52 protein-coding genes and 1 pseudogene (1 of these 53 running past the window's edge) are annotated in these 56,162 nt (G+C 64.4%); 24 read left to right on the top strand and 29 right to left on the bottom strand.

The genetic code is table 11. The features are described 5' to 3' along the window. The 3 genes from QBK88_RS20770 to QBK88_RS20760 form a co-directional block, all read left to right on the top strand. A protein-coding gene (locus tag QBK88_RS20770; RefSeq protein WP_277963524.1) for a LysR substrate-binding domain-containing protein crosses the window boundary here: on the top strand, positions 1–473 show its 3' portion. 421 nt of this gene lie to the left of the window's left edge; 473 of the gene's 894 nt are visible here — the last part of the coding sequence; its start codon lies beyond the left edge, outside the window; it ends in the stop codon at positions 471–473. Positions 474–566: 93 nt separating this feature from the next. Further along, positions 567–1,754, top strand: a complete 1,188-nt coding sequence (locus tag QBK88_RS20765; protein ID WP_277963523.1) for a M20 aminoacylase family protein — start codon at positions 567–569, stop codon at positions 1,752–1,754. Positions 1,755–1,764: 10 nt separating this feature from the next. Beyond that, positions 1,765–3,045 (top strand): MFS transporter, encoded by a 1,281-nt coding sequence (locus QBK88_RS20760; RefSeq protein WP_277963522.1) that lies wholly within the window; start codon positions 1,765–1,767, stop codon positions 3,043–3,045. Positions 3,046–3,103: 58 nt separating this feature from the next. Here QBK88_RS20760 and QBK88_RS20755 read toward each other — a convergent pair whose 3' ends face one another. After that, on the bottom strand, positions 3,104–3,721 hold the full coding sequence (locus QBK88_RS20755; protein ID WP_277963521.1) for a flavin reductase family protein: 618 nt from the start codon (positions 3,719–3,721) through the stop codon (positions 3,104–3,106). A gap of 132 nt (positions 3,722–3,853) precedes the next feature. Beyond that, positions 3,854–4,816 (bottom strand): threonine dehydratase, encoded by a 963-nt coding sequence (locus QBK88_RS20750; RefSeq protein WP_277963520.1) that lies wholly within the window; start codon positions 4,814–4,816, stop codon positions 3,854–3,856. Positions 4,817–4,912: 96 nt separating this feature from the next. Here QBK88_RS20750 and QBK88_RS20745 point away from each other — a divergent pair, with 96 nt between their 5' ends. After that, positions 4,913–5,713, top strand: a complete 801-nt coding sequence (locus tag QBK88_RS20745) for a helix-turn-helix domain-containing protein (RefSeq protein WP_445764972.1) — start codon at positions 4,913–4,915, stop codon at positions 5,711–5,713. Between the two features lie 6 nt (positions 5,714–5,719). On the opposite strand, the gene QBK88_RS20740 is transcribed toward QBK88_RS20745, so the two are convergent. Next, positions 5,720–6,466, bottom strand: coding sequence for an EcsC family protein (locus QBK88_RS20740; protein WP_277963518.1), 747 nt, complete (start codon positions 6,464–6,466; stop codon positions 5,720–5,722). Between the two features lie 183 nt (positions 6,467–6,649). On the opposite strand from QBK88_RS20740, the gene copM reads away from it, so the two are divergent. Next, a complete protein-coding gene (gene copM, locus QBK88_RS20735; RefSeq protein ID WP_268142836.1) occupies positions 6,650–6,976 on the top strand; it encodes a CopM family metallochaperone in 327 nt (108 codons plus the stop codon). Between the two features lie 90 nt (positions 6,977–7,066). Here copM and dhbA read toward each other — a convergent pair whose 3' ends face one another. Genes dhbA through QBK88_RS20715 form a run of 4 tightly spaced genes read right to left on the bottom strand, consistent with a single transcriptional unit; the run spans position 7,067 to position 11,560 of the window. Continuing rightward, entirely contained in the window at positions 7,067–7,822 is a 756-nt protein-coding gene (dhbA, locus tag QBK88_RS20730) for a 2,3-dihydro-2,3-dihydroxybenzoate dehydrogenase (protein WP_445764970.1), read from the bottom strand. Between the two features lie 49 nt (positions 7,823–7,871). Beyond that, on the bottom strand, positions 7,872–8,738 hold the full coding sequence (locus QBK88_RS20725; RefSeq protein ID WP_268142839.1) for an isochorismatase family protein: 867 nt from the start codon (positions 8,736–8,738) through the stop codon (positions 7,872–7,874). Between the two features lie 9 nt (positions 8,739–8,747). Further along, complete coding sequence (locus QBK88_RS20720) at positions 8,748–10,370, bottom strand: (2,3-dihydroxybenzoyl)adenylate synthase (protein ID WP_277963517.1); 1,623 nt, start codon at positions 10,368–10,370, stop codon at positions 8,748–8,750. After that, entirely contained in the window at positions 10,370–11,560 is a 1,191-nt protein-coding gene (locus tag QBK88_RS20715) for an isochorismate synthase (RefSeq protein ID WP_277963516.1), read from the bottom strand. Before QBK88_RS20715 ends, QBK88_RS20720 begins: the two co-directional genes overlap by 1 nt. Positions 11,561–11,929: 369 nt before the next feature. Here QBK88_RS20715 and fepB point away from each other — a divergent pair, with 369 nt between their 5' ends. Beyond that, complete coding sequence (gene fepB / locus QBK88_RS20710) at positions 11,930–12,934, top strand: Fe2+-enterobactin ABC transporter substrate-binding protein (RefSeq protein WP_277963515.1); 1,005 nt, start codon at positions 11,930–11,932, stop codon at positions 12,932–12,934. On the opposite strand, the gene entS is transcribed toward fepB, so the two are convergent. Next, complete coding sequence (entS, locus tag QBK88_RS20705) at positions 12,904–14,145, bottom strand: enterobactin transporter EntS (RefSeq protein WP_277963514.1); 1,242 nt, start codon at positions 14,143–14,145, stop codon at positions 12,904–12,906. The genes fepB and entS overlap by 31 nt on opposite strands. Positions 14,146–14,310: 165 nt before the next feature. On the opposite strand from entS, the gene fepD reads away from it, so the two are divergent. The 7 genes from fepD (at position 14,311) to QBK88_RS20670 (ending at position 22,594) form a co-directional block, all read left to right on the top strand. Further along, complete coding sequence (fepD, locus tag QBK88_RS20700) at positions 14,311–15,297, top strand: Fe(3+)-siderophore ABC transporter permease (RefSeq protein ID WP_268142852.1); 987 nt, start codon at positions 14,311–14,313, stop codon at positions 15,295–15,297. Then, entirely contained in the window at positions 15,297–16,292 is a 996-nt protein-coding gene (gene fepG, locus QBK88_RS20695) for an iron-enterobactin ABC transporter permease (RefSeq protein ID WP_277963513.1), read from the top strand. The genes fepD and fepG overlap by 1 nt, the downstream gene beginning before the upstream one ends. Beyond that, positions 16,289–17,086, top strand: a complete 798-nt coding sequence (locus tag QBK88_RS20690) for an ATP-binding cassette domain-containing protein (protein WP_277963512.1) — start codon at positions 16,289–16,291, stop codon at positions 17,084–17,086. Before fepG ends, QBK88_RS20690 begins: the two co-directional genes overlap by 4 nt. A gap of 1,502 nt (positions 17,087–18,588) precedes the next feature. Then, positions 18,589–19,491 (top strand): sterol desaturase family protein, encoded by a 903-nt coding sequence (locus QBK88_RS20685; protein ID WP_277963511.1) that lies wholly within the window; start codon positions 18,589–18,591, stop codon positions 19,489–19,491. A gap of 129 nt (positions 19,492–19,620) precedes the next feature. Beyond that, complete coding sequence (locus QBK88_RS20680) at positions 19,621–20,403, top strand: endonuclease/exonuclease/phosphatase family protein (RefSeq protein ID WP_277963510.1); 783 nt, start codon at positions 19,621–19,623, stop codon at positions 20,401–20,403. Beyond that, a complete protein-coding gene (clsB, locus tag QBK88_RS20675; RefSeq protein WP_277963509.1) occupies positions 20,400–21,623 on the top strand; it encodes a cardiolipin synthase ClsB in 1,224 nt (407 codons plus the stop codon). Before QBK88_RS20680 ends, clsB begins: the two co-directional genes overlap by 4 nt. Next, complete coding sequence (locus QBK88_RS20670) at positions 21,620–22,594, top strand: lysylphosphatidylglycerol synthase domain-containing protein (RefSeq protein ID WP_277963508.1); 975 nt, start codon at positions 21,620–21,622, stop codon at positions 22,592–22,594. The genes clsB and QBK88_RS20670 overlap by 4 nt, the downstream gene beginning before the upstream one ends. A 34-nt stretch (positions 22,595–22,628) precedes the next feature. Here the strand turns inward: QBK88_RS20670 and QBK88_RS20665 are convergent, their stop codons facing one another. The 4 genes from QBK88_RS20665 to QBK88_RS20650 all read right to left on the bottom strand — a co-directional run bounded on the left by QBK88_RS20665 (position 22,629) and on the right by QBK88_RS20650 (position 28,069). Continuing rightward, positions 22,629–24,674 (bottom strand): ATP-binding protein, encoded by a 2,046-nt coding sequence (locus QBK88_RS20665; protein WP_277963507.1) that lies wholly within the window; start codon positions 24,672–24,674, stop codon positions 22,629–22,631. Positions 24,675–24,750: 76 nt separating this feature from the next. Next, the gene (locus tag QBK88_RS20660) at positions 24,751–25,425 is read right to left on the bottom strand and encodes a response regulator (RefSeq protein WP_277963552.1); all 675 of its coding nucleotides are present in this window, start codon (positions 25,423–25,425) and stop codon (positions 24,751–24,753) included. Next, a complete protein-coding gene (locus tag QBK88_RS20655; protein ID WP_277963506.1) occupies positions 25,425–26,807 on the bottom strand; it encodes an ATP-binding protein in 1,383 nt (460 codons plus the stop codon). Before QBK88_RS20655 ends, QBK88_RS20660 begins: the two co-directional genes overlap by 1 nt. A gap of 209 nt (positions 26,808–27,016) precedes the next feature. Beyond that, the gene (locus QBK88_RS20650; RefSeq protein WP_268142865.1) at positions 27,017–28,069 is read right to left on the bottom strand and encodes an NAD(P)-dependent alcohol dehydrogenase; all 1,053 of its coding nucleotides are present in this window, start codon (positions 28,067–28,069) and stop codon (positions 27,017–27,019) included. Positions 28,070–28,250: 181 nt separating this feature from the next. Here QBK88_RS20650 and QBK88_RS20645 point away from each other — a divergent pair, with 181 nt between their 5' ends. Both QBK88_RS20645 and QBK88_RS20640 read left to right on the top strand, forming a co-directional pair. After that, entirely contained in the window at positions 28,251–29,153 is a 903-nt protein-coding gene (locus tag QBK88_RS20645; RefSeq protein WP_277963505.1) for an AraC family transcriptional regulator, read from the top strand. 143 nt (positions 29,154–29,296) lie between these two features. Next, positions 29,297–30,076, top strand: coding sequence for a CSS-motif domain-containing protein (locus QBK88_RS20640; protein WP_277963504.1), 780 nt, complete (start codon positions 29,297–29,299; stop codon positions 30,074–30,076). Positions 30,077–30,110: 34 nt separating this feature from the next. Here the strand turns inward: QBK88_RS20640 and hppD are convergent, their stop codons facing one another. Then, positions 30,111–31,199 carry a 4-hydroxyphenylpyruvate dioxygenase gene (hppD, locus tag QBK88_RS20635; protein ID WP_277963503.1) on the bottom strand — a complete coding sequence of 363 codons (1,089 nt, stop codon included), beginning with the start codon at positions 31,197–31,199 and terminating at the stop codon, positions 30,111–30,113. Between the two features lie 320 nt (positions 31,200–31,519). Between hppD and QBK88_RS20630 the strand changes: the two genes are divergently transcribed. The 3 genes from QBK88_RS20630 to QBK88_RS20620 all read left to right on the top strand — a co-directional run bounded on the left by QBK88_RS20630 (position 31,520) and on the right by QBK88_RS20620 (position 34,042). Beyond that, positions 31,520–32,344, top strand: coding sequence for an HDOD domain-containing protein (locus QBK88_RS20630; RefSeq protein WP_268142871.1), 825 nt, complete (start codon positions 31,520–31,522; stop codon positions 32,342–32,344). A 124-nt stretch (positions 32,345–32,468) separates the two neighbouring features. Continuing rightward, positions 32,469–32,780 carry an RcnB family protein gene (locus QBK88_RS20625; RefSeq protein ID WP_268142873.1) on the top strand — a complete coding sequence of 104 codons (312 nt, stop codon included), beginning with the start codon at positions 32,469–32,471 and terminating at the stop codon, positions 32,778–32,780. A gap of 332 nt (positions 32,781–33,112) precedes the next feature. After that, on the top strand, positions 33,113–34,042 hold the full coding sequence (locus QBK88_RS20620) for an AEC family transporter (RefSeq protein WP_277963502.1): 930 nt from the start codon (positions 33,113–33,115) through the stop codon (positions 34,040–34,042). Between the two features lie 7 nt (positions 34,043–34,049). On the opposite strand, the gene QBK88_RS20615 is transcribed toward QBK88_RS20620, so the two are convergent. Further along, on the bottom strand, positions 34,050–34,907 hold the full coding sequence (locus QBK88_RS20615) for an SDR family oxidoreductase (protein WP_277963501.1): 858 nt from the start codon (positions 34,905–34,907) through the stop codon (positions 34,050–34,052). Positions 34,908–34,993: 86 nt separating this feature from the next. Here QBK88_RS20615 and QBK88_RS20610 point away from each other — a divergent pair, with 86 nt between their 5' ends. Beyond that, on the top strand, positions 34,994–35,392 hold the full coding sequence (locus QBK88_RS20610) for a winged helix-turn-helix transcriptional regulator (RefSeq protein WP_277963500.1): 399 nt from the start codon (positions 34,994–34,996) through the stop codon (positions 35,390–35,392). Between the two features lie 141 nt (positions 35,393–35,533). On the opposite strand, the gene QBK88_RS20605 is transcribed toward QBK88_RS20610, so the two are convergent. From QBK88_RS20605 to QBK88_RS20570, 8 genes are all read right to left on the bottom strand, one after another. Next, a complete protein-coding gene (locus QBK88_RS20605; RefSeq protein WP_277963499.1) occupies positions 35,534–36,124 on the bottom strand; it encodes a PqiC family protein in 591 nt (196 codons plus the stop codon). A gap of 5 nt (positions 36,125–36,129) precedes the next feature. Then, positions 36,130–37,797 carry an MlaD family protein gene (locus QBK88_RS20600; RefSeq protein WP_277963498.1) on the bottom strand — a complete coding sequence of 556 codons (1,668 nt, stop codon included), beginning with the start codon at positions 37,795–37,797 and terminating at the stop codon, positions 36,130–36,132. Continuing rightward, positions 37,790–38,404 (bottom strand): paraquat-inducible protein A, encoded by a 615-nt coding sequence (locus QBK88_RS20595; RefSeq protein ID WP_268142883.1) that lies wholly within the window; start codon positions 38,402–38,404, stop codon positions 37,790–37,792. The genes QBK88_RS20600 and QBK88_RS20595 overlap by 8 nt, the downstream gene beginning before the upstream one ends. Next, positions 38,401–39,009, bottom strand: a complete 609-nt coding sequence (locus QBK88_RS20590) for a paraquat-inducible protein A (protein ID WP_268142884.1) — start codon at positions 39,007–39,009, stop codon at positions 38,401–38,403. The genes QBK88_RS20595 and QBK88_RS20590 overlap by 4 nt, the downstream gene beginning before the upstream one ends. Positions 39,010–39,339: 330 nt before the next feature. After that, positions 39,340–40,305, bottom strand: a complete 966-nt coding sequence (gene araH / locus QBK88_RS20585; RefSeq protein WP_277963497.1) for an L-arabinose ABC transporter permease AraH — start codon at positions 40,303–40,305, stop codon at positions 39,340–39,342. A 21-nt stretch (positions 40,306–40,326) separates the two neighbouring features. Then, positions 40,327–41,856, bottom strand: a complete 1,530-nt coding sequence (araG, locus tag QBK88_RS20580; protein WP_277963496.1) for an L-arabinose ABC transporter ATP-binding protein AraG — start codon at positions 41,854–41,856, stop codon at positions 40,327–40,329. Between the two features lie 152 nt (positions 41,857–42,008). Continuing rightward, entirely contained in the window at positions 42,009–43,013 is a 1,005-nt protein-coding gene (locus tag QBK88_RS20575) for a substrate-binding domain-containing protein (protein WP_277963495.1), read from the bottom strand. Positions 43,014–43,143: 130 nt separating this feature from the next. Beyond that, on the bottom strand, positions 43,144–44,022 hold the full coding sequence (locus QBK88_RS20570; protein WP_277963494.1) for an SMP-30/gluconolactonase/LRE family protein: 879 nt from the start codon (positions 44,020–44,022) through the stop codon (positions 43,144–43,146). Between the two features lie 204 nt (positions 44,023–44,226). Here QBK88_RS20570 and QBK88_RS20565 point away from each other — a divergent pair, with 204 nt between their 5' ends. Then, positions 44,227–45,375 (top strand): aldose epimerase family protein, encoded by a 1,149-nt coding sequence (locus QBK88_RS20565; RefSeq protein ID WP_277963493.1) that lies wholly within the window; start codon positions 44,227–44,229, stop codon positions 45,373–45,375. A gap of 101 nt (positions 45,376–45,476) precedes the next feature. On the opposite strand, the gene mrdA is transcribed toward QBK88_RS20565, so the two are convergent. From mrdA to QBK88_RS20530, 7 genes are all read right to left on the bottom strand, one after another. After that, complete coding sequence (gene mrdA, locus QBK88_RS20560) at positions 45,477–47,405, bottom strand: penicillin-binding protein 2 (protein ID WP_277963492.1); 1,929 nt, start codon at positions 47,403–47,405, stop codon at positions 45,477–45,479. Positions 47,406–47,763: 358 nt separating this feature from the next. Continuing rightward, complete coding sequence (locus tag QBK88_RS20555; protein WP_277963491.1) at positions 47,764–48,459, bottom strand: GntR family transcriptional regulator; 696 nt, start codon at positions 48,457–48,459, stop codon at positions 47,764–47,766. Between the two features lie 42 nt (positions 48,460–48,501). Next, a complete protein-coding gene (locus QBK88_RS20550) occupies positions 48,502–49,575 on the bottom strand; it encodes an AI-2E family transporter (RefSeq protein ID WP_277963490.1) in 1,074 nt (357 codons plus the stop codon). Between the two features lie 72 nt (positions 49,576–49,647). After that, positions 49,648–50,979: an ATP-binding protein gene (locus QBK88_RS20545; protein ID WP_277963489.1), complete on the bottom strand. Its 1,332-nt coding sequence runs from the start codon at positions 50,977–50,979 to the stop codon at positions 49,648–49,650. Further along, a complete protein-coding gene (locus tag QBK88_RS20540; RefSeq protein ID WP_277963488.1) occupies positions 50,976–51,644 on the bottom strand; it encodes a response regulator transcription factor in 669 nt (222 codons plus the stop codon). Before QBK88_RS20540 ends, QBK88_RS20545 begins: the two co-directional genes overlap by 4 nt. Next, the gene (locus tag QBK88_RS20535; protein WP_277963487.1) at positions 51,644–51,964 is read right to left on the bottom strand and encodes a PepSY domain-containing protein; all 321 of its coding nucleotides are present in this window, start codon (positions 51,962–51,964) and stop codon (positions 51,644–51,646) included. The genes QBK88_RS20540 and QBK88_RS20535 overlap by 1 nt, the downstream gene beginning before the upstream one ends. Continuing rightward, positions 51,964–52,272, bottom strand: coding sequence for a PepSY domain-containing protein (locus tag QBK88_RS20530; RefSeq protein WP_268142905.1), 309 nt, complete (start codon positions 52,270–52,272; stop codon positions 51,964–51,966). The genes QBK88_RS20535 and QBK88_RS20530 overlap by 1 nt, the downstream gene beginning before the upstream one ends. 335 nt (positions 52,273–52,607) lie before the next feature. Between QBK88_RS20530 and QBK88_RS20525 the strand changes: the two genes are divergently transcribed. From QBK88_RS20525 to QBK88_RS30940, 4 genes and pseudogenes are all read left to right on the top strand, one after another. Beyond that, entirely contained in the window at positions 52,608–53,687 is a 1,080-nt protein-coding gene (locus QBK88_RS20525) for a patatin-like phospholipase family protein (RefSeq protein ID WP_277963486.1), read from the top strand. A 50-nt stretch (positions 53,688–53,737) separates the two neighbouring features. Then, complete coding sequence (queD, locus tag QBK88_RS20520) at positions 53,738–54,094, top strand: 6-carboxytetrahydropterin synthase QueD (RefSeq protein ID WP_277963485.1); 357 nt, start codon at positions 53,738–53,740, stop codon at positions 54,092–54,094. A gap of 239 nt (positions 54,095–54,333) precedes the next feature. Further along, positions 54,334–55,095: pseudogene (locus tag QBK88_RS30945) on the top strand (Tar ligand binding domain-containing protein); the annotation flags it as partial. Further along, complete coding sequence (locus QBK88_RS30940; RefSeq protein WP_445764971.1) at positions 55,093–55,956, top strand: methyl-accepting chemotaxis protein; 864 nt, start codon at positions 55,093–55,095, stop codon at positions 55,954–55,956. The pseudogene QBK88_RS30945 and the gene QBK88_RS30940, both read left to right, overlap by 3 nt. Positions 55,957–56,162: the final 206 nt, after the last annotated feature.

The following is a 56,162-nucleotide window of genomic DNA, read 5'->3' as shown; positions in this document are numbered from 1 at the left end:
TTGATATCGCCCTGACCAGCCAGCCGCCGAACCGAGCGCTGGAAGGCTTCGATTGGCATCATCTTTACCATCAGGAAATGACCGTCGCCGTCCGGGATGGCCATCCGAAAGCCAGCGCCAGGCGGTTGAGCGAGCTGCTGGATGAGGAATGGATTCTCCCTGACCCTATCGATGCGTCGGTTGCGTCGGACATGTTCCGCAAGAGTGAACTCAACGTGCCCGCACGTATCATCGAGTGCTCGTCCCTGCTTTTGTATGCCGAGTTGGCGATGTCGCTGGACGCCGTGAGCTTGTGGTCGCACCGGGCCTTTAATCTTTCCGTGATACGAAAGAACATGGTGCCGTTGCAACTGGACGACCACATTCCAACCACGGATATTTCGGTAGTTTCGCGGCCATCGTCCTTGATGTCGCCTCCTGTACGTAGCCTGGTCGAAGACCTGATCTGGGCTTATCGCTCCAAGGGGGCCTGATAACCAGCCCCTATCAGAATCAACATTGACCATTACTCAGCCCGACGCCCAACCCGCATGCTGGCCTACCTTCAGAACCAGGGAGATAGACCAATGGGTAGCCCAGCAAAACTGATTCCGGAAATCGTGGCCTGGCAGGACGAATTCGCCAGAATTCGCCAGGACATCCACCAACACCCCGAGTTGGGTTTCGAGGAACAGCGCACCAGTTCAACAGTGGCGGAACTGCTGTCGCAATGGGGCTTTGAGGTACACCGCGGCGTTGGCGGTACTGGCGTCGTAGGGGTGCTGCGCAAGGGTAGCGCCACCCCAGCCATCGGCATCCGTGCGGACATGGATGCACTCCCTATCAATGAAGTCGGGACCTGTGGCTACCGCAGCATCGCCACAGGAAAAATGCACGCCTGTGGCCATGACGGGCATACCGCAACCCTGCTCTGCGCAGCCAAGTACCTGGCACAGCACGGTCAGTTCAACGGCACCCTCAACCTCATCTTTCAACCTGCCGAAGAACTGATGGGTGGTGCACGCGCCATGCTGGACGATGGGTTGCTGGATCGTTTCCCCTGTGAAACGTTGTTCGCCCTGCACACAGCACCGGGACTTCCATTGGGGCATGTGCTCATTTGCGAGGGGGCACTGACCGCGTCTTCGGACCGCGTGACCATCACGCTCACCGGGGAAGGCGGGCATGGCGCCATGCCGCACAAGACGCGTGACCCCATCGTTGCGGCGGCCGCGCTGGTGGGTGCGCTGCAAAGCATCGTCTCGCGAAATGTGCCTGCCAGTGAGGTTGCCGTGATCACCGTGGGCGCCATCCAGGCGGGCGAAGCCCCTAACGTGATTCCGGACGAAGCACTGCTGCGCCTGAGTGTGCGAGCTACGAAGCCTGAAATCCGTGACCTGCTTGAGCAACGCATCGGCGAAACCGTCCATGGCGTCGCTGCGGCGCACCGCGTAAAAGGCCATATCGACTACGAACGGCTGGTACCGGTGCTGATGAATGACGGGGCGGCCACACAGCGCCTGCTTGATGTCGCCCGGGACGTATTCGGCGCCGAGCAGATCATGACGCGCGTGCCCAGTGGTTTCCTGGGGAGCGAAGATTTCGCCTGGATGCTCCAGGAGCGCCCCGGGTGCTACATCGCACTGGGTAATGGCACACAAGGGGCCCATGGCTGCTCGGTGCACAACCCTGGGTTTGATTTCAACGATCAAGCCATCGCCTACGGTGCAACCCTGTGGGCACAGCTTGTAGAAACGTCATTGGCTGCACGATAAGGAACGACTCATGCGCCCTGTTCGCCGCTCCGTTGTGGTGGTGCTTCTCATGCTGGTCATGATGCTGAGCATTGTCGATAAAACCATCTTCGCGTTCGCTGGCCCCAAAATCATCGATGAGCTGCAGCTGAGCCCCGTTACCTTTGGGTTGATCGGCAGCTCCTTCTACTGTCTGTACTCCATCAGCGGGGTATTGGTAGGGTTTCTGGCGAATCGAATTGCCACCCGCTGGATCCTGGTGGCGATGGCTATTGTCTGGATGGCCTCCCAGGTGCTCACGGGGCTCAGCCAGACGCTGGTGGCGCTGGTCATCGGGCGCCTGCTCCTGGGTGCAGGGACCGGCCCTGCGACTGCCGTCACCCAGCACGCCTGTTTCAAATGGTTCGATGCGCAGAACCGGGTTGTGCCCTCCTCTCTGATCCAGGTGGCGATCATGCTCGGGGCGCTGGCAGGTGGCATTGGCTTACCACTGGCCATCAACTGGGTCGGCTGGCGCGGCGCGTACTTCATGCTGGCCGGCGCAAGCGTCATCTGGATGGCAGCATGGATGGTGTTCGGTGCAGAGGGCAACCGGGGCACAGCCATCGAGCAGGCCCCGCACAGGGAAGGCGACTATCGCCGTTTGCTGCTGAACCGTACCTATGTGTGGATCACGTTGCTGGGCTTCCTGGGGTACTTGCCCAATGCCCTCGCCTACAGCTGGATCCCGGTGTACATGCAGAAGGGCTATGGGCTCACCCCGTTGGAGAATGGCTACCTTGCGGTGGTGGCGACCAGCCTCATCCTGGTGGTGAACATCGTTGTCTCATTGCTGGCCCGGCGCGCCGCCCTGCGGGGTGCCTCCCTTCAAGCCACCATGGTCGCGATCCCGATGGTGGCGTCAGTGCTGGCAGGCGTGGCTTACATGGTGCTTGTCCTCCATCACGGCAGCCGGGCATCCAGCATTGCCATCTATTGCCTGGGCGGGGTGCTGATCAATATCCTGCCGACGTTCAGCAATGCCATTGTGGCTCACATCGCACCGCCGCAGAAACGTGGCTCGATGTTGGCTATTCACTTGGGCGTCTCGACGAGCGCGGGCATCCTTGCGCCCTGGATCGTCGGGCAGATGGTGGCGCATTTCAACGGCGACATCGTGCGGGGGTTCGAGATGTCCCTTGCCGGCTTCGGCATCGCCATTGTCGCCGCAGGGTTGATGGGGTTGCGCATGGTGCGGCCAGAACACACTCGCCAGGCATTGGCAGCAGAAGAGGAGCAGAGCGCTTACCTGCTGAAGGCCGCTTCAATGTGAACCCCACCTGGGGACGCGCCTATAACCCCGGCGCCTCCCCAGCCTGGCCGATGGCGCGCTACTTCACCTGCGCCGTCAGCGCCTCACCAATCGCATAAAACTGCCCACCTGCGATGTAATGCAGGCTTCTGAGGGCCGGCTGCGCGCGGTCAAAATGCCAATGCCCATCCTCGAACACCTGCGGGTTGGCCCACGCCCCCACGACTTCACCCACGAACAGGTCGTAGGCGTCTTCGATATGCGCCTCGGGAATACGACGGCACACCAGCCACGCCGAGCAGCCCTGGACCAGCGGCACGTCATGGCCCGGGGCATCAAACAGCTGGGCGCCGGCGTGGGCGAGTTTGTCGGCGTCGTCGGCAAGGCTGGTGGTGCCCAGGTCGTAGGTCAACTGCAACTGGGCAACGTTCGGCACCTGCAGGGCGAAATAGCCGCTGGCAGTGATCAGAGCGCGGGTGGCGGCTATCTTGTCGATGACCACGGTGACTTTGGGCGGGCTGAAATCCAGGCCACAGGCCCAGGCGGCTGCCATGACATTCTCGACCCCGTCATGGCGGGCAGACACCAGAACGGTGGGGCCGTGGTTGACCAGCCTGTAGGACTTCTCCAGGGGAACCGCGACGATCTGCCCGGCTGCAAGTGCCTCGTTGAAATCCAAGAATGGTGGGGATGGCATCGCCTGGCTCCTTCTTACCCGGTGCAGGGCGCGCACGGCGCGCCCATGGTGAACACGGCGCTTGCGTGGGCAAGCAGCGAGGGGTAAGCGTATCGGTTATGGCCGTGAGATGAAATACGGGGTTGCCGATGTTCAGCGTCCCCCAACCGCCTGGGTATACACCTGCCAATCGACATTCCCGCCACTGAGCACCACAGCCACCCGTTTCCCGGCCATGGCGTCACGCTCTTGCATCAACGCCGCCAGGGCGCCGGCGCCCGCACCTTCCGCCAGGTTGTGGGTGTCGGTGTAGTACACCGCCATGGCCTCGGCGATCTGCGCCTCGCTGACCGCGACGATGCGCGCCGCGCCTTGGGCATACACCTCGAACGCCTCGGACACGGGCCGGCGCACCGCCATGCCATCGGCCAGGGTATCGGCCGTGGCGCTCTCCTGTAACCGGCCGCTGTCGAAGGACCACTTCGCTGCTGGCGCCCGCTCGGCCACCACACCGATCACCTGGGTGCTCAAACCCAGCGCATCGCGGGCGGCGATGACCGCGCACACTCCCGAACCACAGCCCATGGGCACGTAGACGGCATCCAGGTCGGGCACTGCGCTGAACAGTTCCAACGCGTAGCTGGCCACGCCTTTGACCAGTTCCGGGTGGTACGGTGGCACCAGATACAGCCCTTGTTCCCGCGCCAGGCGCGCGGCTTCCTCACGGGCTTCGTCGAAGTCGCGGCCGTGCTCCACCAGCTCGGCGCCGAAGGCGCGCATGGCGGCGTTCTTTTCCCGCGAGTTGCCCAGCGGTACCACGATCAGCGCCCTCACAGCATGGGCCCGCGCCGCCAGCGCCAGGCTCTGGCCGTGGTTGCCACGGGTGGCGGACACGATACCGCGAAGCTGCGGGTGGGTCTGGACCAGCCAGTGCAGGAACGTGATGCCACCGCGCACCTTGAACGCACCGGTGGGGGTATGGTTCTCGTGCTTGACCCACACCGTGCAGCCCAGGCGTTCAGCCAGCAGTGGCCAGGCATACTGGGGCGTGGCCGGCATCACCTGGTACACCTGGCGGGCAGCGTTGTCGAGGTCGTCGCGGGTCAAGCCATGCATGGTGCGGTCTCCTGGGTTTTCGCTCAGTCTAGGGAGCAGCAGGCGGCCTGGGCTTTCAGAAAACCGACCTGACGTTGACCACCGTGATTGCGTACCATGGTGGGCATGGATCACTCAGCGCACCTGCCACCTGCCACCGAACCGGTTCGCCGCGCCGAGGCCGGGCCGTGGGCGATCGAATTGCTGCCTGGGGCGCCGTATGAAGCCCGCTACGTGGCCAGCGAAGCAGCGATCGGCTTCGCCTTCGATAGCCAGCGCGGGGTGCATGCCATTGGCAGTGACCGGGTAGTGCCCTTCCAGGCCACTGCCAATGGCCTGGCGTTCGTGCCAGCGGGGTGCGACGTGTATTCCGCTTCGGCCCATGGCGGCGAATACCTGCGCCTGACCCGCGTGGATGGCCTGCCGCTGCGGGGTGAGCAGGCTTACAACAACCGAGTCGACCGCGCGGCCATGAACTTGGCCCGACGCTTGCGCAGCGCGTTGCTGCAGGGCGCGGCAGACGCCGACTGGGAAGGCTGGGCGCTGCAGTTGGCACAACGGGCGAGCGCTGGGCAAGGAGCACCGGGTACCGAGGGTGGCTCCATGACCAGCCGACGCCTGGCGATGCTTGACGATTTCATCGACGCCGGGCTCGACGGTGCGCTCAGCGTGCAGGCCATGGCCGCGCTGCTGGGGCTGTCCGAGGGGCATTTCATGCGTGCGTTCAAGCAGGCCACCGGCAGTAGCCCGCACAGTTACCTGATCGACCGCCGCCTGGCCCGGGCCAGGGCGCTGGTATGCGGTTCGCGCGAGCGCCTGGCCGACATCGCCCCTGCCTGCGGCTTCGCTTCCCAGGCGCACATGGCTACGCTGTTCCGCCAACGCCTGGGCGTCAGCCCGCGGGCACTGCGTGAATAACCCGCCTCACCCGCGCTGGGGCAGCGCCTGGTAAAGCTGCTGCACCGCCGCCTGGCCATGGCGCCGTTCCAGTTGGCGGACGATGAAATGCCCACGGGCCATGTCCTGGAAATGGTCGATGAAGGCCAAATTGATCAGCGCTCCACCCACCGCGCCAATCGCCGGTATGGCCTGGGCCGCGGCTTTCTCGCTGACCTGCACACTGAAACGCTGGGCGATGGCGGCCACCAGCTTGACGATGGAGCCGTCGGACAGCGATTTGGCCAAGGCGGCGCGCACGGCATAGTAGCCGGTTTCGGAGTCGTCATCGCCGGCGGACCGCCCGCCCAGGGCGAACACCGCCAGGCAGGCCCTCTTGGCTTCGTCGGTGTCCACATGTTCACCATGGGCGCGGGCGATATCGGCAATGGAGCGCAGCATGATCGAGGTCGACAGGGGCAATTCCACCCCCAGCCCGGTGAAGCCGAAGAAGCCCCCTACCCCGCCACTGACTGCGATCCCTGCCTTGTGCCAGCGGTTCGAGGCTGCCACCCCCGGCGCGTCCTTGAGGGTGAAGACCGCCGCTTCCACTGCCTTGAGCAACGCTGACTGGGTAATGCCGGCGATGCGCGAGGTCAGGCTTCTGGGCAGGCGCGCCAACGCGCCCTCGATGGGCATGCCGATGACGTTGGTCACCTTGGCCACGAAGCCGGGGTTCTCCAGCAGGTTCTTTGCCAGTTGCAGTTGCTGGCGGTCTTCGTCGGGGATGCTCATGGTTCGCTACTCGTCGGGGCCGTGATCACAGGGGTACTCTTGCGACATCACGCGGGGCCGTTTGTGCCGCTTGTCGCGGTGCATCAGGCCGCGCGTTCCGGGAAGTCAAAAAACCTGTGGCACCTTGACCTTCCCCTTGTGGCAAGGTCTACCCTTTACCCTTTTACCAGCAGGAGCACTTCCATGACCCGACTCTTGAGCTTCATCCTGGCCGCTGGCCTGTGCAGCGCCGCCTACGCCGCCGACACCACCGAGGCCATGAAAGCCGAATACCAGCATGCCGCCCACGGCATGTCCGCTGACATGAACATGGGCAGCACCAGCGACAACCCCGACGTGCTGTTCGTGCAAGGCATGCTGCCGCACCACCAGGGCGCGGTAGACATGGCCAAGACTGAACTGAAGTACGGCAAGGACCCGGAAATCCGCAAGCTCGCCGAAGGCATCATCAAGGCCCAGGATGCCGAGATCGCGCAGATGAAAGCCTGGCTGGCCAAGCAGCCCAAGTAAGCCAGCGGTAGCGGACCTGGCCGCGCCGGAATGCACGCGGTGTGCCTGATGCAACGCAGCGCCTGGGACGCGACCTGGTCCGCGGGTGGGTCACGCCGCCAAGGTAGCGCCGCCGTCGACTACCAGGTCCTGCATGGTCACATGGCTGGCCAGGTCCGAGGCCAGGAACAGCACCACGTTGGCGATTTCATCCGCGGTGGCGATCTTGCGCAGGGGGATGCCGAGTTTGTGATGCTCCGGCAAGCCGGCGACCAGGCGGTCGAAACCCTGAGGGCCGCCGACCATGTCGCGCAGCATCGGGGTGTCGGTGGAGCCCGGCGATACCAGATTGCAGCGCACACCGTAGGCCGACAGCTCCAGGCCAATGCAGTTGTTCAACGACACCATGGCCGCCTTGGACGCGCAGTACGCGGCCATCTGCATGCGCGGTACGTGCGCGGCGTTGGACGCGATGCTGACCACCGCGCCCTTGCCCTGGGCCTTGAACACCGGCACCAGTTGGCGGAACAGGTAGAACGGGCCCGAGACGTTGACGTCGAAGCAGGCCTGCCAATCGGCGACCGACAGCTCGTCACTGTTGCCCAGGCGCAGTACGCCCGCGCCATTGACCAGCACGTCGATACGCGGATGCTGGCCGAGGATTTCCTGGCAGACCTGCTCGACGGCGTGGGCGTCGGTAACGTCCAGTTGCACAGTCTTGAACGGGTACTCGGCTTCATTGAAGGCACGGTCGAAACCGAGCACTTCGGCACCCGCGGCCTGGAAGCGCAAGGCCACCTGCAAACCGATACCTTGCCCGGCACCGGTGACCCACACGCATTTGTTGCTGAAATCCAGCATACTCATGAATAAAACTCGCCAAAGGCCGCCCTGCCCGGGCGGCTGAAAAAAGGGATCAGCGTTTGCTCGACAGCGCGGCCAGCCAGCCAGCCAGCGTTGGCTTGGCGGCCAGGTCGGCGAAGCTGACGTCCAGGCCTTCGCGCTGCCAGTTGCCGATCAGGGTCATGACCTGCACCGAGTCCAGGCCGAAGTCCATCAGGTTGTCGTCCGGCTCAGGCTCGCCGTCGTCGGCGTCCAGGAACGGCTGGACCTGGGCCAGCAGCCATGCCAGGTCCAACGGTGCCTTGGCCGAAGCGCCGATGATGGCCTGGTTGGCGATCACGTAACCGCTGCGGGTGGCCACGTAGCGCAGGGCCATGCGGTGTTCTTCTTCAGAGAAGTCTGCCAGGGCATCACCGACGAAGAATGGCTGGATATCACGCATGAAGGCTTCGGTGGCGCTGACCATGCAGCCGATATGGGCGTATACGCCGCAGACGATCAACTGGTCGCGGCCACCTTCCTTGATCATTTGCTCCAGGGGCGAGCGGATGAAGGCGCTATAGCGCCATTTCACCAGCACGGTGTCCTGGGGCTCGGGGCGCAGCGGTGCTACCACTTGCTGTACCTGGCGGCTGGCGGTGGTCAGGCCGGGGCCCCACATGTCGTTGAGCAGCGCGCGGTCCTGGGGGCTCTGTTCGGACGGCTGGGCCGTGTACACCACGGGCACGCCATGGGCGTGGCACCAGGCACGCAGGGCGACGATGTTGTCCACCAGCTGTTTGACCAGCGGGCTGCCTTCACCGTAGAAATCCAGGAAGTATTCCTGCATGTCGTGGATCAGCAGCACGGCGCGGGAAGGGTCCAGGTTCCAGGACACCTTGTTGGCCGGGAAGCTGTCCGGGGTGGGCATGGGGTAGCTGGCGAGTTTCGGGATAGCCATGGAAAAGCCTTATGCGTGGGTGAAGGCAGTGCGCAAGGTGTCGCGCAGTTGCTTTTTGTTGATCTTGCCCACGGCCGTCAGCGGCAGCTCGGCCATGAACTGGAAGCGGTCGGGCAGCTTGTAGTCAGCCACGCCCTGGGCACGCAGGTATTTGCGCAGGTCCGACGGTTTCAGCGCGGCGTCGCTGGCCACCACACAGGCGCAGCTTTTCTCGCCCATCAATTCGTCAGGGATGGCCACCAGGGCCACGTGGGTGACGGCCGGGTGGTGCAGCAGCAGGTTCTCGACTTCTTCGGCGGCGATCTTTTCACCGCCGCGGTTGATCACGTCTTTCACCCGCCCTACCACTTTCAGGTAACCGTCGGCGTCCTGCTGAACCACGTCACCGGAGTAGTAGAAACCTTCGGCATCGAACACCTGGGCGTTCTGCTCGGGGGCCAGGTAGTAGCCACGGAAGGTGTAGGGGCCACGGGTGGCGAGCATGCCCGGCTCACCCAAGGGCACGGCACGGCCCTCTTCATCCAGCACGCGGATCTCGTCGTCGGCGCTCATCGGGCAGCCCTGGGTGGTGAACACCCGGTCGCTGTCGTCGTCCAGACGGGTGTAGTTGACCAGCCCCTCGGCCATGCCGAACACCTGTTGCAGCCGGCAGCCCAGTTCTTCGGGCACCCGGCGCGCCAAGGCTTCGGAGAAGTTCGCACCGCCCACTTGCAGCACCTTCAGGCTCGCCAGGCGCTGGCGATGTTCCGGCGCGGCGCGCAGCCACAAGGCCACGGCCGGCGGTACCAGGGGTACCCAGTCAATGGCGTGGCGCTCGATCAGCGCGAAGCAATTGAGCGGCTCAGGGTCGGCGGCCATCACCACGCAGCCACCGGCGATGAACACGCCCAGGGCGCCAGGGGAGCTCATGGTGTAGTTGTGGGGCGCCGGCAACGCGCACAGGAACCGCGTGGCCGGGGTCAGCCCGCACAGTTCGACGCTGCGCCGCAGGCTGTAGTAGTAATCGTTGTGGGTACGGGGGATCAGCTTCGGGGTGCCGGTGCTGCCACCGGACAGTTGGAAGAAAGCCACCTCACCGCCCGCGGTCGGCGTAGCGCCGAAGGGCACGGGGCGCGGTTGCAGGCAGTCCTGCAGGCTCAGCACATTGGCGCCCGCTTCGCCGTCCAGCACCACGGTGGCCAACGTCGGTGCAACATCACGCAGTTCAGCCAGGAAGTTCTCATTGGCGAACAGGCCATGGCGGCGGGAGGCGATCAACAGGCGCGGCTGGATCTGCCGGGCATAGGCCAGCATCTCCTGGCGCTGATGGCTGAACAATGCGTTGACCGGCACTACGCCCAGCTTCAACAGGGCAAAGAAGCTGACGTAGAACTCGGCGACGTTGGGCAGTTGCACCAGGGCCGTGTCATGACGGCGCAGGCCGGCCGAGTGCAGGTGCGCGGCCAGGTGGCTGGACTGGCGGTCCAGCTCGGCGTAACTCAGGGTGCGTTCGCCGCAGATGATCGCCGGGGCCTCGGGACGCGCCTGCACCTGGTCAGCGAGGATGTCGGTCATCGGGCGGTCGAGCCAGTAGCCCTGGGCGCGGTAATGGGCCGCCAGGTCATCGGGCCAGGCAGTGAAAGCGATACTCATCAGGCACCTACCTTGGCGTCAAGGCCACAGGCGGCCAGCATGGTGCCAAGCTTGGCCTGGGTTTCCTTCCATTCCGACTCGGGGCACGAAGCCTCGACAATGCCAGCGCCGGCGAACAGGCGAATACGGTCGTGGTGCACCGTACCGCAGCGAATGGTCACTACCCATTCACCGTTGCCATGGCTGTCGCACCAACCGACCATCCCGGCGAACAGACCACGGTCGGCGGGTTCGCACAGGTCGATGAGCTTGCGCGCCAATTGCGTCGGGGCGCCGCACACGGCGGGTGTGGGGTGTATCTGGCAAGCCAGTTGCAGCACGGACGTCTGCGGGTCACGCAGCGTGCCTTCCAAGGCCGTGGACAGGTGCCACATGGCTGCCGTGCTCAACAGCGACGGGCCCGCGGGCACGTCCAGTGCGCGGCACACAGGCTCAAGCACGTGGCGAATGTCGTCGATCACCAGGCGGTGTTCGTACTGGTCTTTCTCGGACACCAGCAGAGCCTCACCCACTTCACGGTCTTCGGTGGCATCGGCACGGCGCTTGGCCGAGCCGGCCAGCGGGTTGGTGAACACCTGATCGCCCTGCTTGCGCACCAACAACTCAGGGCTGACCCCGATCAGTTCGCCGCCGTCGGCCATGGGCACCCGGAAGTGATAGCCGGAGCGGTTCTGCGCGGCCAGGTTGGCGAGGATCTGCTCGACATCGGCCGGCTCGGCCAACTGTACTTCCAGCTGGCGTGACAGCACCGCCTTGCGAATGCTGCTGGTGCGGAAGTTGGCGATGGCCTGGGTAACCGCCGCCTTGAAGCCGGCTTCATCGGGAATGCTGCGCTGGGCATGCACCTGGGGGCGATGGGCCTGGCCCTGGCCAGCGTCTGCCAGCGGCGCTTCGCTCCATGAATGTTCACGGGGTACGTACAGGCACGAGGGCTGATGGGTGTCGAAAGGAATGGCGCCCATCACGATGGGGTTGTCGATACCGGCGCGACGCGCTTGCTCAAGGGCGGCGCCCACTTCGGCCAGGAAAGTGCTGGAGCTGACGCCACCATTGCCGGCGGGGGTGGTGATGCGGGTGAAGATGCCCTGGGCACGCAGGCTGCGCGGGCCAGTGCGGAAAAGGAATTGAGCCGGCTGGGCGCTGGTGTCAGCAGTGCGGTATCGCTCGTGTTCCTTTTGGTGTGTCGTCATGACGTCGCCTCATGTAAATGAATGAGAATTGCTATCAATAATGTTCAGGTTATGGATAGCGATTCCACTTGTCAACGCGACGTCGCCCGCAGGCAAATGGCCATTCCTCAGCGCTTCAGCGTTGGTACAGTCACTGTCAATGTGCCACAGGCGCCCCTCATGGCCCTGCGGGACCGGGTGCCGCTGCATCGTCATGCTCTCGCCAAGGTGCAGTGATCCCTTCCCAGACCGCGCCCGGTCCCCTGGGCAATGCCCAGCTCACTGCAAATATGTATCATTAATGTTACCGGCTCACACACACTTCTGCTTGCAGACCTGCAGCCCATTGATAAAAATGGGAATTATTCTCTCTCAGGGACGTTACCTGCCATGACCCTTCGCCTGCCCTTCCCTTCCCTGCGCGCCGGCCTGTGCCTGTTGGCCGCCTGCCTCCCGTTGCTGGCCCAGGCCGACGCCAGCTGGCCACGCACCGTCAGCGGTGAACACGGCAGCGTGGTCCTGGACCATGCGCCCAAGCGCATTGTGTCCACCAGCGTGACCCTGACCGGCGCGTTGCTGGCCATTGATGCTCCCGTGGTGGCCAGCGGCGCCACCGTGCCCAACAACCGCGTCGCCGACGACCAGGGTTACCTGCGCCAATGGGGCGCCATCGCCAAGGCGCGCAATGTACAGCGCCTGTACATCGGCGAGGCCAATGCCGAATCGGTGGCCATGGCCGCACCCGACCTGATCCTGATCAGTGCCACCGGTGGCGACTCGGCCATGGCGCTGTATGACCAGCTGTCGGCCATCGCCCCGACCCTGGTGGTCAACTATGACGACAAGAGTTGGCAAGACGTGGAGCGACTGCTGGGCCAGGCGACTGGCCATGAAGGCCAGGCCCAGGCACTGATCAAGGCCTTCGCCGACCGCCAGGCCCAGGTGCGCAAGGACCTGACCCTGCCGCCCCAGCCGGTATCGGCGTTCGTCTACAACCCGGCAGCGCGCCAGGCCAACGTGTGGACCCGTGAATCGTCCCAAGGCCAACTGCTGGAACAACTGGGCTTCCAGTTGGCCAGCCCGTCACCGGCCGTGGCCAGCAACCAGACCATGGGCAAGCGCAAGGACATCATCCAGGCCGGCGGCGAGCACATGGCGGATGCGCTGACCGGGCAGACCTTCCTGATGTTCGCCGCCGAGCCGGCCGACACCCAGGCCGTGCTGGGCAACACCCTGCTGGCCCACCTGCCGGCCGTGGGCAGCCAACGCGTATACGCGCTGGGCGCCGACACCTTCCGCCTGGACTACTACAGCGCCAGCCACTTGCTGGACCGCCTGCAGGCACAGTTCGGCAAGCCCGGCACTCAGGCGCCAGCCGCCACCGCGTCGAACTGAACATGACGCAGCTGGCGCATGGTCAGCGCCAGCACCAGCCCCACGGCGACCGCCGCCAGGCCGAAGGCCATGGCAGCGGGCGCCGGCAACAACCATGAGCCCAAGCCCCCCAGCAGCGCTGCGCCCAGCGCATCGCCGCTGACGTTCTGCGCGGTCCACAGGCCATTGACCCGCCCCAGCAAGTGGTCGGGGGTCTGGGCCTGGATCAGGGCGTACTGCAACAGCGCATTCACCGCACTCAGGTAGCCGAAACCGGCCAGGCACAGCAGCGCCAGCCAGAACGCCGGCATCACGCTGAACAGGGCGATGGCAGCGAAGGCCAGGACCGCGCTCGCGATCATCCGCTGTCCAGGCCGCGGCGTTGCCGCCAGGCGCCCACTGGTGATGGCACCGATGGCCGCGCCCAGGGGCGTGGCGGCATACATGAAGCCCAGTTGCATGGCGTTCAGGTGCCAGTCGCTGCCCAGCGCCGGGTACAGCACACGCACCGCGCTGGCCAGGGTCAGCAACCCCCCAATCAACGCCACGGTACCCACCACGCGGTTCTGGAACAGAAAGCCGATACCGGTGGCCAGTGCGCGCAGCGGGTGCTCACGGGGTACCGGTGGCGGCGGCAGGCTGGGCAAGCGCAGTAACAACAGCACGGTGACCAGCGTGCCCAGGGCCGCCAGGCCGTAGTTCCAAGCCACGCCACCGAAGGCGATCAGCAGCCCGCCCAGCAGCGGCGACAGGATCGAGCCAAGGCGCACGGTGAGCATGCTGATGGCCCCCGCCTGCACCATGTGCTCGCGGCCCACCAGGGCAGGCGTGGCGGCCAGCAGTGCGGTGACGCCGATGGCGCCGAAAAAGCCGTCCCACAGCGCCAGGCCGTAGATGGCCAGCAACGAGGGTTGCGGCAACAGCGCGTTGAGGCACAGCCCCACAAAGGCCACGCCACAGGTGGAGCGCGCCAGCAGGATCAGTCGACGGCGCTCGTGCCGGTCAGCCAGTACGCCGCCCAGCATCAAGCCGACGAACATGCCGGTGCCGGCCAGCGTCACCGCCAGCCCCACCTGAATCGGCGAATGGGTCAGGGCCTGGATCTGCACCGGCATGGCGATGGCCAAGAGGCCCAGGGAAATCAGCGAGATCAGCCGCGCCAGGAACACCGCGCGAAATGCGGGGTGACTTTTGAGCAGGCTCAGGTTGATAAATACAGATGGTCTAGCCATGGGTCCCTCGTGGCAATTGGGCAGTGCGCCACGATAGGCACACTACCTATCGGGCGGCCCGCATGATAGCATTCGCTAATCGAGTGCATAAAAGAATGCTTCGTATTTGTATCGATACACAGCCAGGCGAGAAATGATGTTCGCACCCACCCGGCGCTGCCAGCCATGAGCTTCCCGTTGCGGTTGATGACCGCCGCCCTGGCCTTGTTGGCCGCCATTCTCGCCAGCCTGCAGGTGGGCGCCCACTACGCGCCCCTCTCCCAGGTGTTCGACGCCCTCGGTGGCCACTGCACCAGCCCCGATTGCATCATCATCACCGACGCGCGCTTGCCCCGTACCCTGGCCGGGCTGCTGGCCGGCGCTGCGCTCGGGGTAGCCGGGGCGCTGATGCAGACCCTGACCCGCAACCCCCTGGCCGACCCGGGCATTCTGGGCATCAATGCCGGCGCCAGCTTTGCCCTGGTGGCAGGCATGAGCTGGCTGGGGGTCAATGGCCCTGACCAGTACGTGGTGTGCGCGGTGGTCGGCGCGCTGCTGGCCAACCTGCTGGTGACCCTCAGCGGCTTCACCGGTGGCGGGCGTATCAGCCCCATGCGCCTGACCCTGATGGGCGTGGCCCTGACGGCGGTGCTGGAAGGCATCAGCTCGGGCATTACCCTGCTCAACCCGCTGGTGTTCGACCAGGTCCGCTACTGGCAGGCCGGGTCGCTGGACGTACGCAACCTTGAACTCATCAAGGCTGCCGCGTGGCCGATAGGTCTCGGCGTGCTGCTGGCCCTGGCCCTGAGCCGCGCCCTGGACAGCCTGGGGATGGGCCTGGACATGGCCGCGGCACTCGGCACGCGGGTGTTGCGCACGCAGTTGCTGGGGTTGCTGGCCATTACCCTGCTGTGTGGCTCGGCCACCGCCGCGGTCGGCCCGATCGCCTTCGTGGGCCTGATGATGCCGCACCTGGCGCGCTGGCTGGCGGGCCCCGGCCATGGCCGGCAATTGCCCTTCATTCTGTTGCTGACCCCTGCCCTGCTGTTGCTGGCCGACAGCCTGGGCCGGGTGATCGCCGTCAGCGAAATGCGTGTATCGGTGATGACCGCCTTCATTGGCGCGCCGGTGCTGATTGTCCTTGCCCGGCGCCAACGCCTGGGAGGGCAGTGATGAACACCCTGCGCGAGCACCGCCCAGTCACGACTGCGACCGCGCTGGCCCTGCTGTGCCTGGCGCTGGGTACCTGGGCCCTGGCCAGCGGCAGCCTGACCCTGGGCCTGGGCCAGGTCATGGACGCGTTGCGCGGCGCTGGCCCCCAGGGCACGCAACTGGTCGTGCTGCAATGGCGCCTGCCCAGGGTGGCCACCGCGCTGGTGCTGGGCGCGGCACTGGGGGTCAGCGGTGCGATCTTCCAGTCACTGATGCGCAACCCCCTGGGCAGCCCCGATATCATGGGCTTCAACACGGGCGCCTACAGTGGCGTGCTGGTGGCGCTGGTGCTGTTTCCGGGCAACACGCTGGGGACCGCCTCCGCCGCATTGCTCGGCGGCCTGATCACAGCGCTGGCGGTGTATCGGCTGGCCTGGTGCAATGGCATCAGCACCTTGAGGCTGATCATCGTGGCGCTGGGGGTACGTGCCTTGCTGGTGTCATTCAACACCTGGGTGCTGGTCAATGGCTCGCTGGAAGCCACGTTGTCGGCTGGCCTGTGGAATGCTGGCAGCCTCAACGGCATGACCTGGGCCAAGGCCGTGCCGGCGCTGCTGTGCATTGCCGTGGCACTGGTGGCCAGCCTGGCCCTGAGCCTGCGCCTGCGCCTGCTGGAAATGGGCGATGACACGGCCAGCGCCCTGGGCGTGCCGGTGGAGCGTTCGCGCCTGGTGTTGCTGATGCTGGGCGTGGTGCTCACCGCTGCCGCCACCGCCATTGCCGGGCCCATCAGTTTCGTGGCCCTTGCGGCGCCACAGATCGCCCGGCGCATAAGCCCCAGCCAGCGCCTGGCACTGCCCATGGCGGCGCTCACCGGCGCACTGCTGCTGATGGCCGCCGACCTGGCCGCGCAACGGCTGTTCCTGCCCTATCAACTGCACGTCGGGCTGATCACCGTCAGCCTGGGCGGGCTTTACCTGATTGGCCTTCTGATTCGGGAAACACGCAAGCGATGAGCGCCCTGCCTGTACCTTCGCGCCTGTGGGCCGAGCAATTGACCCTGGGCTACGACGACAAGATCGTCGCCCGCGACCTGTCGGTGCACATTCCCGACGGCGAACTGACGGTGATCATCGGCCCCAACGCCTGCGGCAAGTCGACCTTGCTGCGCACCCTGAGCCGGCTGCTGCAGCCCAGTGCCGGCCAGGTATGGCTGGACGGCCAGGCCATCAGCCGCTACCCCACCAAGGAAGTGGCCCGGTGCCTGAGCCTGCTGCCGCAAAGCTCCACGGCACCGGCTGATATTCTGGTGCGCGACCTGGTGGCGCGCGGTCGTTACCCTCATCAGGGGCTGTTCAGCCGCTGGCATGCCGACGATGAACGCGCCGTGCAGCAAGCCATGACGGCCACCGGGGTAGCCCAGCTGGCGGACAAACCCGTGGACACCCTGTCCGGCGGCCAGCGCCAGCGTGTGTGGATCGCCATGGTGCTGGCCCAGGAAACCCCTTTGGTGCTGATGGACGAGCCCACCACCTGGCTAGACATCGCCCACCAGATCGACCTGCTGGAACTGATGCGCGAGTTGAACCGAGACCGTGGGCACACCCTGGTGGTGGTATTGCACGACCTCAACCATGCGTGTCGCTATGCCACGCACCTGATCGCCATGCGCGACGGCAAGGTACTCGCCAGCGGCGCACCGAAGGACATCGTCACCCCGGCGCTGATTCAGGCCGTGTACGGCCTGGCGTGCGTCATCATCGAAGACCCGGTAGCGGGTACCCCGATGATTGTGCCGGTGGGGCGGTGAAGGTGAAGTCGAGCCCATGAGGCGGTTTCAAGGCGGTCGAGGAACTGGCCCGAAACAGATGTAGGAGCGAGGGGGGCGCCGAGCCCTTGCTCGCGAAGCGCCGCGCGGGCGGCGCACGGTCTCAAGAGCGCTGGAGAAACCCGAGCCCTGCACCTAGCGGCCTTGATACGGTTTCACGCCGGAAAAACAAGGCGGTCGAGGCAATCCCACAGACATAACTGGCCCGAAATAGATGTAGGAGCAGAGCTTGCTCGCGAAGCGCCGCGCGGGCGGCGCACGGTCTCAAGGGCGCTGGAGAAACCCAAGCCATGCACCTGGCGGCCCTGACCCAATCCCCAGCCAAACCAACAAGGCGGTCCAGGCAATGGCACAGACATAACTGGCCCGAAACAGATGTAGGAGCGGGGGGGGGCGCCGAGCCCTTGCTCGCGAAGCGCCGCGCGGGCGGCGCACGGTCTCGAGGGCGCCAGAAGCATCCAGCCATGCACCTGGCGGCCCTAACCCGATCCCAAGCCAAACAAACAAGGCGGTCCAGGCAATGGCACAGGCATAACTGGCCCGAAACAAACGTAGGAGCAGAGCTTGCTCGCGAAGCGCCGCGCGGGCGGCGCACGGTCTCAAGGGCGCTACAACACCATCGACTAGCGCTTGGTGGCCATGATGAGATCTCCGGTGGGGCCCTAAAAGCCTGTCATGAAACCGCATCATGGCCTCTAGGTGCATGGCCCGGGTTTCTCCAGCGCCCTTGAGACCGCGCGCCGCCCGCGCGGCGCTTCGCGAGCAAGCTCTGCTCCTACATCTGTTTCGGGCCAGTTATGTCTGTGGGATTGCCTCGACCGCCCTGTTTTTCCGGCTTGAAACCGTATCAAGGCCGCCAGGTGCATGGCTCAAGGTTTCCAGCGCCCTTGAGACCGTGCGCCGCCCGCGCGGCGCTTCGCGAGCAAGCTCTGCTCCTACGTCTGTTTCGGGCCAGTTATGTCTGGGGGATTGCCTGGACCGCCTTGTTTGTTTGGCTTGGGATCGGGTCAGGGCCGCCAGGTGCATGGCTGGATGCTTCTGGCTCCCTTGAGACCGCGCGCCGCCCGCGCGGCGCTTCGCGAGCAAGCCCGCTCCTACATCTGTTTCGGGCCAGTTATGTCTGTGCCATTGCCTGGTCCGCCTTGTTTTTTCGGCTTGGAACCGTATCAAGGCTGCCAGGTGCATGGCTTCGGTTTCTCCAGCGCCCTTGAGACCGCGCGCCGCCCGCGCGGCGCTTCGCGAGCAAGGGCTCGGCGCCCCCCCCGCTCCTACATCTGTTTCGGGCCAGTTATGTCTGTGCCATTGCCTCGACCACCTGGTTTTTCCACCTTGAAATCTCGTCGCTGCAGCGAAAAGCCCTTTTCTTGAGAAATTTCCTACATCCACCCCACCCTCTGCTCCGCCACCCTCCCGAACTTGCGCCGTTCGTTCAAGCCCGACAGGCCCTGAATCCCCGACCCTGTCCCTTTCCCAAGGAGTTGCCCATGCGCACGTTCTTTGCCTGGCTGTATGCCCCGCTGTTCTTCTTCGGTTTCCTCGCCGCCGGTGTCTGGCTGGTGGCTGACGGCCTGCCAGTGCCGCTGTTGTTGGCGCTGCTGGCCTTTGCCGTCATGGTCTCGACCCTCGCCGAACGCTACCTGCCCTACCACCCCACCTGGAATACCAGCCACCAGGACGAACCCCGCGACCTGGCGCATGCGCTGGTCAACGAGGGCATCAATGGCCTGGGGGTGATCACTATTCCGCTGCTGGCCTGGCTGCTGCCCAGCCCAGGGCTGTGGCCCAGCCACTGGCCATTGTGGCTGCAATTGGCGGTGGCGCTGCCCATCGCGGACCTGGGCATTACCCTGGTGCACTACGCCAGCCACCGCTCGCCCCTGCTGTGGCGCCTGCACAGCGTTCATCACAGCGTGAAACGCATGTATGGCTTCAACGGTTTGATGAAACACCCCCTGCACCAGACGCTGGAAGCGCTGGGCGGCGTGCTGCCGCTGTTGTTGCTGGGGCTGTCGCCCTCGCTGGCGGCGCTGCTGGGGTTCGCGGTGGGGATTCAGTTGCTGCTGCAGCACAGCAACGTCGACATGCGCATCGGCGGGTTGCGCCATGTGTTTGCATGGGCGCCGGTGCACCGCCTGCACCACCTGAAATATGGGCGTGTGGGTGATGTGAACTTCGCGCTCTTCTTCAGCTTCTGGGACCGGCTGCTGGGCACTGCCCTGCATTTGCCAGACTATCGCCTGGGCGATGATGTGGGCATCGGCGACCGGCCGGATTATCCGGTGGGGTATGTGGCGCAGTGCCTGGAGCCGTTCAAGCCCCAGGCGAAAAGCGCACCCGCGACCGTTCCCCATGCACTGACCCTGGCCTTGGAAAACCGCCACCCGTAATGGGGGGGTCCCTGGCCTGAGGTAAAACACTCACCTTTCCTTGCAACAGCACATCGCCAGCCTGCCGCGAACTTCCTGGGCGCCCCCGAGTCGGTATTGATAGCCCATTGCGCCCAGGACTTTACCCTTATGTCCACCCCTCACCCACACCCGCAACCCGAACAGGCCGCGGCGGTACGCACCCTGCGGATCCTGACGGTCAACACCCACAAGGGCTTCAGCCCCTTGAACCGTACATTCGTGCTTCCCGAGCTGCGCGACGCCGTGCGGGCGGTGTCGGCCGACGTGGTGTTCCTGCAGGAAGTGCTGGGCATGCACCGCCTGCACGGCCAGCGCTTCGCCAACTGGTCCGACGTGCCGCAATACGAGTTCCTGGCCGACAGCATGTGGCCGGTGTTCGCCTACGGGCGCAATGCGGTGTACCCGGAAGGTGAGCACGGCAACGCGTTGCTGTCGAAATTCCCCATCCTGCGCCACGAAAACCTGGATGTCAGCGTCAGCGGTACCGAGCAGCGCGGCCTGCTGCATTCGGTGCTGCAGGTACCCGGCCACCGGGAAGTCCATACCATCTGCGTGCACCTGGGCCTGGGCGAACGCCAGCGCCAGCAGCAGTTGCAGTTGCTGTGCGGGCTGCTGGACAGCCTGCCCATCGATGCACCGGTGATTGTCGCCGGCGACTTCAACGACTGGCGCAAGCGCGCCGACGAAGTGCTGGCCGCCTGCGACATGAAGGAAGTGTTCGCCCACACCTACGGCGCCGTGGCCCGCACCTTCCCGGCGCGCCTGCCACTGTTGTGCCTGGACCGTGTGTACCTGCGCAATGCCACCGCCATTACCCCGAAGGTACTGGCGCGCAAACCCTGGTCGCACCTGTCCGACCATGTACCGCTGGCCGTGGAGGTGCGCTTGTGAACGGCCCATGGCGTGAGGACAACGCCGTGCAACTGCTGATCAATGGCGAGGCATTTTTCGACAGCGTGTTCCAGGCCATCGAGATGTCGCGCGAGGAAGTCTTGATCGAGACCTTCATCCTGTTCGAGGACCAGGTCGGCCGGCGTCTGCAGCAGGCCCTGATCGGCGCGGCCCGGCGCGGTGTGCGGGTCGAGGTGTTGGTGGACGGCTACGGCACCGCCGACCTGGGTGCGCAGTTTCTGCGCGAACTGGTGGAAGCCGGCGTTCACTTGCAGGCTTTCGACCCGCGCCCGCGGCTGCTGGGGATGCGCACCAACCTGTTTCGCCGCCTGCATCGCAAGATCGTGGTGGTGGACGGTGAAACCGGTTTTATCGGCGGCATCAACTACAGCGCTGACCACCTGCTGACGTCTGGCCCCATGGCCAAGCAGGATTATGCTGTCAAACTCCAGGGGCCGATCGTCGCCGACCTGCACCAGGCCACCCTGACCCTGCTCGACGACACCAGCCCCCTGCGCCGCCAGGCGCGGCCATGGCTGACCCCGCGCCAGCCACTGACCGCCGACAGCCGCCGGGCACGCCTGCGCCTGTTGATCCGCGATAACCAGGCACACCGAGACGACATCGAGCGCCAGTACCTGCAAGCGATCAACCAGGCCAGCCAGCGCATCATCATTGCCAACGCCTATTTCTTCCCCGGCTACCGCCTGCTGCGCGAGCTGCGCAATGCCGCGCGCCGGGGCGTGGCCGTGACCCTGATTCTGCAGGGCATGCCCGACATGCCGCTGGTGCGGCTGTGTTCGCGCCTGCTGTACAACTACCTGCTGCGCGACGGCGTGCAGATTCGCGAATACACCCAGCGGCCACTGCATGGCAAGGTCGCGGTGGTGGACGAGCAGTGGAGCACCGTGGGCTCCAGCAACCTCGACCCACTGAGCCTGTCGCTGAACCTGGAAGCCAACGTGGTGATCGACGACCGCGACTTCAACCAGCGCTTGCATGACCACCTGACGGAGCTGGCCCAGGGGCACTGCAAGACGGTGACCCTGCAGCGGGTGCTGCGCGGGTACTGGTGGCGGGCGCCGCTGATTTTCCTGACCTTCCACTTTCTGCGGCATTTCCCCGCCCTGGTCGGCATGTTTCCCGCCCATTCACCCAAACTCGCGCCCCTGGGCCCGGTCGTGCCGGAGCCGGTGGAATCGGCACAGGAGGGCCTGTGACCCGCCACCCTACCCTGTGGAAATGGCTACGCCGGGGCTTCAACGCGCTGTTCCTGATTCTGGTGCCGGTGTTGCTGGTGATGCTGTTGCGCAACCTGGATTGGCAGGAAGTGCTGCACGCCCTGCGCGCCTACTCCTGGCCGCTGCTGGTGGGGGGCGCTGGCATCGCGGCGCTCAGCTATCTGGTGTTTGCCAGCTATGACCTGTTGTCGCGCCGCTACACGGGCCATCGGGTGCCTGTCAGCCAGGTGATGACCCTGGCCGTGACCTGTTACGCCTTCAACCTCAACCTCAGCTCGTGGGTCGGCGGCATTGCCCTGCGCTACCGGCTGTATGGCAAGCTGGGCCTGGACGTGCCCACTGTCACCAAGATCCTCAGCCTGGGGCTGGTGACCAATTGGCTGGGTTACCTGCTGGTAGGCGGCGCGCTGTTTGCCGCCGGCCTGCCGGACCTGCCCGACAGCGTCAAGATGGGCCAGGGCGGGCTGCGCCTGATCGGGGCGGCGATGCTGGTGGCCGGGGCGGCTTACCTGCTGGCCTGCGCGTTCGCCAAGCGCCGTACCTGGCACGTGCGCCAGCAGAGCATCACCTTGCCCGGCATACGCCTGGCCGTGGCGCAGGCGTTGCTGGGGGCCGTGAACTGGTCACTCATGGCGGCGCTGATCTTCATACTGTTGCCGGCCAAGGTGGGCTACCCCACGGTGCTGGCGGTGCTGCTGATCAGCAGTATCGCCGGGGTCATCACCCATATTCCCGCGGGGTTGGGTGTGCTGGAAACGGTGTTCATGACGCTGCTGCAGGGCCAATACGGCAAAGGCACATTGATTGCCGCCCTGCTGGCCTACCGGGTGCTGTATTTTCTGTTGCCCTTGCTGGTGGCTTGCGGCCTGTACCTGTACCTGGAAAAACGGGTAGCCAAGGTGGGTACGGTACGGCACCAGGGTATTGCAGATACACCCCATGACGCCTGACGCGGCCTGACGGCCGCTGCTACCCCTGTGCGGGTCACTCGTCCAACAAACTGCGCACCCGCTCCGTCAGCGCCTGCAAGGTAAACGGCTTGACCAGCAGGCGCATGCCCGGCTCCAGTTGCGAGCGCTGCACCAGCACCTGCTCGGCATACCCGGTGATGAACAATACCTTCAGGCCCGGCCGTATGCGCGCTGCGGCATCCGCCACCTGTCGCCCGTTCAGGCCACCCGGCAGGCCGACGTCGGTGATCAGCAGGTCTACTTCGCCGGTCATCTGCAACAGCGCCAGGCCAGAAACGCCGTCACCGGCCTGATGCACCTGGTAACCCATTTCCTCCAGTTGCTCGGCGACCAGCGTACGCAGCGTTACCTCATCGTCGATCAGCACCACGCTTTCCCCCAGCCGGGCCGGGCGCGCCACAGGGTTGGCGTCGGCACTGACCTGGGCCTGCACCAGGCCCAGGTGCCGCGGCAAGTACAGGCGCACGGCCGTGCCCTGCCCCGGTGCCGACTCGATGCGCACCCGCCCTCCCGACTGGCGGGCAAAGCCATAGACCATCGACAGCCCCAGCCCCGTGCCCTGGCCGATAGGCTTGGTGGTGAAGAAGGGGTCGAAGGCCCGCTCGATCACCTCGGGGCTCATGCCGGTGCCCGTGTCGACCACGCTCAGGCACAGGTACTGGCCCGGCGGCAGGTCATCGTCGGCCAGCGCCGGTGCCGGTTGTTCATGGTGGTGAACCTGCAATGCCAGGTGGCCGCCATCCGGCATGGCGTCCCGCGCGTTGATGCACAGGTTGAGCAGCGTGCTTTCCAACTGGTTGGCGTCCACCAGCACGGTCCACACGGCGGCCTGGGGCTGCCAGTCCAGCACCACCGTGGGGCCCAGGGTCTGACGGATCAGGTCACGCAGTTCGTCCACCAGTTGCACCACGTCGGTGGGGCGCGGGTCGAGGGTCTGGCGCCGGGCGAATGCCAACAGCCGGTGGGTCAGCGTCGCCGCGCGCGTGGCGGCGCCATGGGCGGCGTCCAGGTAGCGGTCCAGTTCGCCGAAACGTTGCTGGGCCACGCGCCGGCGCAGCAGTTCCAGGCTGCCGGTGATACCCGTCAGCAGGTTGTTGAAGTCATGCGCCAGGCCACCGGTCAACTGCCCCACTGCTTCCATCTTCTGGCTGTGGCGCAGCAGTTCCTCGGCCTGGCGCAGGGCTTCGGCGCGCTCACGCTCCTGGGTAACGTCACGGCCCACGGCATTGAAGAAGCCGTCGCCGGGCACCGCCGCCCAGTTGATCCAGCGGTAGTCACCCTGGCTGTCGCGCAGCCGGCAATTCATGTCCTGTACCGCTTCCCCCAAGGCCAGCCGCGCCGCCGCGGCCAGCACCGTGCCGCGATCATCGACGTGCACCAGTTCCAACACGCTGTTGCCGCGCAAACGGCCAGGCTGCCAGCCGAGCACTTGCTCCCAGGCGGGGTTGATGGCGACGATCTTCAAGTCCGGTTCGGCGATCAGGATAATGTCCGAAGACAATTCCCATAGGCGATTGCGGTCCGCGGTGCGCTCGGCCACCTGGCGTTCGAAGCTGGCGGCCAACTCGTCGGTCTGGCGCTGGGTAAGAACGCTGCGGGTGGTTTCCACCACCGTGTCGAGAAACCCCACGACCTGCCCATGCTCATTGCGCACCGGACTATAGGAAAACGTGAACCAGGCCTGCTCCGGGTAGCCATTGCGGTCGAGGGTGAGCGGGAAGTCTTCGATGAAGGTCGACTCGCCCGCCAGTGCTCGCGCGGCGATCGGGCCTATGCTGGGCCAGGCATCGCTCCAGATATCACCGAACGAGCGGCCCAGCGCGTGCGGCTTGCGGCCCAGTATCGGCACAAAGGCATCGTTGTAGATGGCCACCATTCCCGGGCCCCAGACCAGGCAGCTGGGAAAGGCGTTGGCCAACACCAGTTGCACCGAGACCCGCAAGGCCTGCGACCACTGATCCATGGGGCCCAGCGCTGTAGCGGCCCAGTCGAACCGCCGCACCTGTTCGCTCATTCCGCCCTGGTCAGGTAGAAAGGCGTATTCCGGCACTTCCTGCATGTGCTCACTCTTGAATTCATTCGCGACGCAGAATAGCCCTTCGGGGCCGTGCTGCGCCAGCGCTGGCGTCAGCGCGCTACCATTGCAGCTTGTAGCCCACCCCGTAGATGGACTGGATCGGGTCCTGGCCGGGTGCTGCCTGCTCCAGCTTGCGCCGCAGGTTCTTGACGTGGCTGTCGACAGTACGGTCAGTGACCACCCGGTGGTCGCTGTACAGGCGGTCGATCAACTGGTCGCGGGAAAACACCCGGCCCGGGTGCTCGTTCAGGGTCTTGAGCAGGCGAAACTCCACCGGCGTGAGGTCCAGCTCCACCTGGTTGAAGCGGGCTTTCCAGGCCTGTTCGTCCAATTGCAAACCGGCCTCGCCCTCAGGGCGTGGCCGGCGCCGCAGGATGGCGCGGGCGCGGGCCACTACTTCCCGCGGGCTGAACGGCTTGCAGATGTAATCGTCGGCGCCCAGGTCCAGGCCGAGCAGGCGGTCGATCTCCTCGACGCGGGCTGTGATCATCATGACTGGCACGTCGCTGAAGGTGCGCAGCTCCCGGCATATCTCCAGGCCGTCGCGGCCCGGCAGCATCAGGTCCAGCAGGATCAGGTCCGGCATAGCGGCGCGCACCGCCGGCAACACCGCCAGGCCATCGCCCAGGCACAGCACTTCATGGCCTGCGGCACACAGGTAGTCACGCAGCAGGGCTGCCAGCTTGGGCTCGTCCTCGACCACCAGGATGCGTGCCGATTTGTCTTCAGTCATCATGCGTTCTCCAGCGGCAATTCAATGGCCAGCCACAGCCCACCCAGGGGCGACGCCTTGGCTTGAAGCGTACCACCGTGGGCCTCGACGATCGCATGGCTGATGGCCAGGCCCAGGCCCGCACCGCCACTGGCACGGTTGCGCGAGGCTTCGCCACGGAAGAAGCGTTCGAACAGGCGGGGCAGGAATTGGGCGCTGACGCCGGGCGCGGTGTCCATGAAGTCCAGGTGCACACGGGCGCCGTCGGTGAGGGCACTGACCCGCAACTGGCCGCCACCATGGGTGTAGCGCAGGCTGTTTTCCAGCAGGTTGTTGAACAGTTGCTGCAGGCGGCCCTGGTCGGCAAACACCCGTATCGGCCCGCGATGGGCGTGCAGGTCCAGACGCAGGTCATGACTGGCGAAGCGTTCACGGAACATGGCCACCGCCTGGTTGAGGGTGTCGACCACATCCACCGACTCCTTGCGGTACGACAGCGCGCCCACGTCGGCCAGGGACAGCTCGTACAGGTCGTTGACCAGCTTGCCGAGCATGCCCACTTCACCCAACAGTGACTGCAGGGAATCGGCGTCCAGCTTGCGCACGCCGTCTTCCAGCGCCTCAAGTTCGCCGCGCAGCACTGACAAGGGTGTGCGCAGCTCATGGGAGACATCGGCCATGAACTCGCGGCGCATGCGCTCATTGCGCTCCAGGGTCCAGGCCAACTGATTGAAGTCCCGCGCCAGTTGCCCGACTTCGTCGTCACTGCTCACCGCCACCCGCTCACTGTAAGTGCCGGCCGCCAAGCGGTGGGTGGCCGCCGCCACCTCCCGCACGGGGCCCAGCAGCCGGCGCGACACCCACCAGACAATCAGCGCCGCCAGGGCCAAGGCCGCGAGCGCGACGATCAGGCCCGACACCAACTGGCCGCGGATGAAGCGCTCGCCGCCGGTCTCGGTGACACTCTGCAACGGCGTGGTGGCCAGCCAGCCCACGGTGCGGCCATCGACCACGATGGGCAGGCGCAGGGCGTCTTCGCTGACATCGGCATAGCCCATCACCGGCTGGTAGTCGGCATCCAGCAGGCTGATACGGAACACCGCGCCGGTCAGGTCAGACACCGGTGTCACGCGCACTTCGTCGTCCACGGTCACGGCATCGGGCCGTATCAGCTGGAACCAGGCGTGGGGGTCATGGCGCACGAACTCCCAACTGCGGTGTTCGCGGTAGGCGGCCACGAAGCGCGGCTGCACATCGCGGGTGCGTTGTTCAGCCAACTCGTTGATGTAACCCAGGAAGCCACGGGTGAAGCTCAAGCCATTGGCAAACGCGGTGGCCAGCATCACCAGGATCAGGGTGCTCATCAGGGCCAGGAACAGTTTGGTCGACAGACGGGTTTTCATGGGGGGCGGTACGCGTGGCGCTAAAGGGTGTATTAACGCGCCGGGCGGGAGGGGGGTGCAAGGTGTGGCGGGGAAAATTCAAGATTGCTGCACATTTGGACGGCCTTGCGCAGGCTCACCTGGGGCAGGGTGTTGGGGATCGAGCGCCGCGCGGGCGGCGCTCGATTTAGAGGGCGCTGGGAAACCGAAGCCAGCCCCCCCTCGCTACATCACGCTTTCAACGAAGCCATGTCGATCACGAAGCGGTACTTCACATCGCCAACGATCATGCGCTCATACGCAGCGTTGATGTTCTGGATATCCAGCATCTCGATGTCGCAGGAAATGCCGTGCTCGGCGCAGAAGTCCAGGACTTCCTGGGTTTCGGCGACACCACCGATCAGCGAGCCGGCCAGTACGCGACGTTGCAGTACCAGGTTGGCAGCGTGCACCGGTGGCGAGATCGGCTCGATCAGGCCAACCAGAATGTGCACGCCGTCGAAGGTCAGGGTCTGCAGGTAGGGGTTGAGGTCGTGCTGCACCGGAATGGTGTCCAGCAGGAAGTCAAAGTGCCCTGCCGCCGCGGCCATCTGCTCGGCATCGGTGGAGACGATGACGTGGTCGGCGCCCTGCTTGCGCGCTTCGCCGGCCTTGGCGGCCGAGCGGGTGAACACGGTCACTTCAGCACCCATGGCCTTGGCCAGCTTGATACCCATGTGGCCCAGGCCACCCATGCCCAGGATGCCAACCTTGTGCCCAGGGCCCACGCCGTGGTGCTTGAGCGGCGAGTAGGTGGTGATACCGGCGCACAGGATAGGCGCGGCAGCGGCCAGGTCCATGCCTTCGGGGATGCGCACCACGAACTCTTCGCGTACCACGATGTGGTCGGAGTAACCGCCCATGGTGTTGGTACCGTCGATACGGTCGGGCGTGGCGTAGGTCATGGTCGGGCCTTCCTGGCAGTACTGCTCCAGGTCCTTGCGGCAGGCGGCGCATTGCTGGCACGAGTCGACCATGCAGCCCACGCCCACCAGGTCACCGACCTTGTAGTTGCGCACGGCGGGGCCAACGGCGGTGACCTTGCCGACGATCTCGTGGCCTGGCATCAGCGGGTACACCGCGATGCCCCATTCGTTGCGGGCCTGGTGGATGTCGGAGTGGCACACGCCGCAGTACAGGATGTCGATGCTGACGTCGTTGGCGCGCGGGTCGCGGCGCTCGAAGGCCAGGGGGGCCAGGGGCGAAGTGGGGGTCAGTGCGGCGTAACCCAGAGCTTTGGACATGCGGTACCTCATTGGTTGAAACAGGGCCTGAGCCCGTAAAGCGGCGGCATTTTCCGGGTTTGGGGCCCTGGCGGCCATGGGAAATCCTGCGCGATGCATGCCTATTCCTCCGACGGTCGCCAACGCCGGGCAGAAATTTGCGATCATGGCCGCCTGATACGTTTGCCTCACGGAATTCTTCATGTCCCCCACTTGCCACCTGGACGCCAATGCGCGTCTGGTGTCCCTGCTCGAACCCCTGGCCCACAGCGATGGCTTCCTGCCTACCGCCATCGACGGCCTGCGCGTGGTCAGTTCCCACGGCACCTCCGCGCGCTGCCCGCAGATCTACGACCCCAGCCTGATGATCATTGCCCAGGGCAGCAAGATCGCCTACCTGGGCGACCGCTCGCTGGAATACGGCGCCGGGCATTACCTGGTACAGGCCCTGCCAGTGCCCTTCCAATACGAAACCTTTGCTACCCAAGCGTTGCCGCTGCTGGGGGTGAGCATCCCCATCGACCGCCTGGTGCTGGGTGAGCTGGTGCTGGCCATGGGGCCTGGCGACCATCAACCGCAGACGCCCTCCTCCATGGTCAGCGCCGAGTTGGACGAAGACATGCGCTGCTCCGTGGAGCGGCTGCTGGAGTGCCTGCACGACCCGCAATGCTGTCGGATCCTGGGCCCCTCGCGGCTGCGCGAAGTGCTGTTCGCCGCCTTGCGCGGCCCCCAGGGCAACGTGCTGCGGGCATTGGTGGAACAACAAAGCCACTTCGCCCGCATCGCCGGCGCCCTGACCTGGTTGCACAGCCATTACGCCCAACCTTTGCAAGTGGATGAATTGGCGCGCCGCGCGAACATGAGTGCCTCGACCTTTCACGAGCACTTCAAGCGCGCCACCCTGGCATCGCCCATTCAGTACCTGAAGCAGCTGCGGCTGATCAAGGCACAATCGATGCTGGTGGCCGAGGGGTTGAGTGTCAGCCAGGTGGCACACCGGGTCGGTTACCAGAGCAGCTCCCAGTTCAGCCGCGAGTACAAGCGCTATTTCGCCCGCAGCCCGGCCCAGGAACGCCTGCCGCGGGAAGCGAGCCTGGTGTCGTAGAGACGACCGGTAGCTGGAAAAAGGCAGGTATCCGAGAAAACAAGCTGCCGTATCGCACAAAGCCTGAGGAAGCGGACTACAAAACCGCGCCAAAGGCCCCCCTATAGTGAAGCTCTCGATTACAGGCTCACAAGGACGTGCACATGCCTCTTATCTCTTTCACTGCCGATGGCTTGCGAGCATTGCTGGCCGCGTTCATCATCGGCCTGCTTCCGGTGGTCAGCGGGCTGCTGGTGCTGCGCTGGCAGGTCGACCGCAACCTGCGTGACGAAGTGCGGCATACCACCGCCGAAGCCATTCGCCAACTGGACCTGATCATCGCCCAGGCCGGCCAGAGCGCCGAGCGGCTGCTGCCTTTGGCGGGCAAGCCGTGCAATAGCGTTCTGCAACGGGTGCGCCAGGAAGTCACCATCGAGCCCTTCGTGCGCTCAGCCAACCTGGTGCGCAACAACCAGGCCTACTGCAGTTCGTATTACGGTGCTTACCAGCGGCCGGTCAGCGAACAGGAGTACTTCAACGGGCACCTGCTGCTGCGCGCCAGCAACCCCGTCACGCCGGATGAAGCTTCACTGGTGTACCGCGTGTACAACCACCCGCATGGGGTACGCACGGTCGTCGATGGCCGCACGCTGGCGAGCGCGCTGCGCTTGATCGAAGGCGATATGGTGTTGGTGCTGCAGGTGGGTGAGGCCTTCCTGTGGAGTGACGGCAGCGTGCGGGGTGGCGATATTCCCGACCACCCCGAGCATCACACCTTGCTGACGTCCAAGGAATTCGGCTACCAGGTACACGGCGGCTTCGGCACCGGCTACAGCTTGGCCTACCTGAAGCGGCAGGCCCTCGCCACGCTGGGCGGGCTGTTGCTGCTGGGGGTCGCCACCGGTGGCATCTGCCATTGGCTGTACCGCCGCCGCAAGACCTGAACACCGTGGTGCGAACGCCACGGGGTAGCGCGGGTCAGACTTGACTGGTATCGGTGTTCAGCACCCCGCGCTGAACCTGATCACGCTCGATCGACTCGAACAGCGCCTTGAAGTTGCCTTCACCGAAGCCGTCGTCGCCCTTGCGCTGAATGAACTCGAAGAACACCGGCCCCATGAGCGTCTGGGAAAAGATCTGCAGCAACAGACGCGGGTCACCGGCCTGGGTTGAACCATCGAGCAGGATGCCCCGGGCGCGCAGTTCCTCCACCGGTTCACCATGGCCCGGCACGCGCCCCTCCAGCATCTGGTAATAGGTGTCGGGCGGCGCGGTCATGAAGCGCATGCCGATGGCCTTGAGTGCGTCCCAGGTCTTGACCAGGTCGTCGGTGAGGAACGCCACGTGCTGGATGCCTTCACCGTTGAACTGCATCAGGAACTCCTCGATCTGCCCCGCGCCCCTGGACGACTCCTCGTTGAGCGGAATGCGGATCATGCCATCCGGCGCGGTCATGGCCTTGGAGGTCAGGCCGGTGTATTCGCCCTTGATGTCGAAGTAGCGGATTTCACGGAAGTTGAACAGCTTCTCGTAGAACCCGGCCCAGTAGGCCATGCGCCCCCGGTAGACGTTGTGGGTCAGGTGGTCGATGATCTTCAGGCCCGCCCCCACCGGGTTGCGGTCAACCCCGTGCAGCCAGTTGAAGTCGATGTCATAGATGGAACTGCCCTCGCCGAACCGGTCGATGAGGTACAGCGGCGCGCCACCGATGCCTTTGATGGCGGGCAGGTTGAGCTCCATGGGGCCGGTGGGAATTTCCACCGGCTGCGCACCACGCTCCAGGGCCAGGGCGTAGGCCTTGTGGGCATTGGCCACGCGAAACGCCATGCCGCACACGGACGGGCCGTGCTCGGCGGCGAAATACGAGGCCAGGCTGTGGGGTTCGTTATTGAGGATCAGGTTGATGCCACCCTGGCGGTACAGGTGCACATCCTTGGAACGGTGCTCCGCGACCTTGGTAAAGCCCATGATCTGAAAGATCGGCTCCAGGGTATTGGGCGTAGGCGAGGCGAACTCGATGAATTCGAAGCCCATGAGGCCCATGGGATTGTCAAAGATATCGGCCATGATTGGCTCCTTGGCAGTGCATGAATGAAACGAAATGTCGTTCGGTCAAGCGCTTGCCAAAGGGGGTGCGCAGGAAATACCGCGCACGCTGCGAGCGAGAAAGTCGCCCATGATCAGTTTGAACCCGAGTCGCTTCATTATGGACCCTTTCCCCGCCGGATTATTCTTGTATGCGTAAACTGATTCTACAACGCGTAATTGCTTTTGTCCTCCCCTGCTTCTCCATTCACCGGCGTCGCGCATTGTGTCGGGAAGTACCGGGCAAATCGGCGAATCTTGCCTATGGTTGAAGCTGACGCGTCCACAACAGGTGCCTTGCCATGGAAATCGAAACGCTTTTTGCCGACCTGCACAGCCTGCCCAGCATCCCCAAGGTGGCCCAGGACCTGATCCATCAGTTCGACAGTCCATCCACCAGCCTGGAAAGCGTGGCTCGCAATATCGAGAAAGACCCGGTGATCGCCGCCAAGATCCTGCGGCTGGCCAACTCCGCGCGTTTTCGCGGCGCCCGTGAGTCGGCGAGCATCGAGGACGCGGCGCTGCGCCTGGGCTTCAATACCTTGCGCACCCTGGTATTGGCCTCGGCCGTGACCGGCGCGTTCAAGGCCAGCGCCAATTTCGACCTCAAGGGCTTTTGGCTCAAGAGCTTCCAGGTGGCCGGCATCTGCCGGCTGCTGGCCAAGCAAGCCGGCGCCGACGCCGAAACCGCCTTCACCTGCGGGGTCATGCACAACATCGGCGAGCTGCTGATCCAGACCGGCGCGCCCATGGTCGCGGCGCAGATCAACCACGCCCACAAGGCCGGCAACGCGGGGCGGGCGGCCAGTGAAACCTTGCACCTGGGCTTTGGTTACCCGGAAGTGGGCGCCGAGCTGGCGCGCCGCTGGCAGTTGCCCAGGTCCATCCAGGACGCCATTGCCTTTCAGGCGCGACCTGTGCAGGCACCGCCGCCCGGTGAGTTGCCCCGCCTGGTGGCCCAGGCGATCGCCATCTCCGATGCCCTGCAGGCCAGCGACGGCGACACCGAGGCTGCCCGCGAGACAGTCAGTGGGCCCTTGCTCGAAGGCGTCGACCTGGAGGCCCTGTTCACCGCCCTGCCGGCGGTGCTGGAAGCGGACAAGGCGTTTGCCGAGTTGTTGACCTGAGCCAGGGTCCGCAGGCTGCCTGCCCCTGTGGGGCAGGAGCGCGCAGGCCTTACCGTCAACGACGGAATGTTTTGCGCAACCGGCAGTCAGAGATCCTGTAGACCTCAATCACCGGGAGTACAGGATGAAGATCACGACATGGACCGCGATGGCGGTTATTGTGGCCAGTCTGAGTGGCGCGGCAGGGTTGGCCCAGGCTGCCGAGCAGGCCGAACCGACGGTGCAGATCCCTGGTACCGATTCGGGCCAGTTCAAGGAAGGCGACAAGATTCCCGACCATTACCGCCGCCCCAACGAAGAGGTCAAGGACTGGAAACGTCATGGCCTGAGCGCCCCCGAAGAAGGCAAGAGCCACTGGATTCTCGTCAACCACCGTTATGTGCTGGTGCAACTGAGCAACAGCGTCATCGAGAAGATCGTTCCCGCGAAGAAATGATCGGCCATGCCCCGTTCACGGCCCAGTGCCGTGAACCCGGGCTTTTTGCCAGGCAACAAAAAACCCGCCGAAGCGGGTTTTCTTCAAGACCATCCAACTCCTTGTCGGCAGCCCTCCGGGCCAATGGTCGATCGTCCTTGATCCCACTGCACTCCTGTGCAGCAGTTGATGGATCCAATTGTAGGGATCCCATCAGGGTAGGTCTAGAGGAGATTCCCGCCAGCGCGTGTAAGCATTTACTTACAACGCAGGGAGTCCTGAATAGGATTGGACGCTAACGATTCACTTCCTTAACCTTGCCGGCCTGTCTGACGCCAAGGTTCAAGCCCCCCATGTCTTCCGTGCTCAACGTGCTGTTGCCCATTTTCGCCCTGATCCTGGTCGGGTTCGTGTGCCGACGCACCCACCGCCTGGGGCCCACCGCCGCCTCGGAAATCAACCGCATGGTGGTATGGCTGTGCCTGCCCGCGCTGTTGTTCACCTCCACGGCCACCGCTACCTGGGAACAGATCTGGCATCCCGGGTTCGTCGCCACTTTCACGCTGGGCACCTTGGCGATGTTTGTACTGACCCTGGCCCTGCGCTGGAAAAAGGCCGGGCACTTGGCCGATGCCAGCATCGATGCCCTCAGTGCCTCATACGCCAACACCGGCTATATCGGCATTCCGCTGTGCGTCATGGTGCTGGGCAGCGGCGGCCTGGAACCGGCGTTGATCGCTTCGCTGCTGGTGGTGTGCGTGCTGTTCGGGCTGGCCCTGGTGTGCATCGAAGTCGGGTTGCAGAGCGAGGCACAGGTGCACCGCATCGTGTTCAAGGTGCTGGTAGCGCTGGCAAAGAACCCGCTGGTGATTTCGCCGATCCTGGGCGCCTGCTGGGCCATGACCGGCGCCCCCCTGCCCGCCCCCGCCAGCAAGTTTCTGGGCCTGCTGGGGGCGGCCACCACGCCGTGCGCGCTGATCTCCCTGGGCCTGTTTCTGGCACAGAAACAGCAAGGTCCCCGTGAAGGGACCTCGCTGCTGGTGCTGATCAAGTTGGTGGCTCACCCGGTGCTGACCTGGTTCCTGGCCTACAAGGTGTTTCACCTGCCGCCGCTCTGGGCCCACTCGGCGCTGCTGCTCAGCGCCCTGCCCACGGGCACCGGGCCGTTCATGCTGGCCGAGTACTACAAGCGCGAAGCCTCGGTAGTCTCCAGCACTATCCTGGTCTCCACCCTGGGGTCACTGGTGACCCTGTCGGTGTGCCTGTACGTGATCAACAACTGAGGCCCATTCAAGCGCGCAGGGCTAGCGCCACCGACTCAGCCACTGGCGTGGTGGCGCGGCCGATCAATTTGCTCAGCACCTTGCTGTCATCGAACAGCGCGCCCTTGGCGGCCGCGGCGTCGGAGTTGGCCAGCAGTTCGGCCACCGGCTTCGGCAGGCCCACCTGAATCAACGCCTCCTTGTACTCGGCCTCCGGGAGGTCCTTGTAAGGCACTTGCTTGCCGGCCTGCCGGGCTATTTCGGCGGCCAGTTCCGCGAGGGTGTAGCTGCTGTCGCCGGCCAGTTCGTAGGTCTTGCCCTCGTGACCTTGGCCGGCCAGCACCACGGCCGCGGCTTCAGCGTAATCGGCACGGGCCGCCGATGAAATGCGGCCCTCCCCGGCGGCGCCCAGCAAGGCACCGTGAGCCACCGCACTTGGTACGCCCCCGGTGTAGTTCTCGTTGTACCAGCCATTGCGCAGCAGCACATGGGGCACGCCGCTGGCGGCCAGCGCCTGCTCGGTCTGTACATGCTCGGCGGCCAGGCCCAGGGCCGAACCGGTGGCGTGCAGCACGCTGGTGTACGCCAGCAGTTGGACGCCCGCCTCCTTGGCCGCTTTGATCACATGCCGATGCTGGGTGGCGCGCTGGCCCAGTTCGTTGGACGAAATCAGCAGCAACTTGTCGACACCCTCCAACCCGATGACCATGGCTTCTGGCTGGGTATAGTTGAAGTCGCGCACCTGCACGCCATCCTTCTCAAGGTCAGCGGCTTTTTCAGGGTGGCGGGCCAGGGCAATGATCTGGTCGGCCTTCACACCGTTCTTGAGCAAGGCGGCGATCACCAGACGGCCCAACTGACCTGTAGCACCGGTTACTGCAAACATGATGTTTTTCCTTGATGGGATGGAAGAGCAATCACCTTATAGCCTAAACTAACTAAAAGTAAGTACGCACAAAAAGGTAAGTATTCATGACCCCGCCCCACGATTCGTTCCAGGCCCAGGCGCGCCGCGGCGAGCTGATGCACGCCGACTGCCCTTCCCGGGAAGTACTCAAGCATGTCACCAGCCGCTGGGGCGTACTGGTGTTGGTGATTCTATCGGACGGCATGCACCGCTTCAGCGACCTGCGGCGCAAGATCGGCGGGGTCAGCGAGAAGATGCTGGCGCAGACGCTGCAGGGGCTCGAAGGGGATGGGTTGGTGCTGCGCACCTCGTTGCCGGTGGTGCCACCCCATGTGGAGTACCGCCTGACGCCCTGGGGGGAGGAAGCGGCGGCGCTGGTGGGCGGGCTGGCGGACTGGATCGAGCGGACGCTGCCGCAGATCATGGCCTACCGCGAGGCCAATGCCGAGGCCTTGGCGGACTGACCCGGGCATGGAAGGATTGCTCAACCCCCTCTGGGACCGGGCGAAGCTCGGGAACGGGGCACCGCGCAGGGCCTGAGCCAGCCGGGTGATCGTTTCCCGAGCTTCGCCCGGCCCCACAGGGGGGTTGGGTTGCATCGGCGGTCAGAGGGCTGGACAGGCCCAGCCATTGGCAGCACGCGCAATCTGCGTGGCCAGTTGCCCGATTGCTTTCTGATGCGCCAGCACCAGTTCGTCCATGCTCACGCCCGATGGTTCGCGGATCACGCTGCCACAGGTCAGGCTGCGACGCTTCTGGCCATCGCTGCGCTGGCTGAGGCTCCACACCACATCGATCAAGGCATACTGGCCGGGCAGCGAATCAAAACGGCGCACGTCGGTCTGCAGCGACACCACCGGCTTGTCGGTGGCCTTGGGCAGCCCTGCCAGGTCGCGGGTACCCAGCTTCTGCTCCAGTTGCCCGGCCAGGGCGTCGTGGAATTCGTCGGCCAGCGGCGCGCCCCAGCGTTCGGTTTCGAGAATGGCCAGGCCACCGCCACTCTGGCGTACCACCAGCTGCGGCTGGTCAACCTGCACCGGCATGCGCACGCTCAGCATTTCGAACTGAAAGCCTGGCGCCGTGACGGCTGCGGCGTGTTGTGGCGCCGTGGGCACCAGGGTGTAGTAATGCGTTGGCGCCGAGCTGCAGGCCGCCAGGCCCAGGGTGGCCAGCAGGGCCAGGGAACGTAGTGTCATGGCGGTCATTCCTGATCAGTTTCACGAGAAGTCGACGACGTCGGCTGGTAAGCGTCCGGCTTGCCGTCCTTGAGGCGGCCACGGATCAGCGCTTCCGGGTGGCGGCCCAGGAAATCGGTGAGCACGCGCACCGAACGCGCCGTGCGCTGCACTTCGTCCAGGGCCTGGCCCAGTTGCTGGCGCTGCGGCGAGTCTTCAGCGAAGCTGTCGCCGGCGTTGGCCAGGGTTTTCTTGGTCTGCGCCAGGGTGTCACGCATTTCCGGCAGCACCTGGCCGTTGACGTTTTCCAGCGTCTTGTTCAACTGGCCCAGGCTGCCATTGAGGTTGTCGGCAATCTGGTCGATAGGGATCTTGCTGAGCTTGTCGACGAAGGCCTGCATCTGCTCCTGCAGCTTGTCCAGGCTGCCTGGCACGGTGGGGATCATCATCGGCCGCGCGTTCTGGTCGAACGCCACGGTCTTGGCGTTGGCCACGAAGTTCATGGAAATGTACAACTGCCCGGTCAGCAGGTTGGCACTGCGGGCCTGGGCACGCAGGCCATGGCGCACGAACTGGCCCATCAACTGGGCGCCCTTGGCATCGTCTTCACCGCCCATCTGCGCCAGCAGCTTGTCGTGGGCCTTGCCCAGGCGGTTGGGGTAGATCACCGCGCCGATCACCGTGGGGAAGGTTTCGCTCTTGGCGTCGTAGTCCAGGTCAACCGACACCACCTTGCCCACGTTCACGCCCAGGAATTCCACCGGGGCGTTCACCGCCAGGCCGCGCAAGGACTGGTCGAAACGCATCTGCACATAACGCGCCTCGCCGTCGGGCGGCGCCAGCGCGGTTTCCTGGTCGTCGAACAGGGTGAACTGGGCGTTCTCGTCCGCCAGGGCCTTGTCGGCGGTGTAGTTGGGTTCGATGAAGGCGATACCGCCCGACAGAATCGAGGCCACCGACTGGGTGTTCACCTTCAGGCCGTTGGCGCCCAGGCTCACGTCCACGCCGCTGGCGTTCCAGAAGCGGCTGTCCTTTTTCACGTATTGATCGTTGGGAGCATTGATGAAGACGTCGATGTCGACGCCCTTGCCGTCATCGGCCAGCTTGTAGGAGACCACCTGCCCCACCTGGATACGGCGGTAATACACCGCCGAGCCGATGTCCAGCGAGCCCAGGTCCGCGGTGTGCAGGGTAAAGCGCTTGCCCTTCTGGCCATAGGTGATGGCCGGCGGGTTTTCCAGGCCGACGAAGTTTTTCTCGGTGTCCTTCGCCTCGCCCGGGTCGGCGCCAATGAAGGCACCGGACAGCAAGGTATCGACCCCGGACACGCCACCAGCGCCAATGCGCGGGCGCACTACCCAGAAGCGGGCGTCGCGGGCGGTGAAGGCCTTCGCCGACTGGTCCAGCTCGATGGTGGCGTCGATGTGCCCGCGGTCTTCACTGAGGGCGATGGCGGTGACCTTGCCGATCACCACGTTCTTGTACTTGACCTGGGTCTTGTTGGCCTCCAGGCCTTCGGCCGTCAGGAAGCTGACCACGATCTGCGGGCCGGCCGACAGGGCCTTGTGCACCACCATCGACAGGCCGATCAAGGCGGCCACGATCGGCACCAGCCAGACCAGCGAGACGTTGAAACGTCGGCGCCGGACTTCAGGGCTCGAAGGCGTGAGGGTGGAACTTGGGTGATCAGACATCTTCAACCTCTGCATCCCAGATAAGCCGGGGATCAAAACTCATGGCAGCCAACATCGTCAGTACCACAACCAAACCAAAAAACAGGATACCCAGCCGCGGCTCGATGCTGCTCAGCGAGCGGAATTGCACCAGCGCCGCCACCAGCGCCACCACCAGCACGTCGAGCATCGACCAGTAGCCGATGATCTCGATCAGCCGGTACAGCTTCGAACGCTCGCGCATGGCCCACTGGCTGCGCCGCTGGCAGGTGATGAGCAAAGTGCCGAGCACGGCGAACTTCAGGCACGGCACCGCCACGCTGGCGATGAAGATCAGCAGGGCGATGTCCCAGGAGCCACTGCTCCAGAATTCCATGACACCGCTCATGATGGTGTTTTCACTGCCACTGCCGAACATGTTGGTGAACATCACCGGTAGCAGATTAGCGGGTATGTAGAAAATCAGGCTGGCGATCAGGAACGCCCAGGTACGCCCCAGGCTTTCCGGCTTGCGGCGGTGCACCACCGAATCACAGCGCGGGCATTCATGGGTGCCCAGGGGGCACGCCTGGCCGCAGGTATGGCACAGCACCAGGTTCAGGTCACGGGCATAAGGTGGCAGGCTCACGGGATCACGCCCTCCAGGTCATGCCACAGGCGGCGGATGCCCTTGCCGGAGATCAGGATGATCAGCACCGTGAGCATCGCCAGGGCCCAGAGCCCCAGCCCCGGGTGCACATCGAGCATGCCGCCCAGTTTGACGATGGCCACCAGAATACCCAGCAGGCACACCTCGAGCATGCTCCAGGGGCGCAGGTGCTCCAGGGCACGCATGCACGCCTTGAACCCGGGCGCGGCGGTGCCGGCCACGGCGAAGCTGAGCACCCAGCACAGCAAAATGATCTGCAGCATGGGCGCGAGGATGATGGTCAACCCGGCGACGGCGGCGATCACGCTGATGCGCCCCTGGGCCAGGGCCTCGACCGACTGCCACAGGGTCGCTTCGTTGCTCAGGCCTTGCAGGCTGATGGAGATGACCGGGAAGGCGTTGGCGAAGCAGAAGACGATGGCCGCGCAGATGGACAGTGCCAGCAGTTGCTGGGCAGTCATGTGCCCACCGCGGCCGATCACGGCCCCGCAGCGCAGGCAAAAGGCTTTCTGCCCGCGGACCAGCGGCGTGGGCTGGTAAACGGAGTCGCAATGCTCGCAGATGATCAGGTCGGGAGTGTCCATGTGGCTCGTTGCAGCGGGTGGGAGCGGCATTTTCCTTTGAATGGCAGCGCCGCGTCTAGTTCAGCTTAGGATACACAGGTAATCAGCTTGGATAGCAGGGGAAAGGATGCCGTGGCGTACTGCGGTACCGAGGCAATCCCACAGACATGCCTGGCCCGAAACAACCGTGGGAGCGAGGGGGGGCGCCGAGCTCTTGCTCGCGAAGCGCCGCGCGGGCGGCGCTCGATCTTGAGGGCGCCACACAACCATCGACTAGCGCTGGGTGGCCATGATGACATCGGCGAAGGGCCCTGAAGGCCAGGCATGAAACCGCCTCAGGGCTCGGGTCTTCTACCGCTGCTTGAGCCGGTCGATGATCACCGCGATCAGCAGGATGGTGCCGCGAATGACGTACTGGTAGAAGGTGTCGATGTTTTTCAGGTTCATGGCGTTCTCGATGATCGCCAGAATCAGCACGCCCGCGATCACGTGGCGGATCATGCCGATGCCGCCGCTCAACGACACCCCGCCCAGTACGCAGGCGGAAATCACCGTCAGTTCGAAACCCTGGCCGACCATGGGTTGCCCGGAGGTCATGCGCGAGGCCAGCACCACGCCGGCCAGCGCGCCGACGAGGCCGTGCACGGCGAAAATGATGATCTTGGTGCGGTCCACGTGCACGCCGGCCAGGCGCGCGGCTTCCTGGTTGCCGCCGATGGCCATGGTGTCGCGCCCGTAGGTGGTGTAATTGAGCAGCCAGCCAAAGAAGATGAAGCACACGATGGTGATCAGGATCGGTACCGGCACGCCCATCACCTGGCCATTGCCGAACACATAGAACCCTTCATCCATCACCCCCACCGCCTTGCCGTTGGAGAAGATGTAGGCCAGGCCGCGCACTATCTGCATGGTCGCCAGCGTCGCGATCAACGCGTTGATGCGCAGCTTGGCGATGACGATGCCATTGATCAGCCCGACGAGCAGGCCCATGCCCAGGGCCGCGGATACCCCCAGGAAAACGCTGTTGGTGTCGCGCATCACCACCGCGGCAATGACCCCGGCGCAAGCGATCACCGAACCGACCGACAGGTCGAAATGCCCGGAGGCCAGGCAGTAGAGCATGGTGCAGGCCGCGATGCCGGTAGTCGAAATCGCCAGCCCCAGCCCGCGCATGTTCATGGGCGAGAGGAAGTTGTCGATCACCAGTGTGCACAACAGGAAGATGCCCAGGGCCGCCAGGAGCATGGCCCACTCATCAAGAAAACGCCGCATGTTCAATCCTTGCCGCGGAGCGTGCAGGGTTGTGGGAGTGGTCATAAGCACCTCGTTTATTATTGTTCAGCCACGGCTGCGTGGCAGTGCTAATTGCAACAGGCGCGATTCATCGGCCTGTTCACGCGTCAGTTCACCGGTGAGCGCGCCTTCGCTCATCACCAGAATGCGGTCGCTGATACCCATCACTTCCATCAGGTCACTGGACACCACGATCACCGCGATGCCCTGGGCGGCCAGGTTATGGATGATCTGGTAGATCTCCGACTTGGCGCCGATGTCGATGCCCCGGGTAGGCTCGTCCAGCAGCAACACCTTCATGGGCATCGACAGCCAGCGGCCGAGAATGGCCTTCTGCTGGTTGCCGCCGGACAGGAACATGATCTGCTGCGCCGGGCTGGGCGTCTTGACGTTCATGGCGCTGATCTGCTGGCGAGCGTTTTCCCGTTCCCAGCGCCCCTGCAACAGGCAGCCCAGGTAGGCGTGGCGGCTGCGGGCGCCGATGTTGATGTTCTCGGCGACGCTGGACAGCGGCACGATACCCTCTTTCTTGCGGTCTTCGGGGCACAGCAGGATGCCGGCGTCGATGGCCTGGCGCGGGTTCCTGAGGTGCAAGGCCCGGCCTTCCAGGGCGACGCTGCCGGCACTGTGACGGGCCAGCCCGGACAACAGCCGCAGCAGTTCGGTGCGCCCGGCACCCACCAGGCCGAAGAAGCCCAGCACCTCGCCCTTGCTGACGCTGAAGCTCACCGGTTCCTGCAGGCCAGGACCCAACAGCCCGGTTACCTGCAATGCCACGCCGTGTTGCGCGCGCGGGCGGTAGTCATAGATATCCTGAATATCGCGGCCGACCATACAGGTCACCAGCTGGTCATGGGTCAACTGCGCCATGTCCTCGAACGTGCGCACGAAGCGGCCGTCCTTGAACACCGTGACGGCATCGCAGATGCGGAAAATCTCTTCCATCCGGTGGGACACGTACAGAATCACCCTGCCCTCGTCACGCAGCCGGGTAATGATCGTCATCAAGCGATCTATTTCGCGGGCCGACAGGCTGCTGGTGGGCTCGTCGAACGCGATGACATGGGCATTGCGCGACATGGCCTTGGCGATTTCCACCAGTTGTCGCTGGCCCAGAGACAACTCGCCCAGGCGCGTGGAGGGGTCGATCTCGTCGGCCAGCCCCTTGAGCAGCTCCCGGGCACGGCGCACCATGGCGCCGCGGTTGACCAGGCCGAACCGCGCCGGCATGTGGCCCAGCAGCAGGTTCTCGGCCACGGTCATTTCCGGCACCAGGTGCAACTCCTGGTGAATGACCGCCACACCGCCGGCGATGCTGTCGGCGGCCGACTTGAAGGCCATGGGCTGCTCGCCTATCAGCACCTGGCCGGCGCTGGGGGTATAGGCGCCGCCGAGGATCTTGAGCAGGGTCGACTTGCCCGCGCCGTTCTCGCCCATCAGCGCCAGCACCTGGCCCGGGTGGGCGGTGAAGCTGATGTCGGATAGCGCGCGCACGCCGGGGAAGTTCTTGCCGATGGCGTCGAAGCGCAGGCTGCCGGTGGCGGTTTGTTGTTGTGTTGCCGGGGATGCATGCATGAAAAGTAACCTTCACTGGAACGACGAACCCTGTGGGGCCGGGCGAAGCTCGAGAAGCAGACCGCCGCGGTATACCTGGAAGCGCGAAGCGCCTGCTTCCCGAGCGTCGCCCGGCGCTGCAGAGGCCCCGCATCAATCCGGTCAGCCAGGTATCATTTCCACAGGCCGATCTTGGTCAGCACGTCCTGGAAGTTGGCGCGGGTGATGAGCGTCACGTCGTCCATGGCGGTGTACTTGGGCGGCTCTTTGCCCGTGGTGACCCACTCGTACATCTGCGAGGCCGTGTTGTAGCCTTCCTTGTCCGGGCTTGGCAGCATCGACCCAAAGAAGCCGCTTTTCGGTTTTTTCAGCTCGTCGATGGCGTCGGTGCCGTTGATGCCGATGCCGATCACCTGGTCGGGCTCGAACCCGTTGGAGGCGGTGGCCCGCACGCCACCGAGCACGGTGTTGTCATTCATCCCGCCAATGATCAGGTTTTTAGCACCCCGCGGCAGCTTGGGCAGCGCCGATGAGACGGCGTCGATGCCACCAGGAACGTCGAGGGTTTTCTGCGCGGTTTCCAGGATGTGATCGGCTGGCAGACCCGCTTTTTTCAGCGCGTCGATCGAACCGTCGGTGCGTTTCTTGCCCGTGTCCAGTTCTTTGTAAGTGCTGATGATCGCGTAGGTGTCTTTCCAGTCCCAACTGCGCTTTTTAGCCTCATCGGCCATTGCCGCGCCCTGCTTCTGGCCTACCTCGAAAGCGGCCATGCCCAGGTAAGGCACGTCTTCCATGAACTTGCCGTTGCCGTCGACGAAACGATCATCCACCGCCATGACCTTCAAGTCATTGGCCTTGGCCTTGGCAACGATGGCCTGGCCCAGCCCTACGTCCGGCGGGCAGATGACGAAGCCCTTGGCGCCGTTGGCGGCCAGGCTATCGATAGCAGAGAGGGTTTTCTCACCGTCGGGCACGGCGATCTTGATCAGCTCGAAGCCCTTGTCCTTGGCGGCTTTCTCGGCGAAGGCCCATTCGGTCTGGAACCAGGGTTCCTCGGCCTGCTTGACCAGGAAGCCGATCTTGACCTGATCGGCAGCGAACGCTGTCGACCCCAGGCCCAGCACGGCGGCGGAAACGGCGGCACAGCACAGGGAACGCATCCCATGGCGACTCAACATAGCTAACTCCTTGTTCTTATTTGAAATAGCTACAGCGACCAGCGGTTTGAGTGGCGCACCCGCAAAGGTGCGATTTACAGTCTTAGCATGTAACACGGGGTTTCTATGTAACGTAGTGTCACCTCACCGCTCAGCCGCCGTAGCGATGGCACGGCAGGCCTTGCACGCCCACATCGGCCCATAGCACGGCGCCATCCAGTTCGCCCCCGCCGCCCGCCTGACGCGAACTGGTCACGTACAACCGGGTGAGGTCAGGGCCGCCGAACACACAACTGGTGGGGTGCTCCACTGGCAATTCGACTATACGGTCCAAACTTCCATCAGGGGCAAAGCGCAGCAGGCAGTGGCCGCCCCAGCGCGCATTCCATACGTAGCCATCGGTGTCCATGGCCGAGCCATCGGGATCGCCTCGTGGGTGCTCCGCCGCCCAGGGCTGGCGAGGGCCTGGAAGTCCATCGGCGCCCAAGGGGTAACGGTAGATCACCCCGTCGAGGGTATCGGCACTCAACAGCGCACCGCCATCGGCGGTCCACAGCAGCGTATTGACGATGCCCTGCTCGCTCAGCACCGCCTTGACGTCACGCTGATGGTCAATACGAAACAACCCACCGCTGCGGCGCTCAAGCGGCAGGTCGCCGCCTTCGGTATCCAGGTTGTTCTGCATACTGCCCAGCCACAGCCGGCCCTGGGGGTCGCACCGCGCTTCGTTGGCCCGGTTGCCCGGCACCGGGTCGGGTTGGCATAACAGTGTCAGTTTCGGCGCGTGGCCGGGAGACGCCAGGTCCAGACGATGGACGCCACTGGCCAGGGTCACCAGCGCATCGCCCGCCTGGGTGGGAATGAACGCCGAAACCGGCTCGCTCAGTTGCCAGGTGTGCAGTTCGCCGCCCAGCAAGCGGCACGCCTTGAAGCCGGCGATGTCGACCCAGTAAAGGCCTTGGGTGGGCGCGTCCCAGAACGCGCCTTCGGCGAGTCGGTAACGCACGGGGGTAAGTGCCTGCCAATTCATGTCACGCCCTTCGATTGTTTTTATTGTTGGTGCTGACGCTTGAGTACTGTGTTTTGCCTACTAAATAGTATTACCATTTATTTTTCAAGTGATGTTTTTTCGACTATAAAGGCTCTCTGAAGCAAAAAAACAGGTAAATAGTCTGACCAATAGACCGGAAATTTCCGAAAGCATCCGCCAAAACAACAAAAAGGAAGGCTTACCATGCATACCCCCCTCACCCTTGCCAGCCTCGGACTCTCGATCATGATGGCGACCCTCAGCGCCCAGGCCGCCGGCCTGACCAGCGAACGCAGCAGTTTCGGCAGCTTGCCCGATGGCACCGCCATCGAGAAATACACCCTGCGCAACAGCCATGGCATGCAGGCCACCATTATTACCTACGGCGGCATCTTGCAGTCGCTGCTGGTGCCCGACAAACACGGCAAGGCGGCCGACGTGGTGCTGGGCTTTGATGACCTCAAGGGTTACCAGGCCAACCCCACCGTGTATTTCGGCGCCACCATCGGCCGGTATGGCAACCGCCTGGCCGAGGGGCGCTTCAGCCTGGACGGCAAGAGCTTCCAGGTGCCCACCAACGACGGCCCCAATTCGCTGCACGGCGGTACCCAGGGTTTCGACAAGCATGTGTGGAAAGCACAGCCGGCCAAGACCGGCGATAGCGTCGGCGTGACCCTGACCTACGTGTCGGCCGACGGCGAGATGGGCTTTCCCGGCACCTTGAACACCCAGGTCACCTACAGCCTCAATGACAAGAACGAGCTGCGCATCGACTACCATGCCACCACTGACAAACCGACGGTGCTCAACCTCACCAACCATAGCTACTTCAACCTGGCAGGGGCTGGCGACGGCGATATCCTCAAGCAGGTAGCCACGGTGCATGGCGCCCATTACACCCCGGTGACCGCCAAACTGATTCCCACCGGCGAACTGGCCCCCGTGGCCGGCACCCCAATGGACTTCCTCAAGCCCACGGCCTTTGGTGCACACATCAAGGATGACCACCCACAGTTGAAGTTCGCGGAGCCCAAGCAAGGCGGCTTTGATTTCAACTGGGTACTGGATACCCACGGCGACGTGAAGAAACTGGCTACCGAGGTAACGGACCCGAGCTCAGGTCGGGTGCTGCAGTTCTACACCACTGAGCCAGGGGTGCAGTTGTACACGGCGAACTTCCTGGATGGCAGCATCCACGGCAAGGGCGGCAAGGTGTACCCGCACTGGGGCGCGTTCACGCTGGAAGCCCAGCATTATCCTGACTCGCCGAACCAGGCGGCGTTCCCCACCACACGGCTGGATCCGGGCAAGGCTTATACCCAGACCACCGTGTTCAAGTTCAGCGCCAAGTAGCGGGTTGCGGGGGCATGCGGTGGGCCTGATGGTGTGTAGTGTCAGGCGCGGCCAGGTCCGCCGCTACGCGGACCCTGTAACGCGGTTTTAACCAGCAGGGCCTATACCGGCGTGTGCTTGGGATGCGCCGGCGCCGCGGCCACAGGGTCAGCCTTGGCCGGCGGCGTGGGGTTGGCGTATTCGGGCTTGAGGTGGCCGTTCTGGTCCAGCAGCCAGGCGTCCATGATCTGCCGCACCACCGGGCCAGCCACACGCCCCCCGGCCTCGCCGTTTTCGATCATCACCGATACCACGATCTTCGGGTGTTCCGCAGGTGCGAAGCCGACGAACAAGGCGTTGTCGCGGTTGCGCTCCAGGGTCTTGAGGCGGTTGTAACGCTCACCCTGCTTGATCGCCACTACCTGCGCCGTGCCACTCTTGCCGGCGATGCGGTACTGGGCGCCCTGGGCTGCCGCACGGGCGATGCCGCGCGGGTCGTGCATCACCAGCTGCATGCCGTGGTTCACCTGCTCCCAGTACTGGTTGTTGCGCAGCACGATGTTGGGCATCGGGTTATCGTCCACGGGTGCCACGCCACCGACCGTGTCGGCCAGGTGTGGGCGGCGCCATACGCCCTTGGCGGCAATCAGGCTGGTGGCCTGGGCCAGCTGCAACGGCGTGACCTGCATGTAGCCCTGGCCGATACCCAGAATCAGCGTTTCGCCCGGGAACCAGGCCTGGCGACGGGTGGCGCGCTTCCACGCCGGTGACGGCATCAGGCCGGGCGCTTCCTCGTACATGTCCATGGACACTTTCTGACCCAGGCCGAACTTGGTCAGGTAGTCGTGCAGGCGGTCGACGCCCAGCTTGTGGGCCAGGTCGTAGAAGTAGGTGTCGTTTGAGCGCATGATGGCCGCGTCCATGTCCACCCAGCCGTCACCACTGTGGTTCCAGTTGCGGTATTTGTGGTCGTAGTTGGGCAGCTCGTAGTAACCGGGGTCGAACACCCGTGACTGGGCGGTAGTGGCGCCACTGTCGAGGCCGGCGATGGCCACTTCCGGCTTGATGGTGGAACCTGGTGCGTACAGGCCGCGCAGGGCCCGGTTGAACAGCGGTCGGTCGATGGAATCGCGCAGCGCCGCGTATTGCTTGAAACTGATGCCGGTCACGAACAGGTTAGGGTCAAAGGCCGGCTTGCTGACCATCGCCAGCACCTCGCCGGTGTCGGGGTCGATGCACACCACCGAGCCCCGGCGATCGCCCAGGGCATCCTCGGCGGCTTGCTGCAGGTGCGAATCAAGGCTCAGTACGATGTTCTTGCCCGGTACCGGGTCGGTGTGGCGCAGTACCCGCATCACCCGGCCCTGGGCGTTGGTTTCCACTTCTTCGTAGCCCACGTGGCCATGCAGCTGGGCCTCGTAGAAACGCTCGATACCGGTCTTGCCCACCGACTGGGTGCCGCGGTATTCGGTCTGGTCCAGGGTCTTGGACTCTTTTTCGTTGATTCGCCCCACGTAGCCCACCGAATGGGCGAAATGCGCGCCCATCGGGTACTCGCGCACGAACTGCGCCTCTACGTCGATGCCTGGCAGCAGGTACTGGTTGACGGCGATCTTGGCGATCTGCTCCTCGGTCAACTCGTACATCAGCGTCACCGGCTCAAACGGGTGGCGTACGCGCTTGAGTTCCTTGTCGAACTGTTTGCGGTCATCGTCGGTGAGGCTGAGCACCTGCACCACTTCGTCCAGCACCTTCTTGTAGTCCCCTGCCCGCTCCCGGGTTAGGGTCATGTTGAAACTGGGCCGGTTGGTGGCCAGTACCACACCGTTGCGGTCATAGATGACGCCGCGCTCGGGCGGAATGGGCAACACGTGGACGCGGTTGTTCTCGGAAATGGTGGAGTGGTAAGCGAACTCGATGACCTGGAGGAAATACAGGCGCCCCACCAGGGCGAAACTCAGGGCCAGCACAAAGACCGCGCACGCGACCAGACGCCGGTTGACCAGGCGCTTCTCGTTTTCGTGGTCTTTCAAGGGAATGGGTTGTGGCATTGAACCGCTCTGACGACAAAAAATGAAAAAACAGCAGTCCCCGAACACCTCGACACGCCTGCCAGAAAAGAGCAAACGCCGGTTTCAGGGGGTGAAACGCCCTCCGGGCGCGTAGGAAAAAGAGACAAATGCCGTAGGCAGCACGCTCGGCGTGCGCGATGTTAACGAATGCAGCCGGTGTGCCTCAAGGCTGATGTCCCGCGGGGCGACGTATCACCCGCCGGGGGGAGCACATTATGCCGGGTTTGGTGGATCCCTTTAAGTGACATTTCTCGCTGGCGGGTTGCAGGGGACGCGGCGGCGCTGAATGGGTTGAATCTGATACTGCGCGGTGCAGGTGACGCGGCCAGGTCCGCTGCTACGGGGCCCGGGAGCGCTCACTGGCCAGGGTGAACATCCTGGCATAACGCAGCGTGGCATTGGCGTGCTCGCTCATCAACGCCTCCGCACGGGTAGCCTGGCGGCTGGCCAGGGCATCGACGATGGCATGGTGTTGCATGTGCGAGAAGTTGAAACGCCGATACTCGCCCGCAAGGTCCTTGGAATCGGCCATCAGCGCCGCCACCGAGGCAAACGGCAAGTGGGCCAGGCGGGCCAGGGCCTGGGCAATGGCCGGGTTGCCACTGGCCTCGACGATGACGCGGTGAAAACGCAGGTTGAGCTCGTCGTAAGCCTGCAGGTCTTCGTCGGTCAGGTGGCCTTTGGTGAACAGGGCGTCGCCCAGGGTCAGGCATTCCTCCAGCACCTTCAGGTCCGCGACCGACAGCCCGCGCTCGGCAGCTTGCCGTGCCGCGAGCCCTTCCAGTACCCCACGCACTTGCACCGCGCCGGCCACATCCTCGGCACTGACCTGGCGCACCTGGTAGCCGCGGCCACCGTGCTGCACCAGCAGGCCCTCCTGTTCCAGGGTGCGAAAGGCCAGGCGCACGGGCGTACGCGACACCTCCAGCTGCTGCGCGACCGTCACCTCGAACACCCGCTCACCCGCGGCCAGTTCCCCGGCCGCGATCATCTTGCGCAGCGCAATCAATACCCGTTGCTCAGGTTTATTCATTTCATGTCGTCCACCCTAAGTGCGCGAGCATGATAAACCAGATCAGGCCAGGTCTTGGGGCAGCTTCACCTGTTGCTTGGTGGCGGCGAAAATCGACCAGCTGGACATGAACAACGCCGCGATCAGCGGCCCGATCACGAAGCCGTTGAGGCCGAAGACCGCCAGGCCACCCAGGGTCGAGACCAGAATCAGGTAGTCGGGCATGCGTGTGTCCTTGCCCACCACGATAGGGCGCAGCACATTGTCGACCATGCCGATCACCAACAGCCCATAGCCCGTCAGCAAGGCGCCCTGCCAGATCTGCCCGTTGAGCAGGAAGAACGCGGCTACCGGCGCCCACACCGCCCCGGCCCCTACCGCTGGCAGCAACGACATGAAGGCCATGACCACCGCCCACAGCAACGCGCTGGGAATGTCGAGGAACCAGAAAATCAGGCCGCCCAACGCCCCCTGTACAACAGCCATCAACAGGTTGCCCTTGACCGTGGCGCGCACCACCCGGTTGAACTTCAACTGCAGGCGGCGCTTCTGGTGCTCCGCCAACGGCACGGCCGTGCGAATGCGGCGGACCAGGTCGGGGCCGTCGCGCAGGAAGAAGAACAGCAGGTAAAGCATGATGCCGAAGCTGATCAGGAAGTCGAACGTGCCCTGGCCGAAGCTGAATGCCTGGCTGGCGAAGTACTGGCTGCCCTGCAACGCCCATTTGCTGATCTTGTCCCGCAGGCCCTCCATGTTGCCCATGCCCATGCGGTCGGCCAGGTGTTGCAGGGAGTCGGGCAGCGCATGCTTGAATTGGGTAATGTAGCCAGCGATGTCCAACTGCCCGCTTTCGATGTTGTGGTACAGCGACGTGCCCTCCTGCACCAGCAGGGCACTGACGATGATGACCGGCAAGATGGCGATGACCAGGCAGATGAGTAGCGTGGCCAGGGCGCCCAGGTTGCGCCGCCGGTTGAATTTGAGGGTCAGGCGCCGTTGCAGCGGCGCGAATACGATACCGAGGATAACCGCCCAGAAGATGGCCCCGTAGAAAGGCAGCATGATCCAGATGAACGCCAGGGTAACCAGGGTGAGCAGCACCATCAGGGCTTTGTGTTGCAGAAGAGTTTCGTTCATGTCCGGTCCATGTCAGTCAACGCGGTGCGGCGGTGGCCGCACAGGCGTTAGGCAACGGATCGGCGGAGGAGTTTAGCGGTTGATGTCCGTCGCGCGCGGGGGCAGGCCAATGCGCACCCGCAAGCCGCCCAGGGGGCTGGCGAGCAGTTCCAGGGTTCCCCCCCAGGCATCGACGATGTCGCGAACGATACCCAGCCCCAGGCCATGGCCGCTGACCTGTTCATCCAGCCGCGCCCCGCGGTTGAGCACGGCCTCGCGCCGTGGCTCGGGGATGCCGGGGCCATCGTCGTCCACCTCGATCAGGTAGCCGAGGTCGCGGCGCGTCAACGTCAGGCGCACGTCGCTGTCCGCCCATTTGCAGGCGTTGTCCAGCAGGTTGCCCAGTACTTCTAGCAGGTCCTCCCGGTCCCACGGCAGCTTGAGGCCTGGCGGCTGGTGAGTGCTGATGTGCAACTCTTCACCGTGGATCATGCGCAGCGTGGCCAGCAGGCCCGGCAGTTCCTGGGCGCAGTCGAACAATTCGCCTGGCAAGGCATCCCCCGCCAGGCGGGCACGGTTGAGCTCGCGGCCCAGACGTTGCTCGATCTGCTCCAACTGCTCGCGCAGGGCTTTGGCCAAGGCGGGCTGGCCCGCCAGGCGCTCGCCAGCCACCAGGCTGAACAGCACCGCCATGGGAGTTTTCAGCGCATGCCCCAGGTTGCCCAGGGCATGGCGCGAGCGGCGCAGGCTGTCTTCGGTATGGGCCAGCAAGTGGTTGACCTGCGCCACCAGCGGCTCAAGCTCCACGGGCACCTGGGTATCCAGCTGGGAGCGCTGGCCCTGTTGCAACTGGGCGATCTGCTCACGGGCGCGCTCCAGCGGCCGCAACGCCCGCTTGACCGTCAGGCGCTGCAGCACCAGGATCAGCACCAGCGCCGCCAGGCCCATGCCCAGGCCGATGCGCTGCAAGCGCTGGAAGCTGTCGCGTACCGGTGTGTAGTCCTGGGCCACGCTGATGGACAGTGCCTGGCCCAGCCGCTTGTAATCGGCGCGCAGCACCAGCAGCCACTGCCCTTCCGGGCCCAGGGTAAGGTCGGAATGCAGGCCGACGGCGTCGGGCTGGGGAAACTCCTGGTCCCAGAGCGAACGGGAACGCCAATGGGCGTCGGCGAAGTCGATACGAAAATAGTGTCCGGAAAACGGCCGCTCATAAGCCGGGGACATGCGCCGGTCATCCAACTGCAGGCCATCGGGGCCCCGCACCAGGGCGACCACCAGGTTTTCGCTCTCGTTGCGCAGGCCCGCTTCCAGGTAACGCTGCAGCCCCATTTCGAACAACCACAGGCTAAGTTGCGCCACCGCCACGCCGACCACCACCAGCACGCTGATCAGGCCGACACTCAACCGCCCCTGGATGGACTTCAAGCGGCGCCCGCCCCGAACAGGTAACCCTGGCCGCGCCGTGTTTCGATCACCGCGCGCCCCAGCTTGCGGCGCAGGTGGTTGACGTGGACTTCCAGCACGTTGGAATCGCGCTCGGTCTCACCGTCGTAGAGGTGCTCGGCCAGGTGGCCCTTGGACAGGATCTGCCCGGGGTGCAGCATGAAGTAGCGCAACAGGCGAAACTCCGCCGCCGTGAGCTGCACGTCGGTATCGGCCTGACGGACGCACTGGCGGCTTTCGTCCAGGTGCAGGCCCGCGGCCTGCAACGTCGGCTGGTTGGCCACCCCGCGCGCGCGGCGCAGCAGGCCCTGGACGCGCAAGTGCAACTCCTCGGGATGAAAGGGCTTGCTCAGGTAATCGTCGGCGCCGGCTTTCAGCCCGACGATGCGCTCGGCCCAGGAGCCACGGGCGGTCAGCACCAGCACCGGCACGGCGACGCCGCCAGCGCGCCACTGGGCCAGTACCTCGAGCCCCGGCAGGCCAGGCAGCCCCAGGTCGAGAATGATCAGGTCGTAGGGTTCCACGGACCCTTGGTAAACGGCATCGCGGCCATCGGCCAGCCAGTCGACGGCGTAGCCTTGAGCCTTGAGCCCGGCCGCCAGCTCATCGGCCAGGGGCACGTTGTCTTCCACCAGCAGCAAACGCATCAGTCGTCTTCCTTGTCCTTGAGCACGTCCCCGTTCGCGGCGTGCAGCTTGATCTCGCGTACCACGCCGTCGGGGGTCAGCAACTCCACTTCATAGGTATAGACACCGTGATGTTCCTCAAGCTCAGCTTCCAGCAGCTTGGCGCCAGGGTAGCGGTCCATGGCCTTCTGCAGCAATTGCTCAAGGGGCAGGATGACCCCGGCCTGGCGCAGCAGCAAGGCTTCGTCCTGCCCCAGGTCGTGGGCGCCGGCATGGGGGCTGGCCAGGCAACAGCAGGCGGCCAGGGCCAGCAGCGGGCCCCGCCGGTGAGTGTTGTTCATCAGGTGTCCTGGTGGTCCTTGAGGATCTCGCCAGTGACAGCATCCAGTTCCAGGTCCCACTCGACACCCTTGGCGTCGCGCAGCTCTACCTGATACAGGTACTTGCCATAGGATTCCTCGAGTTCGGTTTCCTTGACTGTGGTGCCGGGGTGACGAGCGATTGCGGCGGCGTTGAGTTTCTCGAACGACTGGATGGTACCAGCGTCGCGCAGGCGCAACGCTTCGTCGGGGCCCAGGTCGCGAGCCTGGACGGCAGTAGCGCCGAGGGCCAGGGTGACGGTGGTGATCAGGGCAGTCAACTGTTTCATGGGTAGCTCCGTGGCTCAATAAGTGTTTACGGAGCCAAGGCTAACCGGACCAACTTAATTGAAGCTGAAAGTGAAAGGCCATCACCCTAACGGATAGCCGAAAGAGGTGCAGCCAGACATGGACCAAAGTTTTGTAGGAAATATCCTTTGCGAAAGAATCACGGGATGACCCGACGTGCAGGTGAGCGGTTGAAGCTCGAAAAGCTCGCTGACAAGCCAGCGCCTGCCTGCTTCATCGGCCTGAAACATACGGTTCATGCACCACCTGGAAGGCCAGGCCGTGCAAAGCCAAGGCGAAATGCAGTAAATTCACCTGCCCCGCATGAGATCCTTCAATGAGCGCCATCCACGTCAAATCCCCGTCCCTGACCTTGAAGGCCGGCCACCAGGCCCTGACCCGCATCCGCGAGCGTGGCCTGCAGCCTGGCGACGTGGGCACCCTGCCCGGCGCCGCGGGTGGCCCCAAGGCCCTGGGGATTCAAGGGCTGGACCTGGCGCTGTTTGGCGAGTGGTTGCCACGGGCCACGCGCGAACGTTCACTGATAGGGGCATCGATCGGCTCCTGGCGCTTCGCCAGCGCCTGCCTGCCGGACCCGGTTGCCGGCCTGCGCCTGCTCGGGCGCCTTTACAACGAACAGAGCTTCGCCAAGGGCGTGACCATGGCCGAAGTCAGCCAGAGCTGCCACCGCATGCTCGACGAACTGCTGGCTGGACAGGATGCGCGGGTACTGGACAATGCCCACTACCGCCTGAACATCATGGTGGTGCGCAGCCACGGCCGCCTGGCCCTGGACCACCGCGGCCACCTGGGCCTGGGCCTGGGGTCGGTGATCGCCGACAACCTGCGCGGCCGCTCCCGCCTGTCCCGACATTTCGAACGGGTCATCCTCCACGACAAACGCCTGGCCCCGCCGTTGAACGGGTTGACCGACTTCCCTTCGCGCTGCCTGCCACTGGACCTGGGCAACCTGCGCCAGGCGCTCCTGGCGTCTGGCTCCATCCCCATGGTCATGGAGGGCGTACGTGACATTCCCGGTGCGGGCGCCGGCACGTTCCGTGATGGGGGCCTGCTGGATTACCACCTGGATCTGCCTTATAGCGGTGAAGACATCGTGCTGTATCCGCACTTCACCGACAAGGTCATCCCCGGCTGGTTCGACAAGGCGCTGCCGTGGCGCCGCGGTGATGCCCAGCGCCTGCGCAACGTGCTCTTGCTGGCCCCCTCCACCGACTACCTGGCGCGGCTGCCGTATGGAAAATTACCCGATCGCAGTGATTTCAAGCGCTTCATGGGGCAGGACAAGGCGCGCCAGGACTATTGGCGAACGGCAATGAGTGAAAGCCGGCGGCTGGGCGACGAGTTTCTCGAATTGGTTGAACGGGGCCGACTGGGGGATGCGCTGCAAGCGCTCTGAGTTACTGGTAGACTAGGCGATTGCATTGGCTTTTTCGGGTTCATGACACCGTGGAAATTTTCAAAGAGTTCACCTTCGAATCGGCTCACCGCCTGCCGCACGTTCCCGAAGGGCACAAATGCGGCCGTTTGCACGGCCATTCCTTCAAGGTCGCGCTGCACCTCACCGGTCCGGTCGACCCGCACACCGGCTGGATTCGCGATTTCTCCGAGATCAAGGCAATCTTCAAGCCCTTGTACGAACAGCTCGACCATAATTACCTGAATGACATCCCAGGCCTGGAAAACCCTACCAGCGAAGTGCTGGCCAAGTGGATATGGACGCAGGTAAAGCCATTGCTGCCTGAGCTGTCGAAAGTACGCATTCACGAAACCTGCACCAGCGGCTGTGAATACTACGGCGACTGATCCCCATGCGGCTCCTGAAAAACCACCCCTGCGGTGGTTTTTTTGTGCCCTGGGCTGCGACATCCTGCCGCAGTTCTGGTCGGTAATCGCCCGAATCTTGATTTCAGCCCTCAAGGCTAGCAATAGGCCAGCGATATAGAGAGAGCGGATCACTCTGATAACAACAACCCAGATGCACTCCTCCGCCTCAGGATGAGTGAAGAGTCCGCGTCCTCTTTCGATCCCTGGAGTTGATCGTCATGTTTCGTCACCTCAGCATCCGAACAGGCATGTGCGCCATCCTCGTTCTGTTTGTCACTGCCCTGCTCTTTTCCACCTTGAGTGCCTGGCATAGCGCCGAGCAAAGCGACGCGCAGGTGCAGGAGTTGCACCGTACCGCCCTGGCAGCCGACCGCTTGAACAACGCACTGCTCATGGCCATCCGCACCAGTGCCAACGTGTCCTCGGCGTTTCTGGAGAACCTGGGTGGCCAGCATGATGCCTCTGCGGCACGGCTCACGCGCTCAGAAGAAATCTGGCGCTCGTCCGCCCAGTTGGTGGACCACTTCGGTCAGTCACTGGAGCCACAGAACACCCCATTGGGGTTGCAGCTGGAACAATCGTTCGTCGAGTACGGCAAAGCCATCGAGGCCCAGCGCGCAGCTACCCGTGCCAACGACCTGGCCGCTTATTTCACCGCCAACCAGCTGGCCTCCACGGCCATGGGCAAGCTACAGGACCAACGCAATACCTTGATGCAGGCGTTGAACGACCGCAGCACCACCTTGATGGCCTTGACCGACAGCCGCCTGAAACAGGCCACGGGCACGGCCATATTGCTGCTAGTGATCACTGTCCTGCTGGCCGTCTGCTGCTGGAGCTTCATCCTGGTACGCGTATTGCGCCCGCTGGAGCTGGCAGGGCAACACTTCAAGCGTATCGCCGCTGGCGATCTGCGTGAGCCTATCGAAGTCAATAGCCGCAATGAAATAGGGGAGCTGTTCGCCGAGCTTGGCCGCATGCAGGACAGCCAGCGCCAGACGATCTCCCACATCAGCACCTCGGCCCAGCAATTGGCCGCAGCGGCGCAGCAACTCAATGCGGTCACGGACGCCTCCAGCCGGGGCGTACAGCAACAGGACCAGGAGCTGGAACAGGCCGCCACGGCTGTCACGGAAATGACCACGGCGGTTGAAGAGGTAGCGCGCAACGCGGTGTCGACCTCCGAGGCGGCCGAAGCGTCCAATGCTCTGTCCCGGCAAAGCCGTCAGCAGGTGCAGGACACCATCGAAGGCACTCATGCCATGGCTGCCGATATCCAGGGTAGCGCGGAATTGATTCAGACCCTGGCGGGCGAAACACGCGAGATCGGCAAGGTGCTTGATGTCATCCGCGCAGTGTCTGAGCAAACCAACCTGCTGGCCCTCAATGCCGCGATCGAAGCCGCACGCGCCGGTGAGGCGGGACGGGGTTTCGCGGTGGTGGCCGACGAGGTGCGCACCCTCGCCCACCGGACGCAGGAGTCCACTCGGGAAATTGAACAGATGATCGTGCGGTTGCAGAACGGTACCGAGGCGGCGGTGAACTCGATGCGCTCCAGCACCGAGAAAGCCCAGCAGAACCTGACGTTGACCCAATCCTGTGGGGAGGTGCTGGAGCAGATCTACAGTGCCATTGGCGAAATCAACGAGCGCAACCTGGTCATTGCCAGTGCGGCGCAGGAACAGTCCCATGTGGCGCGGGAGGTTGACCATAACCTGATCAACATCCGCAACCTGTCGATCCAGTCATCCCAGGGCGCTAGCCAGACCAGCGCGGCGAGCCGTGAAATGACGGCACTGGCCAATGAGCTGACGGGGTTGGTAGCGAGGTTCAGGGCCTGAGCGCAGGTGGCCAAACCACCCTTCGGGGTGGTTTTTTGTGACTGTAGAACGCTACCTCGGAGCAGTGCACGAAGCGCCTGATAATGCTGTGGGCGGTGTCTGGGCAGTGTGCCTGATGATTGAGCGGCTGGTTCAGTAGCGGCCTGATGCTACGGATGCGGCCTTCCCGAGCTTCGCCCGGTCCCACATGGAAAGCTGTTGCGCCC

The sequence above is a fragment of the Pseudomonas sp. RIT-To-2 genome (assembly GCF_029623465.1).
GTDB lineage: Bacteria > Pseudomonadota > Gammaproteobacteria > Pseudomonadales > Pseudomonadaceae > Aquipseudomonas > Aquipseudomonas silvicola.
The sequence above is the reverse complement of the archived record's forward strand: the minus strand, read 5'-3'. Positions and strand labels throughout refer to the sequence as shown.

What these genes read in the sequence shown, in the direction of transcription:
- QBK88_RS20765 (WP_277963523.1), top strand. Translation starts at nt 567, where the DNA reads ATGGGTAGCCCAGCAAAACTGATTCCGGAAATCGTGGCCTGGCAGGAC.
- QBK88_RS20760 (WP_277963522.1), top strand. Translation starts at nt 1,765, where the DNA reads ATGCGCCCTGTTCGCCGCTCCGTTGTGGTGGTGCTTCTCATGCTGGTC.
- QBK88_RS20755 (WP_277963521.1), bottom strand. Translation starts at nt 3,721, where the DNA reads ATGCCATCCCCACCATTCTTGGATTTCAACGAGGCACTTGCAGCCGGG.
- QBK88_RS20750 (WP_277963520.1), bottom strand. Translation starts at nt 4,816, where the DNA reads ATGCATGGCTTGACCCGCGACGACCTCGACAACGCTGCCCGCCAGGTG.
- QBK88_RS20745 (WP_445764972.1), top strand. Translation starts at nt 4,913, where the DNA reads ATGGTGGGCATGGATCACTCAGCGCACCTGCCACCTGCCACCGAACCG.
- QBK88_RS20740 (WP_277963518.1), bottom strand. Translation starts at nt 6,466, where the DNA reads ATGAGCATCCCCGACGAAGACCGCCAGCAACTGCAACTGGCAAAGAAC.
- copM (WP_268142836.1), top strand. Translation starts at nt 6,650, where the DNA reads ATGACCCGACTCTTGAGCTTCATCCTGGCCGCTGGCCTGTGCAGCGCC.
- dhbA (WP_445764970.1), bottom strand. Translation starts at nt 7,822, where the DNA reads ATGAGTATGCTGGATTTCAGCAACAAATGCGTGTGGGTCACCGGTGCC.
- QBK88_RS20725 (WP_268142839.1), bottom strand. Translation starts at nt 8,738, where the DNA reads ATGGCTATCCCGAAACTCGCCAGCTACCCCATGCCCACCCCGGACAGC.
- QBK88_RS20720 (WP_277963517.1), bottom strand. Translation starts at nt 10,370, where the DNA reads ATGAGTATCGCTTTCACTGCCTGGCCCGATGACCTGGCGGCCCATTAC.
- QBK88_RS20715 (WP_277963516.1), bottom strand. Translation starts at nt 11,560, where the DNA reads ATGACGACACACCAAAAGGAACACGAGCGATACCGCACTGCTGACACC.
- fepB (WP_277963515.1), top strand. Translation starts at nt 11,930, where the DNA reads ATGACCCTTCGCCTGCCCTTCCCTTCCCTGCGCGCCGGCCTGTGCCTG.
- entS (WP_277963514.1), bottom strand. Translation starts at nt 14,145, where the DNA reads ATGGCTAGACCATCTGTATTTATCAACCTGAGCCTGCTCAAAAGTCAC.
- fepD (WP_268142852.1), top strand. Translation starts at nt 14,311, where the DNA reads ATGAGCTTCCCGTTGCGGTTGATGACCGCCGCCCTGGCCTTGTTGGCC.
- fepG (WP_277963513.1), top strand. Translation starts at nt 15,297, where the DNA reads ATGAACACCCTGCGCGAGCACCGCCCAGTCACGACTGCGACCGCGCTG.
- QBK88_RS20690 (WP_277963512.1), top strand. Translation starts at nt 16,289, where the DNA reads ATGAGCGCCCTGCCTGTACCTTCGCGCCTGTGGGCCGAGCAATTGACC.
- QBK88_RS20685 (WP_277963511.1), top strand. Translation starts at nt 18,589, where the DNA reads ATGCGCACGTTCTTTGCCTGGCTGTATGCCCCGCTGTTCTTCTTCGGT.
- QBK88_RS20680 (WP_277963510.1), top strand. Translation starts at nt 19,621, where the DNA reads ATGTCCACCCCTCACCCACACCCGCAACCCGAACAGGCCGCGGCGGTA.
- QBK88_RS20665 (WP_277963507.1), bottom strand. Translation starts at nt 24,674, where the DNA reads ATGCAGGAAGTGCCGGAATACGCCTTTCTACCTGACCAGGGCGGAATG.
- QBK88_RS20660 (WP_277963552.1), bottom strand. Translation starts at nt 25,425, where the DNA reads ATGACTGAAGACAAATCGGCACGCATCCTGGTGGTCGAGGACGAGCCC.
- QBK88_RS20655 (WP_277963506.1), bottom strand. Translation starts at nt 26,807, where the DNA reads ATGAAAACCCGTCTGTCGACCAAACTGTTCCTGGCCCTGATGAGCACC.
- QBK88_RS20650 (WP_268142865.1), bottom strand. Translation starts at nt 28,069, where the DNA reads ATGTCCAAAGCTCTGGGTTACGCCGCACTGACCCCCACTTCGCCCCTG.
- QBK88_RS20645 (WP_277963505.1), top strand. Translation starts at nt 28,251, where the DNA reads ATGTCCCCCACTTGCCACCTGGACGCCAATGCGCGTCTGGTGTCCCTG.
- QBK88_RS20640 (WP_277963504.1), top strand. Translation starts at nt 29,297, where the DNA reads ATGCCTCTTATCTCTTTCACTGCCGATGGCTTGCGAGCATTGCTGGCC.
- hppD (WP_277963503.1), bottom strand. Translation starts at nt 31,199, where the DNA reads ATGGCCGATATCTTTGACAATCCCATGGGCCTCATGGGCTTCGAATTC.
- QBK88_RS20630 (WP_268142871.1), top strand. Translation starts at nt 31,520, where the DNA reads ATGGAAATCGAAACGCTTTTTGCCGACCTGCACAGCCTGCCCAGCATC.
- QBK88_RS20625 (WP_268142873.1), top strand. Translation starts at nt 32,469, where the DNA reads ATGAAGATCACGACATGGACCGCGATGGCGGTTATTGTGGCCAGTCTG.
- QBK88_RS20620 (WP_277963502.1), top strand. Translation starts at nt 33,113, where the DNA reads ATGTCTTCCGTGCTCAACGTGCTGTTGCCCATTTTCGCCCTGATCCTG.
- QBK88_RS20615 (WP_277963501.1), bottom strand. Translation starts at nt 34,907, where the DNA reads ATGTTTGCAGTAACCGGTGCTACAGGTCAGTTGGGCCGTCTGGTGATC.
- QBK88_RS20610 (WP_277963500.1), top strand. Translation starts at nt 34,994, where the DNA reads ATGACCCCGCCCCACGATTCGTTCCAGGCCCAGGCGCGCCGCGGCGAG.
- QBK88_RS20605 (WP_277963499.1), bottom strand. Translation starts at nt 36,124, where the DNA reads ATGACACTACGTTCCCTGGCCCTGCTGGCCACCCTGGGCCTGGCGGCC.
- QBK88_RS20600 (WP_277963498.1), bottom strand. Translation starts at nt 37,797, where the DNA reads ATGTCTGATCACCCAAGTTCCACCCTCACGCCTTCGAGCCCTGAAGTC.
- QBK88_RS20590 (WP_268142884.1), bottom strand. Translation starts at nt 39,009, where the DNA reads ATGGACACTCCCGACCTGATCATCTGCGAGCATTGCGACTCCGTTTAC.
- araH (WP_277963497.1), bottom strand. Translation starts at nt 40,305, where the DNA reads ATGACCACTCCCACAACCCTGCACGCTCCGCGGCAAGGATTGAACATG.
- araG (WP_277963496.1), bottom strand. Translation starts at nt 41,856, where the DNA reads ATGCATGCATCCCCGGCAACACAACAACAAACCGCCACCGGCAGCCTG.
- QBK88_RS20575 (WP_277963495.1), bottom strand. Translation starts at nt 43,013, where the DNA reads ATGTTGAGTCGCCATGGGATGCGTTCCCTGTGCTGTGCCGCCGTTTCC.
- QBK88_RS20570 (WP_277963494.1), bottom strand. Translation starts at nt 44,022, where the DNA reads ATGAATTGGCAGGCACTTACCCCCGTGCGTTACCGACTCGCCGAAGGC.
- QBK88_RS20565 (WP_277963493.1), top strand. Translation starts at nt 44,227, where the DNA reads ATGCATACCCCCCTCACCCTTGCCAGCCTCGGACTCTCGATCATGATG.
- mrdA (WP_277963492.1), bottom strand. Translation starts at nt 47,405, where the DNA reads ATGCCACAACCCATTCCCTTGAAAGACCACGAAAACGAGAAGCGCCTG.
- QBK88_RS20555 (WP_277963491.1), bottom strand. Translation starts at nt 48,459, where the DNA reads ATGAATAAACCTGAGCAACGGGTATTGATTGCGCTGCGCAAGATGATC.
- QBK88_RS20550 (WP_277963490.1), bottom strand. Translation starts at nt 49,575, where the DNA reads ATGAACGAAACTCTTCTGCAACACAAAGCCCTGATGGTGCTGCTCACC.
- QBK88_RS20540 (WP_277963488.1), bottom strand. Translation starts at nt 51,644, where the DNA reads ATGCGTTTGCTGCTGGTGGAAGACAACGTGCCCCTGGCCGATGAGCTG.
- QBK88_RS20535 (WP_277963487.1), bottom strand. Translation starts at nt 51,964, where the DNA reads ATGAACAACACTCACCGGCGGGGCCCGCTGCTGGCCCTGGCCGCCTGC.
- QBK88_RS20530 (WP_268142905.1), bottom strand. Translation starts at nt 52,272, where the DNA reads ATGAAACAGTTGACTGCCCTGATCACCACCGTCACCCTGGCCCTCGGC.
- QBK88_RS20525 (WP_277963486.1), top strand. Translation starts at nt 52,608, where the DNA reads ATGAGCGCCATCCACGTCAAATCCCCGTCCCTGACCTTGAAGGCCGGC.
- QBK88_RS30940 (WP_445764971.1), top strand. Translation starts at nt 55,093, where the DNA reads ATGCAGGACAGCCAGCGCCAGACGATCTCCCACATCAGCACCTCGGCC.